Genomic DNA, 49,062 nt, shown 5'->3' on the forward strand with positions numbered 1-49,062 from the left:
GGATTTACCTGTTTGCTAAGGTGATGATCAACGCTCCAGGCTGGGGTTTCTTCCTGTACCGGCAAGGCCAGCTGGTCTGGCACAACAACTGCCTTCCGCTAAAAATGAACATACTGAATGGCGGAACGGTGACATCATCTGTACCGCTGGCATCAACAAATGCAGTGACATCCTGCCTTTTTCAGGTAAGCGATCCTGCTTTTCCTGGCAACGGTATTCAGTGGTTTGAATGCGCCAGCGGCGGCACCAACAGCGAAGGTGCCTATGCTGCAACAGCGAATGATCGTTATATGCAGAATCAGGTCACAGGAACATCACGTCCGGCGACCTGGGTGGCTGGGACTGTCGGTTATATTGAATGCAATGTCTACGATGCTTATTACAAACAAGCATTGGGCTTATAGTTTGTCGCATTCTGACGTATCAATAAACTGTGATTTATCCGTCCACGTATAGAAAGGATACCCGGCCATATAACGGGATTCTTCCTTTTTAAAGACGGCAATGTCATAAATATGATTGGTGAAATTTGCTTTGTTAAAGCAAATTGGAGGCGAACTGGAAACACATCCGGAAAGAGCATAAGCGCCGAAGATGATGATAATCTTTTTCATTTAAATATCCTTGTGTTTTGTGCATTTAATAGGATTTATTATCTGGCCTATCCAGACAATAAAAGCCTTTTTTTACTCTTAATTGATTAATTAAAAGTTAAAGACGACTAACTATATCGGAGATGGCTATGCCAGCAGGCACTATTGCTTTAACGAACGGATCGGCAACCGTAACCGGTACCGGAACTGCTTTTACAACTGAGTTCAAAGTGGGTGACTTTCTCGGTGTTGTAGTTGGCGGCGTACCCTACACGCTTATTGTTCAGGAGATCGCTTCCAGTACTTCATTGACGATTGCTGCGCCATTTACCGGGCCGACAACGAGCGGCCTGGCCTGGAATGCTGTTCCCGCTACGCTACAGGCGGCAATCACCCAGCAAGCTATGAATGATATGTCGAAGGTTTTGCGCGGCATGATTCAGGAAAAGGCCAACTGGCAGCAGGTTTACAGCGGTACCGGGACAATCACAGTTAAACTACCTGACGGCAGCACGTATAGCGGGCCAGCGTGGAACTCTATTACTAATGCCATTGCCGCTAAAGCAGACTTGACCGATGGCGCAGTATCTTTGTCCCAAGGCGGAACGGGTTCAAAAACTAAAGCTGGCGCTGCAACAAATTTAGGGCTCGGTACAACTGACACCCCTACATTTAGCGGCATAGGAATTAAAAGTTCTGCTCCATCTTTTAACTTTTACTTCAATAACTCATCTTCAATAACATCTCGTTTTGTGCAATATGATTCCAGTAATTTAGCTCTCCTTGGCGCGAATTTCAGAGCACCCAAATATTTAATTGGTGATGGTGCAAATGGCACAATGGAGTTTACTGCCGACTCAACACTGAGCACGATTACAATGACCGGTGCTCCGGTTCTGTTTAAAAATGGCATTGCAGGCGCAGGTGCCAATGGTGTGAAAGTAAACAACTACTGGAACATGCTTTATAACGGCACTTTAAACTGGTTCATTAATAATGCGAACGTCGGCTATGTGTCAGTAACTACATCAGATCGCACGCGTAAAAAGGACATCAGTTACGATATTGATTATGCAGAAGACCTGAAAAAAGTTATGGCCATCAAGCCCGCATCGTTTGTCTGGAATGACGGGCGTGAAGATAAGAGCATAAAGCGCGGTTTTATCGCACAGGATCTGTATGAAGTCGCTGATGATATGGCGCTCAAGCCGCTTGATATCTGGGGTGTTGAGATGCTGCCGCTACTGAGCCGCCTGGTAGGTGCTGTTAAGGCACAACAAAGCATTATAGACAGCCAGACTATAGAGATTAACGAGTTGAAAGCCCGCATGAAAGCTATAGATGGACTCGACGCCTGACCGTTCAGCCAGTTGTCTTAAAGCCTTGCTCTGGACTACTGTATATAAAAACAGTTACTTGGGAGGGCACATGGCACGCTATGACGATATTGGGACGGCCTACAGGCAAAGTATCAAAATCAGTCCTAAGGGCCGTCGCACGGTCAACACAGTGGATTTCGTGCAGAATTTGGCAAAGTTCAATCACATCTGGACACTGCGCCAGGCAAACGAGTGGATCGAAATCTACCAGTGCAGTTTCAAGGACGTTTCCACTGAAGAGGGCGCCCGGCGCACATTTCAGCTGTTCAATCCGAACAATGGGGGGTTTTGATTGAATCCCCGTTAAGATAGGCCTTATAGGTCCAGTTTGGCTTTTTACAGGCAAAAAAAAGCCCACTTTTGTGGGCGAAATTCGTTACAGGAGTATTCTCCCTGCTCTAAAAGACCGTGTTTACTCTGGAAAGTTCACTGAGTTATTATGAACTTAGTAAGTTTTTGGAGAGGGCCGAAAAATGAGCTTTAAGGGTGCGAGCAATACGATGGGAGTTGAATGGGCTATTGGTTCAGTCACGCGTAGCCTTCTTGCGCGGGATGCCGAAATAACCCCGGCAAACATGCTTGCAGAACTAATCACACGTTCTTCTTTTAAGAGCCCAGCTGAAACAGTAAGCAACAAAGCCACAATTGCATGGCTTAAAACCCGCATAAATTAAGCAGCCCACAGTGAACTGTGGGCTAAGCAGTAATAGGTAACGAAAATTATTACAAACGGGCTAAATCTCTTCCCATTTTGGAAGGTGATTGGCTTTCCCTCGCCATGCCTCCAGAGCTGACGCCATAAGGCCAGCTATTATTCCAACAATGACAATAGTCGCTGTTGCAGAGAAGAGATGCTCCCGCTCACCCTTCCAGAAAACAATCCACATCACTATGCCCCAGAACGTGGTGTTTACGCTGGTCATGCAAAGAAAATTTGTCCAGAAAGGGGCGAAGGGAGGCGGCGCAACATGGAAACCCATCTTCCATAAGAAAACATGACATGGCGGGGCATAAAGGCTGGGCCACATTCCTTTCTTGTTCATGATAGCGATCGCACGATTTTTTTTTCGTTCGAATGCCAGATTTTCTTTCATGATTATAATTCCCCATAATTTCCCAGGTTATTTAATGTTAGCCTTAAGGGACGAAATATTTCCTTTTTTAAGAATTATCGTGAACTAAGCTAGTCGATGAATAGATTAAGCGTCTATTTTTAATAAAAAAAGTACAAAAAAGCCTGCAATCAATTGCGCTCAAAGTAGGAATGCAGCGCATGAGGCCATTACTCAATGACATGCCGATACGTAGTGCCGTGGTGCTGCAGGTGATGAAAGTGCGGGATGAACGGCTGCCGTTTTGATGGGACAGTTTTGGGACACGCAAAGGTTTGTGACCTTTTCCAAGCCTTTGCATGTTTTGTCATCATGGGACGTGTGAGCGCGACAGGATGCGGTAATTTATTGATTTAAAATATGAATTGTCGCATCGGACATGCGGTGCTCCGGGTCAAGACGCTCAATGGTCATCAGATTCCCTCTTTAGATCGCTGTAAAGGGTCGACAGCCTGACACAAATCCCGGCTCTTTGTCATCCAAAACGGCTGTCACGACAGTGATATAATCCGCTTCAGCTTTATGGGAGGCACAAATCATGCCCAATCATGACGAACTTTTTCTGCGTCTCGCGCGTTCGCCGTTTCGGCAAAAATTTCATTTAGGCCATGCGGAGTACCGCTATTGCCTTGAAAAAGGCGAAGAGCAAATCAGCGCGCACGCTGCGGATTTTATCTGCGAAAGACTCTCCGCCGCTCTACCGGTCAATGATGGCAAACAAACGCCGATGCGCGGCCATCCGGTTTTTATCGCCCAGCACGCTACGGCGACCTGCTGTCGCGGCTGCCTGAGCAAATGGCACGCCATTGCTGAGCGCCAGCCGCTGACCACGGAACAGCAGGCGTGGATCGTGCAAACCATTATGCACTGGCTGCGGCTGGAGATGCAGCGTTCGCCGCCGCCAGCAAAAGCGGCTAAAACAAAGCCGGGCGACGATAAACAGCTGTCGCTGCTGTAGCGCCGGAAAGCTGGCGTAATAATCTAAGAAACAGACATTAACAAAATTTACCGAAAGAGCACCGCAGAGAGCTTGCGACTTTACCGGTAACATTCTAATTTCCCTGTAGTGGGCTAATCCACTGCTAAAACAGGGTTATGATGATGAAAAGTTCAAAATCTATTGTTTTAATAGAAAAAATAGCCATTGCGGCTTTTGTGGTTCTGCTGGTTTACTTTATCGCTACCGGCTTTTTTTCCGCAGCAGGCTGGGATCATAGCTGGCCTTACCCTCATCGCTGAATAGCGGTTTTTACACCAGGGAATATCAAAAAAATTAATATTGAGAGCCGTTTATCCCGACCATCGGCCCGGAAAATGTTGACCAGGATCGCGCAGCCTGTCACCTCTTTGATTTACAAAAATTTTATCTTTCGAAAGCGCATTACTCTTTGATAACTATTTGATTTTTAATGATTTGTATCCTTGCTGCAATACTGACATAATAGCCCGTTTTTTAACGGGCGGTGAGGATACGTGGTAAACGATTTTGCAGCAGACGGCGCGCTGGCGCAGGCCATTCCCGGATTTAAGCCGCGCGAGCCTCAACGGCTGATGGCGGAGGCGGTCGCAGAGGCGATCGACAACAAACGCGAATTAGTCGTAGAGGCAGGAACAGGCACCGGAAAAACCTATGCCTATCTTGCGCCGGCGCTACGATCGGGCAAAAAAGTCATTATTTCCACCGGCTCCAAAGCCCTGCAGGACCAGCTCTACAGCCGCGATCTGCCCACCGTCGCCCGCGCGCTGAAATATAAAGGGATGCTGGCGCTGCTGAAAGGCCGCTCCAACTATCTTTGCCTGGAGCGGCTTGAGCAGCAGTCGATGGCCGGCGGCGAGCTGGCGGCGCAGGCGATGAGCGACCTGGTGCATCTGCGCGGCTGGTCGAGCGAAACGGTGGATGGCGATATCAGCACCTGCGGCGGCGTCGCCGAAGACAGCCCGGTCTGGCCGCTGGTCACCAGCACCAACGACAACTGCCTGGGCAGCGATTGCCCGCTCTACCAGGACTGCTTTGTGGTAAAAGCGCGCCGGAAAGCGATGGACGCAGATATCGTGGTGGTCAATCATCATCTCTTTCTGGCAGATATGGTGGTGAAAGAGAGCGGCTTCGCGGAGCTGATCCCCGAGGCGGACGTAATGATCTTCGATGAGGCGCATCAGGTGCCGGATATCGCCAGCCAGTATTTCGGCCAGCAGCTCTCCAGCAAACAGCTGCTCGATCTCGCCAAAGACATTACCATTGCCTATCGCACGGAAGTGCGCGACGCCCAGCAGCTGCAAAAATCGGCCGATCGTCTGGCGCAGAGCGCGCAGGATTTCCGGCTGGCGCTGGGCGATCCCGGTTTTCGCGGCAATCTTCGCGAGGTGTTGAATAATCCCAATATCCAGCGTGCTCTGCTGCTGCTGGACGACGCCCTGGAGCTTTGCTACGACGTGGCAAAATTGTCGCTGGGCCGTTCCGCGCTGTTAGATGCGGCTTTTGAACGGGCGGCGCTCTACCGCGGCAGGCTGAAGCGGCTGAAGGATACTTCGCAACCTGGTTTCAGCTACTGGTACGAGTGCAACAGCCGTCATTTTGTGCTGGCGCTGACGCCGCTTTCGGTATCCGATCGCTTTCGTGAAGTGATGAACGAGCGGCCCGCCAGCTGGATCTTTACCTCCGCTACGCTGGCGGTAAATGAACAGATGACGCACTTTGTGGAAAGGATCGGTGTCGCCGATGCAAAAACTATGATCCTTAACAGCCCGTTTGATTTCGCCAGTCAGGCGCTGCTCTGCGTGCCGCGCAATCTGCCTTCGCCCAATCAGCCAGGCGGGGCCAGGCAGCTGGCGCGCATGCTGCTGCCGCTGATTGAAGCCAACAACGGCCGCTGCTTTTTTCTCTGTACTTCGCACCAGATGATGCGCGAGCTGGCCGAGCAGTTCCGCGCCATGCTGACTCTGCCCGTGCTGCTGCAGGGCGAAACCAGCAAGGGCGAGCTGCTGAAACAGTTTATCGCTGCGGGTAACGCAGTGCTGGTGGCGACCAGTAGCTTTTGGGAAGGTGTGGACGTGCGCGGCGACGCGCTTTCGCTGGTGATTATCGATAAGCTGCCGTTTACGTCGCCAGACGATCCCCTGCTTAAGGCGCGTATGGAAGATTGCAAATTGCGCGGCGGCGATCCCTTTGATGAGGTTCAGCTGCCGGACGCGGTTATCACGCTGAAGCAGGGCGTAGGCCGCCTGATCCGCGACGTCGACGATCGCGGCGTGCTGGTCATTTGCGATAACCGGCTGGTCATGCGCCCTTACGGCGCGGTTTTTCTGAACAGCCTGCCGCCGACGCCGCGAACCCGGGATATTCAGCAGGCGGTTGATTTCCTGCGGCCGCAGTAATTCCTCGCGCAGTATGCTATGCTGCGCGCCGAATTTTTTCTCCCGCCAGAGGTAAGTAGATCCATGCGAATTTTAGCTATTGATACGGCCACCGAGGCCTGTTCGGTCGCGTTGCTGAATAATGGCAAAGTCACGGCGCATTTCGAGCTGTGCGCCCGCGAGCACACGCAACGCATTCTGCCGCTGGTGCAGGCGCAGCTGCAGCAGGAAGCGATTGCCCTGAACGTGCTGGACGCGCTGGCGTTCGGCAAAGGGCCAGGCAGCTTTACCGGCGTGCGCATCGGCACCGGCATCGCTCAGGGGCTGGCGCTTGGCGCGATGCTGCCGCTGATCGGCGTCTCGACGCTGAAAGCGATGGCGCAGGGCGCGTGGCGGCTACAGGGCGCGACTCGCGTGCTGGCGGCAATCGACGCGCGCATGGGCGAGGTTTACTGGGCGGAATATCAGCGCGATGAGCAGGGCGTCTGGCAGGGAGAAGAGACGGAAGCGGTGCTGAAGCCGGAAGAGGCGCTGCAGCGCATGGCGCGGCTGGAAGGCGAATGGGCGATGGTCGGCACCGGCTGGCAGGCGCATCCGCAGCTGGCTGCCGACAGCGCGATTTCGTTACAACATACTGAAGTGCTGCTGCCCTGCGCGGAAGATATGCTGCCGCTGGCGGTGCTCGATCTGTCAGCAGGCAAAACCGCGCTGCCGGAAGAGGCCGAACCGACCTATCTGCGTAACGAAGTCACCTGGAAAAAATTGCCTGGCAGAGCCTGAACTCAGCAACTAATCGGCCCGAAAGCAGTCAAAGCTGATAGTGTCCCGGGAGAGTCTTATGCGTAATAAAAAGTTATTGCGGTCAGGTAGTTTACTGTTTATCGCGGTGCTGCTGGCAGGCTGCGCCAGCGTACCGGATTCCATTAAAGGCAGTTCGCCCACGCCGCAGCAGGATTTAGTGCGCGTGCTGAACGCGCCGAAGCTCTATGTCGGTCAGGAGTCGCGCTTCGGCGGTAAAGTGGTGAAGGTGACTAACCAGAACGGCTCAACCCGACTGGAAATCGCCGCGATGCGTCTGGACGACACCGGGCGTCCGCTACTGGGCAGCCCGTCCATCGGCCGTATCTACGCGGATATCAATGGCTTTGTCGATCCCATCGATCTCAATAACCAAATGGTGACGGTCGTTGGTACGATTAAGGGCACGGAAAAAGGCGAAATCGGGCAGGCGAGCTATCAGTTTGTCACCATAGCCGTAACGGGCTATCAACGCTGGCGTCTGACGCAGCAGGTGGTAGCGGCGCCGCCGCCAATGGATCCCTGGATCTGGTATGGGCCGCCGCGCGGTCGCCATCGTGGCGGCTACTGGGGGCCGCCGCCGGGGATGATGTTCTATAATCCAGGGCCGGCGGAAGTACAGACTATCCTTACTGAATAGCCTGAAAGTGAACTGTTGCAGACCCGACGGCGGTTTCCTGCCGCCGGGTTATTTTTTGTCTGGCCGGGACAATAAGAAATTAGTGATATGCTTCGCAACCTCAAAACGGAACGGCCCGTTAAACTGGTACGCTGAGTTAATATAATGTTAACAAATGGAGCGGCTGAGGGATTGCGATGACGACAAATATAAGTTTCAGAGGTGTTTCCTTGAATAAGGTCTGGCTCAACCGCTATCCCGCAGATGTTCCCGCAGAAATCGACCCCGATCGCTATCCTTCCCTGATCGACCTCTTTGAACATGCCGCTAAGCGGTATGCTGACAGGCCCGCCTTTATTAATATGGGTCAGACCATGACCTACCGTAAGCTGGAAGAGCGCAGCCGGGCTTTCGCCGCTTATCTGCAGGAAGGATTGGGGCTGAAGAAGGGCGATCGGGTTGCGCTGATGATGCCTAACCTGCTGCAGTATCCGATTGCGCTGTTCGGCATCCTGCGTGCGGGCATGATTGTCGTCAACGTCAATCCGCTCTACACGCCGCGCGAACTGGAGCACCAGCTTAATGATAGCGGCGCCAGCGCTATCGTGATCGTCTCCAACTTCGCGCATACGCTGGAAAAAGTAGTGGCGAAAACGCAGCTTAAGCATGTGATCCTGACGCGCATGGGCGATCAGCTCTCTCCGGCAAAGGCGACGCTGGTTAATTTCGTCGTGCGCTATATCAAACGGCTGGTACCGAAATACCATCTGCCGGGCGCTATCTCTTTTCGACGCGCGCTGCATGAGGGTTACCGAATGCAGTACGTCAGGCCGGCGATAGTCAATGAAGATCTCGCTTTTTTGCAGTACACCGGCGGCACGACCGGCGTGGCGAAGGGCGCGATGCTGACCCATCGCAATATGCAGGCCAACCTGGAGCAGACAAAAGCGACTTACGGCTCCCTGCTGAAAGCAGGCGAGGAGACTGTGGTCACCGCTTTGCCGCTTTACCATATATTCGCGCTGACGGTGAACTGCCTGCTGTTTATCGATCTGGGCGGCGCCAACCTGCTGATTACCAATCCTCGCGATATTCCCGGCCTGGTGAAAGAGCTGGCGAAAATCCGCTTTACCGCCATTACCGGCGTCAACACGCTGTTTAACGCCTTGCTGAACGACAAAGATTTCCAACGGCTCGATTTCTCCAGCCTTTCACTGTCGGCAGGCGGCGGCATGGCCGTGCAGAAAGCCGTCGCCGAACGCTGGGAGAAACTGACCGGACACTATCTGCTGGAAGGCTATGGCCTGACCGAGTGTTCGCCGCTGGTATCGGTAAATCCTTACGATATTCGCTATCACAGCGGCAGCATCGGTCTGCCGGTGCCTTCCACCGATATTCGCATTGTGGATGGTGAAGGCAATGAGGTGGCGCCGGGCGAGGCTGGCGAGCTATGCATCAAAGGGCCGCAGGTGATGCCGGGCTACTGGAATCATCCGCAGGCCACCGAGGAAGTCCTGAAAAACGGCTGGCTGCACAGCGGCGATATCGTCACCGTCGACGCGGAAGGATTTATTCGCATCGTCGATCGGAAAAAAGATATGATTCTGGTTTCCGGTTTTAACGTTTATCCTAACGAAATCGAGGACGTGGCGATGCTGCATCCAAAAGTGCGCGAGGCCGCCGCGGTAGGCGTGCCGGATGCGGTGGCGGGTGAAACGGTTAAGATCTGCGTGGTGAAAAAAGAGGCTTCGCTGACTCGCGAAGAGCTAATTGCCCACTGCAAAAAGCATCTGACCGGCTATAAAGTTCCAAAGATTGTCGAGTTTCGCGAAGAGCTGCCGAAAACCAACGTCGGTAAAATTTTGCGTCGCGAGCTGCGGGATAAGCTGCCTGAAAGCTAGCCAGTCGCGCCAGTCACTTCTACGCCGGTTAATCCGGCGTTTTTACTGAACCACACTGAGGCATAAGAAGCCGCAGCGAGAGGATCATTTTGAATTACACCATGATAACCACCAACGAGGCGCTGGCCGAAGTTTGCCAGGCCGCCCGTCAGGTTCCTGCCGTGGCGCTGGATACCGAATTTGTCCGCACCCGCACCTACTATCCCGGACTTGGCCTGATTCAGCTGTTTGATGGCGAGCAGGTTTCGCTGATCGACCCGCTGCCAATCACCGACTGGACATCGTTTCGCGAACTGCTCCTTGACCGAAACGTGATTAAATATCTTCATGCCGGTAGCGAAGACCTGGAAGTCTTCCTGCATGAGTTCGACGCGCTGCCTGAGCCAATGATCGATACGCAGATTCTGGCCGCTTTCACCGGCCGCCCGCTCTCCTGCGGTTTCGCGACCATTGTGGAATCTTTTACCGGCATCGCGCTGGATAAAAGCGAATCGCGCACCGACTGGCTGGCGCGCCCACTGACGGAGAAGCAGTGTCACTATGCTGCTGCCGATGTCTGGTATCTGCTGCCGATCGCGCAGAAGCTGATGGCAGAAGCGGAGACTGCCGGCAGGCTGGAAGCCGCGTTAAACGAATGTTCGCTGCTGTGCCAGCGTCGTCGTACCGTGGTTGCGCCGGAAGAAGCTTACCGTGAAATCGCCAACGCCTGGCAGCTGCGTCCTCGCCAGCTTGCCGCGCTGCGTCTGATGGCCGCCTGGCGGCTGGAGCTGGCGCGCGAAAAAGATATGGCGGTAAACTTTGTGGTGCGTGAGGAAAACCTGTGGAAAGTAGCGCGCTTTATGCCAGGTTCGCTGGGCGAGCTGGACCATCTGGGCCTGAACGGGCAAGAGATCCGTTTTCACGGCAAGGCGCTGGTGGCGATGGTGGCGCAAGCGAATGAGCTGCCGGAAAGCGAACTGCCGGAACCGCTGGCTAATCTCATCGACAATCCATCCTACAAGAAAGTCTTTAAGGCGCTGAAGACGCTGATAGCGGAAGCGGCGGAGAAAAATGGCGTCAGTCAGGAACTGCTGGCCTCACGGCGGCAGATTAACCAGCTGCTGAACTGGCACTGGAAGCTGAAACCGGTAAAAACGCCGGAGCTGCTTGACGGCTGGCGGGGCAATCTATTGCGCGACGCTATCCTGGCGCTGCTGGCGGATTACTAAAAGACGCGGGCTCTCCCGGCCCGTTTCCCCTGTAACCACACAGGGGAAAGAGAGGCGAGGCGGAGAGTCATTTCGTGGTTTCTTCTGCCTCGGGCAGCGTCACGTTAAGCTCAAGAATGGAAATATCGTCATCTTTCTGATCCAGCTTGACGCTGAGCATCTCCGGATCGATCTTCACATATTTACAGATAACTTCCAGCAGGTCTTTTTTCAGCTGCGGCAGATAGTGGGGCTCGGCGTCGCCCCTCCTGCGCTCCGCCACAATAATCTGCAGCCGTTCCTTGGCTATATTGGCTGTGCTTTTTTTACGGGATAAAAAGAAATCAAGTAAGGCCATGTTTTATCCCCCAAACAGGCGTTTCAGGAAACCCTTCTTCTCTTCTTCGATGAAGCGGAAGGGACGTTCTTCGCCCAGCAGGCGATCGACGGTATCGGCATAGGCTTTGCCTGCGTCGGACTCGGTATCCAGAATCACAGGTTCGCCCTGGTTGGAAGCGCGCAGGACGGACTGATCTTCCGGAATAACGCCAGCCAGAGGAATACGCAGGATCTCCAGCACATCCTCCATGCTCAGCATATCGCCACGGCTGACGCGACCCGGGTTATAGCGGGTCAGCAGCAGATGCTCTTTAATCGGATCCTGGCCATTTTCCGCACGACGGGATTTGGAAGAGAGGATGCCGAGGATACGGTCAGAGTCACGAACGGAAGAGACTTCAGGGTTAGTGGTGATGATCGCTTCGTCAGCGAAATAGAGCGCCATCAGCGCGCCGGTTTCAATGCCAGCCGGCGAATCGCAGACGATAAAATCGAACGCCATCTCGGTTAAATCATTGAGCACTTTTTCCACGCCTTCACGGGTCAGCGCGTCTTTGTCACGCGTTTGCGAGGCGGGCAGGATATAAAGGTTTTCGGTGCGCTTGTCTTTAATCAACGCCTGATTCAGCGTGGCGTCACCCTGGATGACGTTAACAAAATCGTAGACTACCCGACGCTCACAGCCCATGATCAAATCGAGGTTACGCAAACCGATATCGAAATCGATGACGACGGTTTTTTTACCTTTCTGGGCTAAACCGGTAGCGATGGCCGCGCTGGACGTGGTTTTGCCCACGCCTCCTTTACCCGATGTAACAACAATAATGCGTGCCATATAATAATTTCCTTAAGAAAAGAAAGGCTTGTGAGCCTGGCTCAGTTCAGTGTCTGTATAGTCAGAGCGCCATCTTTTAAGCAAAGACGTGACGCTTTTCCAAAAAATTCAGCAGGGATTTGGTCCATAATCCAGTACTCACCGGCAATGGAAACCAGCTCTGCTGATAAATTCGTGCAAAAAATCTGGCAGTCACGATCGCCACCGGCACCGGCCAGCGCGCGACCGCGCATCATGCCGTAGATATGAATATTGCCGTCGGCGATCAGCTCGGCACCTGCGCTAACGCTGCTGGTGACGATCAGGTCGCTGTTTTTAGCGTAAATTTGCTGGCCGGAACGAACGGGGGCATTAATCACGCGCGTTCTGGCCGCCGGAACCTCTACAGGTTTTACCGGTTCGGCTGCGGGTTTCTGCTCTTTGCCTTCAGAAAGCAGCGGCAGGCCAGCTTTGGCGATCTCGCGCTTAAGCGCGTCATCCCTGCAGCCGCTGACGCCGACGATAAGAAGACCGGTTGAGGCGATGGCCTGCTGCATCTGTCGCCAGTTGACCTCACTGGTGAGCGTGGAGACGTTCAGCACGACTGGCGCGTTTTTCAGGAAAGCGGGAGCCTGACTGACTTTATCCTGAAGCGCCTGACGTACCACATCCGCATCGTGGTGATGTAAGTGAACTACAGACAGAGTAAAACTGCTGCCCTTTAACTCGATTGGCGTTTGTGACATCTGTCCCGCTCAGTCCTGTTATTTCAAATCCCGGCGAAAATATCCCCATCAGGGTGACAGTTAATCGCGCCAGGACGATATTCCGAAGTTCAGCAAGCATGTTATAGTTACAGCTATATTCAGGCAAGCCACCGACCAGGTTAATTCGAGTAAAAAATATGTTTTGTGTGATCTACAGAAGTCCTAAACGTGACCAGACTTATCTCTATGTTGAAAAAAAAGACGATTTTTCACGCGTGCCTGCCGAACTGCTTCAGGGATTTGGCAAACCTCAGCTGGCCATGGTACTGCCGCTGGATGGCAGTAAACGTCTGGCTAATGCGGACCAGACTAAAGTGAAGGAAGCGCTGCTTGAGCAGGGCTATTATTTACAAATGCCGCCGCCGCTGGAAAGTCTGCTTAAGATGCATCTGGAAACGAGTAAAAAAGATTAATTAGGAATCATCTGTAAGCTATTTTCCCACCTTTGTTCTTTCCCGCCGAAAATAACGGTCGGCGGGCAGCACTATAAAAGGGCGCCTTCATGAAGCAATCCTTCCTTACCTCGATAATTTTCTCCCTGCTGCTGGCCGGATGCGCCAGCCAGAACAGCAAGGCACTTGAGAAGAAAACGGCGCCGACGTCGCCCCAGCAGAAAACGACTCTCGCCGCCACCGGGCGCGATCCTGCAGAGTTTCCCGGCTATGTCGAACAGCTTAAGCGCCAGGCGCAGGAGCAGGGCATCGATGCCGCGACCATTGACACCGCCTTCAGTAATATCCATTTCGTCGATCGCGCCATCTCCGCCGACCGTAATCAGTTAGAGAAGAAAATTACTCTGGACGACTACCTGACGCGCGTGCTGCCAGAGTGGAAAAAGCAGCGCGCACGCGAAAACTTTCAGCAATATCTGCCGCAGCTGCAAAAGGTCAGCCAGCGCTATGGCGTCCAGCCGGAATATATAGTTGCGCTCTGGGCAATGGAGAGCAGCTTCGGCAAAATTCAGGGTAAGGAAGAGGTAATCTCGGCGCTGGCGACGCTGGCTTTTGAAGGGCGTCGCGAAGCGTTCTTCACCAAAGAGCTGATGGCCGCCCTGCAAATTATCCAGCAGCAGCATATCAGCGCGGCGGAGATGAAAGGCTCCTGGGCCGGCGCGATGGGGCAAAACCAATTTATGCCTTCCTCTTTCCTGCGTTACGGCGCGGACGGCGACGGCGATGGACGTATCGATATCTGGAACAATCTGGACGATGTCTTCGCCTCGACGGCGAATTACCTGGCAACGGAAGGCTGGAAAGCGGGCGAAAGCTGGGGACGGGAAGTCATTCTGCCGGTGGATTTCGTTAAAACGCAGGCCGGACTGAAAACCGCGCAGGCGAAAACGGCAGGCGAATGGCAGAAGCTGGGCGTGCGTTTCAACAGCGATACAGCGCTGCCGGACAACGGCCAGCGCGCCTGGATTATTCTGCCTGACGATGCGCCGGGCCGGGCATTTATGGTTTACGACAACTTCCGCGTTATTATGCACTGGAACCGTTCATATTATTTCGCCATCAGCATCGGCATGATGGCCGATGCCATCTCTCAACAGGATGTGGTCCGCTGACCACTCACGTAAACAGGCAGGGGAAGAGTATGTATCAGCATCATAACTGGCAGGGCGCTTTGCTGGACTATCCGGCGAGCAAAGTGGTGTGCGTAGGCAGCAACTATGCCAAACATATTAAAGAGATGGGCAGCGCGACGCCTTCAGAGCCGGTACTGTTTATCAAGCCGGAAACCGCGCTATGCGATCTTCGCCAGCCGCTGTCGATCCCGAAAGATCTGGGCGCGGTTCATCACGAAGTGGAACTGGCGGTGCTGATCGGCGCTACGCTGAAGCAGGCTACGGAAGAGCATGTGGCGAAAGCGATTGCCGGCTACGGCGTGGCGCTGGATTTAACGCTGCGTGACGTGCAGGCGGGCTGTAAAAAAGCGGGCCAGCCGTGGGAAAAAGCCAAAGGCTTCGATAACTCCTGCCCGGTTTCCGGCTTTATTCCGGCCAGCGAGCTGGGCGCGGATCCGCAGAATATTGAGCTAAAGCTGGTGGTTAACGGCGAAGTACGGCAGCAGGGTTCTACCGAAGATATGATCCATAAAATCCTGCCGCTAATTGCCTATATGAGTAAATTTTTCACGCTGCGTGCGGGCGACATTATCCTGACCGGCACGCCGGAAGGCGTTGGCCCGATGTTCTCCGGCGATACGCTGGAAGTGTCGCTGGGCGGACGCGGTGTGGCGACGCGCGTGCTGTAAAGCTTGCAACCGAGGCCCGAACTGTTTATAAGGTGCGGGCTTTTAATCAAACAGGACGGCAAAATGAGCGATACCCCTTTCTGGCAGCAAAAAACGCTGGAGCAAATGAGCGACGAGGAATGGGAATCCCTGTGCGACGGCTGTGGTCAGTGCTGCCTGAACAAACTGCAGGATGCCGACACGGATGAAATTTACTTTACCAATGTCGCCTGCAATCAGCTGAATATCAAAACCTGCCAGTGCCGCAACTATGAGCGGCGTTTCGAGCTGGAAGAGGACTGCATCAAACTGACGCGCGATAATCTGCCGACCTTCTCCTGGCTGCCGCCGAGCTGCGCCTATCGCGTACTGGCCGAAGGCAAAAACCTGCCGATCTGGCATCCGCTGCGCAGCGGCAATAAAGCGGCGATGCATGCCGCGCGTATCTCTGTAAGGCATATTGCCGTGAGAGAAAGCGAAGTGCAGGACTGGGAGGATCACATCATTAATAAGCCGCGCTGGTACGGTAAGTAGCTTGATCTCTGTGTAGTTGAGTTCACAGCAGACGAAAAATCCATTCCGGCGAGCGCCACTTCTTGAAATCAGGCGGAACCTTTCCGCCAGCTTGCCGATTTTCAACGCCTTATCATCAAGATCCTTTCTGTTGTTTGGCTTAATAAAGAAAGCGATCTGGTTCCATATAAAAACGGTAGCCAGCCAGAAAAGCGTTTTGCTGGTCGAGCCGATTAAAAATAACGTTCTGTTATTACTCTATCCTGAAAGCTTCTAAAAAAGAAAGCGGGCTTCAGTGTTATCACTGTCTGGTAAAAGTTCGTTGGCGTGGAACAGAGTAAAATAAGAGACACGCGGCATTTCTGATGAACATGAAATAATTTAGCGATTATACTTGCCCAGGCTAATCTGTTAATCACTTTAATGCTGGCTCAAAGGACAAAAAAATGAAAATTTCCTCTCTTACCCTGGCCTTCGCGCTCTTTCTGCCATCGTTCGTTTATGCCGATGCGCAATGCGGCCCTTTTCATCTGGCTGGCCAGGCCGCAGATGGCGGCTGGCTGACGGTTGATGGCCAAAAAGTTAAACAGCGGAAAGTCACTTTTCTCAAAGAGAAAGGCGATACCGATAACGTAAAAATGCACTGGACGGTGGCCGCGACGAAATTCTCCGGTAACTATGCGATGGATTATCTCAGTAAAGCTGGAAAAGCGACGCTGGAGGTGGAGATAGTGCGCAGTAGCCGCAGTCAGATAAAACTTTCTGGCTCTTATGACTGTCAGCGTTCAGATTAAAACCCTGCTTCGCTCAATATCTTATCTGGCTGTTTGCTATGCTTAAAGTCTTTACCCTACAGTGGAGGTAAAGCAATTATGCACCGCAGAAAATTTATCGGCGCCGGTAGCGCGCTGGTGGCGCTTTCATTAATGACGCCAACCGCTTCGCGCGCTGCGCAAAATCCCGGTCGTGAGACGATAAAAACACGGGAAACGGCTAATCCCACATTGCAAATTAAAGATATTGTTATTGGTGCCGGCCAGCCCAAAGTTATCGTTTCCACAACCAGCGAGAACGCGCAACAAACGCTGCAGTATATTGACTCGATAGCGGACAGAAATGATTTCAACGTCCTTGAATTGCGGATTGACGCGCTGGAAAACGGCACCAACGCGACCGCGACGGCGAAGTTAACGCAACAAATCTCCTCGCGGCTGGGAAATAAGCTTTTACTGGTGACCTTTCGCACCAGCGCGGAAGGCGGTAAGAAAACGATTAGCGATCGGGAATATGCCGCGCTTTACCGCACCTTGCTGGAGCAGGGAGAGTTCGACCTGCTGGATATCGAAATGTTTCGTGACAAAGCGCTGACGACGCCGTTAATTACGCTGGCACATAAAAAAGGCCGTTATGTCATTCTCTCCAGTCACGAACTGCACTCGACGCCTTCAGCTCAAATCATAGTTTCTCGCCTGCGCGAGCAACAGGCTCGCGGTGCGGATATTTTAAAATTTGCGGCGATGCCGCAAGGCCCGGCGGATGTTTTAACGCTGCTTAATGCCACGCTGGAGATGCATCAACGCTATGCGCAGCGGCCACTGCTCACGATGTCGATGGGAGAAACCGGCGTGCTGTCGCGAATGAGCGGTGAACTGACCGGATCGGCGCTGACGTTTGGCATGATTGGCGACGCTTCCGCATCGGGTCAGGTCGCCGCAGAAGATCTGCATAATGTACTGGGCGTGGTGCATAAGGGCATGGCTTCCTGAAGGCGCAGCCACAGGCTTATCGCCACGATCTGCATTGCAGAGCGTATGACAAGGCCTGTGGCTGCAAAACCTGTAATGGCGGAATTATGAAGTGACTGTCACGGTCGAGACGGCGGTAATCACCTGATTGGAGGTGACCGAAGCATCAACGGCGGCGAGCTGGCCTTTAATGACGCAGCGATACTGTCCCGCATCGCCGGCAGTCACGGAAGCCTTGCTGTACTCTGCCTTGTTGGCGCTGGCAATAGTCGTCCACGTGGTGCCGTTGGTCGATTTTTGCCACTGGTAGCTTGCCGCATCCTTAGCCGCGACGCTCAGGGTTAAGGTGCCGCCTGCGGCAACGGAAACCGCAGTCGTTGGCTGCGTGGCGATTTGCGGCGTAAAGGCGTAGTAAGGCATCGCGTATTCAATGCCGTTGATGTTGATACGCATCCACTGCCGCGGTTTGGACTGCTCAACCGGGACGGCCGAAGAGGCCTGCGAGCGGGTGCTGATGCCGGCGACGTCATCCTGGGCGCCAAAACCGGCCAGACCGTTATTCATCGACATACGAGCTTCTGCCGCCACGCCGTCCGGCGCTGCGCTCTGCGTGACGCCAGACGGCGTGAACTTCGCCCAGCTACCGTTCTCGCTACGCATTTCACCGGTGCCGCGAACGTGCACGCCATATTCTCCGATGGTGGCAGGCAGCTTGATCCAGAGGCCCGGCAGCACGGCATTATATTGCTGGGCAATATACTGTACCTCGCTGATGCCCGGCGTGCCTTCCATCCAGTAGGTGACTGCCGGAACCGCTCCTGCGCCTCGCGCTACATGGATATGCAGCGTACCGGCAGAACGATCGTTCTCGATCGGCATAGCCGTATCGCCGCCGATGCTGCCGTATCCGCTACGGCAGTCCACCTCGATCTTCCAGTGGGTACCGGTTTTCGGCATCTGGAAAGAGCCGATATTCAGCCAGCGCTGGTTGCTGTCGATAGTGCCGCGCAGCACGCCGCTCAGCCACTGCGCGCGCAGCGGGTGATCCAGATAGGTGCCGGTGTTCTGAAACAGCGACATGCCCATTTCATACGCGGAGAGTTTGGCGACGATATCGCTGCCGTCCGGGTTCTTCGGATAGCTGAACCACGTTGCGCTGCCCGGTGTCGACGTCCGGTCGTACTGAACTCCGGTCGGGTTTGACCATTGCGACATAATGACGCGGGAATTATAGAACACGGCATCGTAGGTACTGGATTCAATGCTCAACGCCTCAATCAGCCACTGGCCGTTGTTGATATCCATCGGCACCGCGCTATGTTCAATCCAGCCGTTGCGGATCAGGCCCTGGCCATGACGCGGGATCCAGATAGCCGGCGCATAGCAGTACTGGAAATTAAACTCGGAAAGTTCAATCGCCGTAGAGTGATCCCAGGCGCCCGCAGGGCGATTGCTCCAGCCTACCTTCACGACCGGCCCCGCCACGCGACTGCAATAAATCTGGGTGAATTTGCTGTCGAGGCTGTCCAGATAGTAGATAGCCGCTTCGCCCGTATTGCTGGCTTTAAAGTAAGAGACGTTGGCAAAAGTGCCGCCCACGCATTCGTTAGTGATAAACGGCTGTTTGTTGGACGCGGTATCGTTAAACACGCCTGGCGTGGCGCCAATCAGCATATTGGTGTTTTCATCCTGCTTCACCGTTTGCTGGCCATCCCACTCGATGCCGTAGAGGGAAAAGTAGCGGTGGTTTAGCGCCAGTACGGCCGAAGCTGATTTGTCAGAGACAATACGCGTGCCGATCTGCTTGCCGAAGCTGGTGGTCACGCCGCGCATGACGAAATCGCCTGCGGCGAAATAGCCGCTTGGGTTATAGGGTAATTCCGTATTGCTGGCCGGGATTTTATCGCCATAGCGGCGCAGATCGAGCGGCTTAACCAGATAGGTGCCGGCGCCAAAACGGATACCGACTTTAGAAGAAAGGCCGCTGGTAAAGCCGCGGGCGAAGCTGCCGTTCATAAATTCATGCATCGCCTTAACGGCAGGCGCGCAGTCAACCGTGCCGCCCGGAACGGCGCCGAAATCATGTACGGTCAGCGCCTCGATCTCCTTCTCCCGACGCCAGTGCCAGGCGCCGCCATTGCTGGCAATGAACCCGCCGTCGTCAGCGGCCGCCGCCAAGTAGCCGGTAAACCAGCCGCTGCCGAATTTTACGGAACGGTCTGCGGTGGCCTGGGCGTTCCAGGAGGTTAAAAAAATGCGCTCGCCGTCGTTTGCCGGCTTACGGCTACGCAGTGCGGCGAAAGAAGCGACTTCGGTGGAAATAGTGGTGTCAGCCATAGTGTCATATCCTTTAAAAGTGAGTTATTAACTGTATGTTTATACAGTATCTGCACTCTATGCCTTTGTCAGGGGAATGACAATATAATTTTTCTTTTTATTTCATGAAGTTAAGTGAATATCTCGTTACGAGTTAATCAGGGGCGGTATAGTCACGATGCTCTTTTTCGGGAAAGTTAGTATGTTGAGGAGGAGAGACGGGCAGGGAAAAAGGGGAGCGCGCTTTGATTGAGGGGATCGATCTGAAGAATCCCCGATCGTTGGCTGCCAGATCGGGGAAGAGGGTTGCTCAGGGTCGCAGCTGCCCTACCGGACTGGTGCCGCCCGGCATGCCAGAAGGCTGCTCATGGTTGCCCGGCGGTGGCGGCGGTGGACTGTGGGTATCTTTAGCGCCCCAGTGCGCGCAGCCTGCAAGCAGACTAATCGAGAAAGCTAAAGAGAGAGCTAACAGAATGCTTTTCATAAGATCCCCTTTTACAGCAAAGTGTCATTGAAGCGTAGCCGTTGCGCCTCAGACTGACAAACCTGCGTTGGGAAAGGGTAAACTGCGGCCGCGCCAGCACGGCCGCAGGCTTAGCGTGAAAAAAGCTCGCGTTTTTTAGGCGGGAAAAACTGCGCGAGCAGCACCAGCAGCGCAACAAGCAGATAAGCGGCAAAAATAATCACCATCCACTGCGGCATGCTCAGGGAAAAGAGCGACCACTGATTCTCCGCGCAGTCGCCGGTGGCGACAAAGACAGAAGGCAGCCATTTATCCAGCGGCAGCCACTGTGGAAAGCGGGCGGCAAAGTCGCAGGTAACAAACGGGTTAGGATGCAGCTGGATCATGGTGTGCTCCCAGGCAAGGCGCACGCCTTCTACGGCGCTATAGAGCCAAATCAGGATAGCGACCCAGCGCAGCGGCGTTTTCGGCGCGATAGCGCCAACCAGCGCGGCACCTAAAATACCGAACAGCGCGCAGCGCTCATAGATACACATCACGCAGGGCTTAAGCAGCATCACGTGCTGAAAATAGAGCGCCACCATCTCCAGCATAAATGCTGTCAGGGCCATTAATAGCCAGGCGCCTCGCCCGCGAGAACAGCTATTCAAATATTGCAGCATAATCAATCCCTGTAATAAGCGTTGAACCGGCAGTGTAAACCAAAAGACCTGCCGTGCCAGCCACTATGGGGTAAATTTACCTTGTTGAAAACGCTCAGGACTAAACGCAGTGTAAATAAATGTATCGCCTTAGCGTACAGCAGAAAGCGCGCTTTCAGAAAAATTGCGATATCGACGGCGTTACGCTGCCGCCAGGCTAGGTGACGACGATGCCATCTGGTATGATGAGCCGAAATTTTGCAGTCATGAACGCAACGGAAACAATACGCTATGGTCATTAAGGCGCAGAGCCCTGCGGGTTTCGCTGAAGAATATATTATTGAAAGTATCTGGAACAGCCGCTTCCCGCCGGGATCGATTTTGCCCGCTGAACGCGAATTGTCAGAGCTGATCGGCGTTACCCGCACCACGCTGCGCGAGGTTCTGCAGCGGCTGGCGCGCGACGGCTGGCTGACTATTCAGCACGGTAAGCCGACAAAGGTTAATGACTTTTGGGAAACTTCGGGGCTGAGTATTCTGGAAACGCTTGCCCGCCTCGATCACGACAGCGTGCCGCAGCTGATCGACAGTCTGCTCTCCGTTCGTACCGATATCTCCTCCGTATTTATCCGCCGCGCGATCCGCCTTCATCCTGAAAAGGCGCAGATGGTGCTGGCTGCCGCGCAGCACGTCGAGGACAAGGCGGAAGCCTATACCGATCTGGATTACACCATTTTTCGCGGGCTGGCTTTCGCTTCCGGCAATCCTATCTATGGCCTGATCCTTAACGGCCTTAAAGGGCTCTATACCCGCGTGGGTCGTCACTACTTTTCCAATCCGGAAGCTCGTCGCCTGGCACGCGACTTCTATTTGCAGCTGCTCTCGCTGTGCAAACACCAGCAGCTGGATAAAATTGTGGAAACAGTGCGCGACTACGGCCACCGCAGCGGAGAAATCTGGCACGGGATGCAAAACAGTTTGCCAACGGAAACAGGCCTTCGCCGCTAGCTGATACAGGGCTCACAACAAAAAGCTGGCTTTTCTTAGCCGGCTTTCAGACTGCTGATAATCCTGGACAGCTCCTGAAGTTTGGCTTTTTTTGCAGCAATACGGCCGCTTCTCAGCGGCAGGGGCTGAGCGGATAAGCGGACCGTTTGGCGCAGGGATGCGCCAACCGAGCCTCCAGGGACGGATTCACGGCGTGTCCGTGTTCCGCTCTGCCTCTGCTGCTCTGTCACTGATTTAAACGCGACCAGGGATTTATCAACAACAAAAAGCCGGCTTTTTTAGCCGGCTTTTCACCTTAAAGCTTTATAGCGAGGAAGGGCGCGGCGGACAGCGATCGAGGATTTCCGTACTGCCGTCGTCGTTTTGCTGCTCAAGATGCACATCGAAACCCCAGAGGCGATGCACGTGCTTCAGCACTTCACGGCGGCTTTTGTCCAGTGGCGCGCGGCTGTGCGGCACGTAGCGTAGCGTCAGCGAACGGTCACCACGCAGGTCGACGTCGTAAACCTGAATGTTAGGTTCCAGGTTGCTCAGGTTATATTGCGCAGAAAGCTGCTGGCGAATCGCCCGATAGCCCGCTTCGTCATGGATGGCGGCGATTTCCAGGAAATTGTTGCGATCGTCGTCCATCACCGTAAAGAGCCTGAAGTCACGCATCACCTTTGGCGACAGGAACTGACTGATAAAGCTCTCGTCTTTAAACTCGCGCATGGCGAAATGCAGCGTCTCCAGCCAGTCGGAACCGGCGATGTCCGGGAACCAGTAGCGATCTTCTTCCGTTGGTTCCTGACAGATGCGTTTAATATCCTGGAACATAGCGAAGCCCAGCGCATAGGGATTGATACCGTTATACCACTGGCTGTTATAGGGCGGCTGATAGACCACGTTGGTATGGCTGTGCAGAAACTCCAGCATAAAGCGCTCGCTGACTTTGCCTTCGTCATAGAGGTGGTTGAGGATGGTGTAGTGCCAGAAAGTCGCCCAGCCTTCGTTCATTACCTGGGTCTGCTTCTGTGGATAAAAATACTGGCTGACCTTGCGTACGATACGCAGAATTTCACGCTGCCAGGACTCCAACAGCGGCGCGTTTTTCTCCATAAAGTAGAGCAGGTTCTCCTGCGGTTCGCTGGGGTAGCGCGCGGCTTCCGCATGGTGCGTTTCCGCCTCACGACGCGGCAGCGTGCGCCACAGCATATTCACCTGGCTCTGCAGATACTCCTCGCGGCTGCGCTGGCGGGCTTTCTCCTCCTGCAGCGAAATTTTTTGCGGGCGTTTATAGCGATCGACGCCGTAGTTCATCAGCGCGTGGCAGGAGTCCAGCAGCCGTTCGACTTCCTCTACGCCGTAGCGCTCTTCGCATTCGCTGATGTAGTTACGGGCGAAGATCAGATAATCGACGATAGAGCTGGCATCTGTCCAGCTGCGAAACAGATAGTTGTTTTTAAAAAAGGAGTTATGACCGTAGCAGGCATGCGCCATCACCAGCGCCTGCATCGTGATGGTGTTCTCCTCCATCAAATAGGCGATACAGGGATTGGAGTTGATCACGATCTCGTAAGCCAGCCCTTGCTGACCATGCTTATAGCGCTGTTCGGTTTCGATAAATTTTTTACCGAACGACCAGTGAGCGTAATTAATCGGCATCCCGACGCTGGAGTAGGCATCCATCATCTGTTCGGAAGTAATGACTTCGATTTGGTGAGGATAGGTATCCAGCCGGTAGAGTTTGGCGACGCGGTCGATCTCCTGCAGATAAACATCCAGCAGATCAAAGGTCCAGTCTGGTCCGTCACTGAGTCGTTGGCTGTTCTTAACAGACTCATCAAAGATAGTCGTCATAGCGCACCCCTTTTTTAAAACCGGTTTTCGACGTTACCCAGGTAGCGGCAAATATCCGTTTTTATTGCGACCCGCCGTGACTTAACCGTCGTCGAAGCAGGTCTGGAATTGAAGCCAGTCACTCAATGATAGTTCACTCTCTCCGATCGCTCTGGCGAATACAACGGAAATCTTCGACAGAAAATAGAGCCGAAACCAAAAAATAATTTTAACGTCAGGCAAAGCGCGCTAATTAAGAATTCAGACAGAATAATATCCTGTATATAAGCGGAAAGTATGGCGTAATAATATTCTGCTGCCGCCGCGCGTAATTGGCCCTGTGGCGATTATTTGCTGCTGCGGAGCGGATTAATGCAAGATTTAACTCCGATTTAACCTCGGCATCTTGTTTTTATTCCCCTTCAGGGTAAAAAAGAGGGGCATTATCTTTGCGTGTCGTGCGGCAGCTTTTTACACCGCATCGGTCGCAGATATCCAGCGTAATCATCTTTATAACCGGCTGTGGGGTAGCGATGCGAGTTGTCATTCTGGGAAGTGGCGTGGTGGGCGTGGCCAGCGCCTGGTATCTGGCCCAAAGCGGGCATGAAGTCACGGTTATCGATCGTCAGCCCGACGTGGCGCTGGAAACCAGCGCGGGCAACGCCGGGCAAATCTCTCCTGGCTATGCCGCGCCCTGGGCCGCGCCGGGCGTGCCGCTGAAGGCGGTGAAATGGATGTTTCAGCGCCACGCGCCGCTGGCGATCCGACCGGACGGCAGCCGTTTCCAGCTGGCATGGATGTGGCAGATGCTGCGCAATTGCGATATGCGCCACTATCAGGAAAACAAAAGCCGCATGGTGCGCATCGCCGAATACAGCCGCGACTGCCTGAAGGCGTTGCGCCAGCAAACGGGCATCGCCTATGAAGGCAGACAGGGCGGTACGCTGCAGCTTTTTCGTACCGCGCAGCAATATGAAAGCGCCACCAAAGATATCGCCGTATTAAAAGAGGCGGGCGTTCCTTATCAGCTGCTGGAAGCCAGCCAGCTGGCCGAAGCGGAACCGGCGCTGGCGGCAACGCAGCATTTGCTGACCGGCGGTCTGCGTCTACCCAACGACGAAACAGGCGACTGCCAGCTTTTTACCCGACAGCTGGCGGAAATGGCGAAAGCGGCGGGGGTGACTTTCCGCTTCAATACGCCGGTCGACGCGCTGCTGCAGGAAAATAACAAAATCGTCGGCGTGAAGTGCGGCGCGGAAATCGTGACGGCGGAAGCGTACGTGGTGGCGTTCGGCTCTTACTCGAAGGCGCTGCTGAACGATATCGTCGATATTCCCGTTTATCCGCTGAAAGGCTATTCGCTGACTATCCCGATTAAAGATCCCGAGGCGGCGCCGGTTTCCACCGTACTGGACGAAACCTATAAGGTCGCCATCACGCGTTTTGACGACCGCATCCGTGTCGGCGGCATGGCGGAAATCGTCGGCTACAACACGAAACTGCTGCCCGCGAGGCGCGAAACGCTGGAAATGGTGGTGCGCGATCTCTATCCGCAGGGCGGCCATATCGAACAGGCAACCTTCTGGACCGGCCTGCGCCCGATGACGCCTGACGGTACGCCGATCGTCGGCCGCACGCCGTTGAAAAATCTTTACCTGAATACCGGTCACGGAACGCTCGGTTGGACAATGGCGTGCGGCTCCGGCCAGCTGCTTTCTGATATCATCTCGGGACGCGCACCGGCGATCGCCGCTGATGATTTATCGGTTATGCGCTATCTGCCCGGCTTTGCCCCGACCGCAGGTCATGTTCTGCACGGCGCACGCTAGAGTTTCCGCTTATCACAGGAGAAGTTATGTCTCGTCCTATTGTCGCGACCATCGACACCAGCGCGTTGCGGCATAACCTGGCGATCGCCCGCCAGGCTGCTCCCCGCTCCCGGATCTGGTCGGTGGTGAAGGCCAACGCCTATGGGCACGGTCTTGCCCGCGTCTGGCAGAGTCTGTCCGCTACGGACGGCTTCGCCTTGCTGAACCTTGAAGAGGCCATCCTGCTGCGTGACAGCGGCTGGAGTAAACCCATTCTGCTGCTGGAAGGCTTTTTTCATGCGGATGAACTGCCGCTGCTGGATCGTTACCGGCTGACCACCAGCGTACACAGCAACTGGCAGATTCAGGCGCTGGCGAAGGCGAAACTCTCAGCGCCGCTGGATATCTATCTGAAAATGAACAGCGGCATGAACCGGCTGGGTTTTCAGCCGGGTCAGGTGCAGCAGGCCTGGCAAAAGCTGCGAGCGCTGCCCAACGTCGGCGAAATGACGCTGATGGCCCACTTCGCCGAAGCGGAGAGCCATGAGGGGATTGTTGAGCCGATGGCGCGTATCGAGCGGGCGGCGGAAGGCCTTAACTGCCCACGCTCGCTGGCGAATTCGGCCGCGACGCTGTGGCACGACGAAACGCATTACGACTGGGTGCGTCCGGGCATTATTCTGTATGGCGCTTCGCCGAGCGGCGACTGGCAGGATGTCGCCAGCAGCGGACTGCGATCGGCAATGACGTTGAACGGCGAGATTATCGGCATCCAGTCGCTGAAGGCGGGCGACGGCGTCGGCTATGGCGCCCGCTATCGCGCATCGGGCGAGCAGCGTATCGGCGTGGTTGCCTGTGGCTACGCGGACGGCTATCCGCGCCAGGCGCCGACCGGAACGCCGGTTTGGGTGGACGGTGTAAGAACGCAGATTGTCGGCGCGGTATCGATGGATATGATTACCGTCGATCTCACACCTTGTTCCCAGGCAGGTATCGGCAGTCAGGTTGAATTGTGGGGAAACAACATCAGGATCGACGAGGTAGCAAGAGCGGCCGGTACGGTTGGCTATGAGCTGCTGTGCGCGCTTGCGCCGCGCGTACCGGTAAAAGTTGTTTAAGATTTCAGCGCGGTCAGCGTGCCGCGCACTTTTTTACTGTAAAGCCACGCCGTACCGGTCAGGATCGCACCCAGCACCATCATCAGCGCCAGCGCGGATTTCTCCGCCAGCGGCAGCGCCATCACCAGCAGTCCGCCCGCCGCGCCGCCCGCCATCTGAATAAATCCGGCCAGCGCCGAGGCGACGCCCGCCTGCTGCTGATAAGGCTCCAGCGCGTAGCTGGTAGCCGGGCCAACGGTAAAGGCCAGGCCCGCCACGGAAACCGCCACGGGCAGCATATAGAGCGCCCAGTTATGCTGCCACGCCGCCGGAAACAGCATGACGCCGCCCAGCAGCATTATCGCGCCCAGCGCCATAGCGACAGAGCCAACGGCCAGACAGATCGGGCGGCCCAGTTTGCGGATCATCTTATTAACCAGCACGCTGACCAGCATAATCCAGAAGCCGTTTGCGCCGAAAGCGATGGAAAACTGCAGCGCCGAGAGCTGGCCTTCGGTCATCAACACCTGCGGCGCCAGCGAGACATAGGTCAGCACCATACCCAGCGCGCCCGCATTGGCAAAAGCGAAGGCGAGAAAGCGGGGCTGACGCAGGATCTGCCAGTACTGGCGCAGCGGAATGCCTTTTACGGCCAGCGTGCCGGCCGGACGGGTTTCCGGCAAAAAGAAAATCACCAGCAGACCAATGACAACCGCATAGGCGGTTAAAAACCAGAAAGGCGCGCGCCAGCCAAAAGCTTCGGCCAGAAAACCGCCGAGCATCGGCGCCAGCGCCGGCACGATATTCAGCGCGCCGTTAAGAAAGCCGTAGGCGCGAGCGGCATCGTCGCCGTCAAGACGATCGCGCACGCCGCTGAAGGCGACCACTGCCGTGCAGCAGACGGCGCAGCCCTGGACAACGCGCGCGCAGAGAAACTGCGGCCAGGCGGACGCCGTTGCCGCCAGTACGCTGCCGGTGACATAAAGCAGCAGGCCAGCCAGAGCAATGGGTTTTCTGCCCAGGTTATCAACCAGCGGCCCGGCAACGATCTGTCCCAGTCCCATAACCAACAGAAACAGCGGAATAGTGGTTTGCACGGTGCTTACCGGCGTATTCAGCCCCAGCGCGATATCGGGCAGCGTAGGCAAATAGAGATCGATCCCCAGCGGCGCCAGCAGAACCAGGCTGAGGAGAAGTAGGGTGAATTTTTGCATCAGGCAGGCGACGTCCAGTAAAAAAGCAAGCCGCACAGAGTAGAGATAATAAGAAGAAAAGAAAAGCAAAACTTAAGGGACGCATTGCGCGTCCCCTGAAAAGTACTCAGTAAGCGCCGTCGCGTCTTAATACGACGCCGGCGGTTTTAAACAGAATGGCGATATCTGTCCACAGCGCCCAGTTTTTCACATACCAGGAGTCGAAATAGACGCGGGTATCGTAATCGATATCGTTGCGGCCGCTGACCTGCCACAGGCCGGTCATGCCGGGTTTCGCCATCAGATAGTAATCGACGTCGCCCGCGTAGCGCTCCAGCTCCGCTTCGATAACCGGACGCGGGCCCACCAGGCTCATCTCGCCGCGGATAACGTTCCAGAGCTGCGGCAGCTCGTCCAGGCTGGTTTTACGCAGGAAAGCGCCGACTTTAGTAATACGAGGATCGTTTTTCAGTTTAAAGTCTTTGTCCCATTCCGCGCGCGCTTCCGGGCTATTAGCCAGCAGCTCCTCCAGTACCTCTTTGGAGTTGGTGACCATCGAGCGGAATTTCAGACACTTGAACTTTTTACCATCCTGGCCGACGCGCTCGTGACCATAAATCCTGTTGCCGCCGTCGCGTCCGACCAGCCAGCAGATCAGAGCGAAAACCGGCGCAAGAAACAGCAGCAGCATCGAGGCGACCACCACGTCAAACACACGTTTAAGCACGCGGGAAGAGCGTTTCGCCAGATTGTTGCTGACGCGCAGGATCATCACTTCATGGCTGAAAATAAAGGACATATCCGTACCGTAAAGCGGCACGCCGCGCAGCGTTGGCACTACTGAAACGCTGCGGCATTTCTTTTTCGACAGCAGCTTCAGCCATTTATCGCGCATCGCCTGCTGCTCATACTCCATGGCCACGATAAACTGAGTGTTTTCCAGATCAACCGTGTCCCAGATAATATCTTTGGCCGTGATCACCGGTACGCCGTTCAGGCTTTCCGCGCCGGTATGACCGTTGGAGGCGACAAAAGCCTTTACCTCATAGCCCAGGATCTCTTCGCTCTGCAGCGCGGCATAGGCCTCGCGGGCGTTTTTGCCGGAGCCGATGATAATCGTCTGCTTTTGCCACTGTCCCGCTTTCAAAATGGCATGTTTAACGCTGGAGCGCAGCAGCGGCACCAGAATCAGCGCGTAAGCCCAGGTGAAGCTCCACAGCAGCCGGGAAAAATCCCATTTTGAAAAAGCGATGAGCGCCAGGTCGAGCAGGGAGAAAATCACCAGCGTTTTGATGATCTCTTTCAGCTCGAACCAGAAAGGTTTGCGGTAGGTATAGTGGCGTAGCCGCATCCAGAACCAGGCCGTGCAAACCACCGACATCACAAACTGGGCGGTAAAGCGAATCTGAACTTCCTGAGGTGGAATAAATATATCCAGGTTTCCCCAAATACCTCGTACGGTTGCCGCGGATAAAAACAGGGCCAGGTTAATGGAGATTAAATCGCTGAGACTTAATGCCAGTTTGGCGATAATGTTTTTTCGGGTGCCGCTAAATGCGCGGCGTCGGTCATTCAGTACCAGAGTACTTGCCATAATGCCTGCTCTCTTTTCATAAGGAATTGCTGACCTGACGAGGATCAAGCACGCGTTCAGGAGTCGTCTCACAGAGATTAAGCCTTTTAATCTCAGTGGGTTAATAAATAAATTGCCGCATGTTTCGGAAGGGTAATAAATGAAACACGCCAGCTCTGTTTCATCTTGAAGCAGTGAAGCGAGTATGCAGGAGATAAAGAGGTTAGTTAATACGGGTAATTCCGAAAATGGCGTAAATGCTTTTCAGAAAAGAAATCAAAGTTAAACGAAGCGGGTAATTAAATTGCAAACGGGAAAATATGACAGGAGGATAACAAACATAAGACAAAAATATAATAGCACGCCGCGGCGAATTAACGCAGCGGCGGAATGAGGGATGCTGATGGGGGTTCAGGCAGGCTTTTTTAGTACCCATTTATCCTGCTGGGTATCGTAGTGCCCGATAGCCAGATCGACAGGTTCGCCGTCGATCCAGGCGGGCACGCTGGTTTCATTATCCCACCCGTCGAGCTGATAGCTCAGTCCGGGATTGGTCTTACAGGGAATAACGACCGTATCGATATTTTGCGCATCCAGCTCCGCATCGACTATTTCATAGCGACCAATTTTTACGACATGAGCCATAATTTACTCCCTTCAGGACAGACACGAACTTTAAGCGTAGTCGTTATTTCCCAGAGATCGAGATGAAGAGGGCCAGGATTATTCTCGCTCTTCCGCCATCCGTACGCCGACTTTCACTATTTCGTTGTCCTGTTTCTCCGCCACGGTCCAGATCATCTCTTTCCATTCCACCTGATCGCCTACTACTGGCGCGCCGCCAATCATGCCGCCGATCAGCTGGCCAAGCGTCTGCTGCGTATTGATCTCTTCATCCAGCTCGATGCCGTAAATTTCAGACACATCGTGCAGTCGCGCATCCGCCTGCAGAATAAAGTCGCCAAAGAAGCGCTGATCGAGCGAAACCGGCGGCGACTGGCTGAAAAGCTTGCCCAGCTCGGGCAGATCTTTTTCCCGGCCAATCACACACAATACGTCGCCTTCGCGCAGACGGGTGTTGCCGGTTGGATGCAGCAGCAGATTATCGCGAAAGAGGGCGGCGATACGCGTCTCGCGCGGCATCTTCAGCTCGCGTAGCGCGGCACCGATACACCATTTATCGCCGCCCAGCTGATAAACAAACTGCTCCCAGGGATTTTCAGGATGGATATCCAGGCCTATCCGGGAAATCGGGGAAGCGGTCGGCGGCACAATAACTTTGGCTTTGCGCGCGGCATAGCCAAGAGAGGTGCCCTGAACCATCAGGGAAACCAATACCACAAAGAACGCGATATTGAAAAACAGCGAGGCGTGCGGCAAACCGGCCATCATCGGGAACACGGCCAGAATAATCGGCACCGCGCCGCGCAGGCCGACCCAGCTGATAAAAAAGCGCTCGCGCGTGGTAAAGCCGCGAAACGGCAGCAGGCCGATAAAGACGGAGAGCGGACGCGCGAACAGGATCAGCCACAGCGACAGCAGCATGGCGGGCAGCGCGATGCTCCAGAGATCGGAGGGATTAACCAGCAGCCCCAGCACCAGAAACATGCCGATTTGGCTCAGCCAGGCCATGCCGTCGAAAGTTTGCAGAATGCCGTGGCGGTTGCGAATCGGGCGATTTCCCAGCCAGAAGCCGCACAGATAGACGGCAAGGATACCGCTGCCTTCCAGCACCGTGGTCAGCGCAAACACCAGGATGCCGCCGCTGACGGCCAGCAGCGGATAGAGGCCGCTGGCCAGGGAAACCCGGTTAATCAGCTGCAGCAGCGCCCAGCCGCCGCCCAGACCCAGCACGATGCCCAGGCCGAACTGCTGAATCAGATGCACGACAAACATCCAGCTCAGGCCGGTCTGACCTTGTTCAATCATTTCGATTAGCGTAATGGTCAGGAATACCGCCATGGGATCGTTGCTGCCCGACTCTATCTCCAGCGTGGCGCTGACGCGTTCGTTCAGTCCTTTGCCGCCAAGCAGCGAGAAAACGGCCGCCGCGTCGGTAGAGCCGATAATAGCGCCGACCAGGAAGCCTTCGCTCAGGTTAAGACCAAACAGCCAGGCGGCCGCCATGCCGGTCAGACCGGCGGTAATCAGCACGCCAACGGTGGAAAGCGAAAGCGCCGGCCCCAGCGCTACCCTGAACGAACTTGCCTGGGTACGCATACCGCCATCCAGCAAGATCACCGCCAGCGCCAGGTTACTGATCAGATAGGCGGCGGGATAGTTATCAAAAGCGATGCCGCCGATGCCGTCCACGCCGGCCAACATGCCCAGCGCAAGAAAGATCACCAGAATAGGAATGCCGAGCTTTGAAGAGAACGAACTGAGCAGAATGCTTGCCGCCACCAGCACCGAACCGATGATAAACAGACTATAGATAGCGCTGGCTTCCAATGGGGCAATCTCCTGTGGCAGATAGAAATGTCGCGTCAACGTCCTGTTGTAAGAATACCCTGAATGTCAAGTTTTGGGCAATTTTGTTTCGCCACTGCTGTTTCAATAACTTTTCAAAGCCTGGCGTAAACAACCCTATGATAACAGAGAACTTATGCAACGATAGCAAGAACAACGGTAACAAATAGCCTTTGCTTTTGACATCGGAATGCGATGAATATTGTTAACCGGCGGCAAGCTGGCATGAAAATACCAGGAAAGCGGTAGAAAGCGGAGGTTTACTGTTGGAATAGTAAAATAATGAACGTCGGCAGGCAAAAAAAATCAGCCAGATGATAACGCTGGCCGATCTCAGAATGCGACGGGCTTTTCATCAGCCCGCCTGGCGACAACTTCGCTACGGCCCTTAAGCGTTTTCCGCCTGTTTATGGAACAGCTCGCGGAAGACCGGATAAATATCTTCCGGCTCCCGAATATGCTGGATAGCGAAATTATCGAACACCGCCTGCAGATGTTCATACTCACGCCACAGCGTCTGGTGAGCGCGTCGGGTGATTTCGATATAGCTATAGTAGCGCACAACCGGCAGAATATTTTTCGCCAGGATTTCATGGCACAGCGGGGAGTCGTCCGCCCAGTTGTCGCCATCGGAAGCCTGCGCGGCGTAAATATTCCATTGTGCCGGATCGTAGCGCTCTTTCACTACCTCATCCATCAGCTTCAGCGCGCTGGAAACGATGGTACCGCCCGTTTCCTGCGAATAGAAAAACTCCTGCTCGTCTACCTCTTTCGCCTGCGTATGATGGCGGATATAGACCACATCGACGTTTTTGTAGGTTCGGCTCAAAAAGAGATAGAGCAGAATGTAAAAACGCTTGGCCATATCTTTGGTCGCCTGATCCATCGAACCGGAAACGTCCATCAGACAAAACATAACCGCCTGGCTGGACGGCTCGGGACGCTTCTCGAAATTCTTATAGCGCAGATCGAAAGTATCGATAAAGGGCACGCGTTTGATCCGCGCGCGCAGTTCGGCGATCTCTTTACGCAGGCGCTCTTCTTCCAACAGCTGCGCCGGTTCCGCTTTCTGCACCGCTTCCAGCGAGGCTTCCAGCTCCGTCAGCATCCTGCGTTTTCCCGCTGTCATGGCGGTACGACGCGCAAGTGAATTCTGTAGCGATTTCACCACGCTGATATTGGCCGGCACGCCGTTGGAGGTAAAACCGGCCCGATGCACCTTGTACTCATTGAGCTGCCGATGCTGATTTTTCTTCAGGTTCGGCAGAGCCAAATCTTCAAATAGCAGATCCAGATACTCATCTTTAGAGATATTAAACACGAACTCATCTTTGCCTTCGCCATCCTGGCTGGCGTTGCCCTGACCGCTGCCGCCGCCACCGCCGCCGCCCTGAGGACGTTCCACGCGGTCATTCTGCACAAAGTGGTCATTACCGGGATGCACGCGATGGCGCTGGCCGCCACGACCCTGATGAAACACCGGCTCGTTGATGTCATCAACGGGAATGGAAACGGATTCGCCGCTCTCTACGTCGGTTACCGAGCGCTTATTGATGGCCTCGGAAATCGACTGTTTGATTTGCGACTTATAGCGGCGCAAAAAGCGCTGGCGGTTGACCGCGCTCTTATTTTTGCCGTTAAGACGCCGATCGATAAAATAGGCCATAACTCCCCCAAACAACGCTGGTCGGGTCAGGTTTCCCTGACCCACAGGAATGCTCTTATGAAGTCGGGATCAGGATGATTTCCTCACGCGCAGATACCATTCGCACAGCAGACGTACCTGCTTGCGGGTATAGCCTTTCTCCATCATGCGGTCGACAAAATCATCATGCTTTTTCTGCTCGTCGGTAGACGTTTTGGCGTTAAACGAAATGACCGGCAGCAGCTCTTCGGTATTGGAGAACATTTTCTTCTCGATAACCGTGCGCAGCTTCTCGTAGCTGGTCCAGTTCGGGTTACGGCCATTATTGTGCGCTCGCGCGCGCAGCACAAAGTTGACGATCTCGTTACGGAAGTCTTTCGGGTTGCTGATCCCGGCCGGCTTCTCGATTTTCTCCAGTTCCGCGTTCAGCGATTCACGGTCGAACAGCTGGCCGGTATCGGGATCGCGGTACTCCTGATCCTGAATCCAGAAGTCGGCGTAGGTGACGTAGCGGTCGAAAATATTCTGGCCATATTCAGAATAGGATTCCAGGTAGGCGGTCTGGATCTCTTTGCCGATAAACTCGGCGTATTTCGGGATCAGATAGCCTTTCAGATGCTCCAGATATTTTTCGGCTAAATCCTGCGGGAACTGCTCGCGTTCAATCTGCTGCTCCAGCACATAGAAGAGGTGAACCGGGTTAGCGGCAACCTCGGTATGATCGAAGTTGAAGACGCGCGAAAGAATTTTAAAGGCGAAACGGGTCGACAGACCGTTCATGCCTTCATCCACGCCGGCGTAGTCGCGATACTCCTGATAGGATTTGGCTTTCGGGTCGGTATCCTTGAGACTCTCGCCATCGTAAACCCGCATTTTCGAGTAGGTACTGGAGTTTTCCGGTTCTTTCAGACGTGAAAGAATCGAGAAGCGGGCCAGCGTCTCAAGCGTGCCGGGCGCGCAAGGCGCGTGGGAAAGCTCACTGTGCGCCAGCAGCTTGTCGTAAATTTTAATCTCTTCCGACACGCGCAGGCAGTAAGGCACCTTGACGATATAGACACGGTCAAGAAACGCCTCGTTGTTTTTGTTGTTGCGGAAGGTGACCCATTCCGACTCGTTCGAGTGCGCCAGAATGATGCCGTTGAACGGCAGGGCGGAAATTCCCTCGGTGCCGTTGTAGTTACCTTCCTGAGTAGCGGTCAGCAGCGGATGCAGCACCTTGATTGGCGCTTTAAACATCTCTACGAACTCCATAATCCCCTGGTTGGCCCGGCAAAGTGCGCCGGAGTAGCCATAGGCATCAGGATCGTTCTGGGCATGGTTTTCCAGCTTGCGGATATCGACTTTACCCACCAGTGCGGAAATATCCTGATTGTTTTCATCACCCGGCTCGGTTTTAGCGATAGCGAGCTGCTCCAGAATCGATGGCCAGACTTTCACTACCTTAAAGCGGGAGATATCGCCGCCGAACTCATGCAGACGCTTGGCCGCCCACGGCGACATAATGGTGCCGAGGTAGCGCCGCGGTACGCCATACTCTTTTTCCAGAATATTGGCGTCTTCCTGCGGGTTAAACAGGCACAGCGGATGGTCGTTGACCGGGCTGCGTTCGCCGTCGGCGCTGAGCACGTAAATCGGCACGCGCTGCATCAGCGACTTCAGGCGTTCGGCCAGGGAAGACTTACCGCCGCCTACCGGGCCAAGCAAATAGAGGATCTGTTTCTTCTCTTCCAGCCCCTGAGCGGCATGTTTCAAATAAGAGACAATCTGTTCAATCGCCTCTTCCATGCCGTAAAACTCTTCAAAAGCGGGGTAGCGCGCGATAACGCGATTGGAAAACAGTCGGGAAAGGCGTGGCTCCTGGGCAGTATCGACCATTACCGGCTCACCAATAGCCATTAATAGTCTCTCTGCCGCGTTGGCGTATGCACTGCGATCTTGCCGGCAAACGGTAAGAAATTCCTGCAGTGTAAACTCTTCGTCCTTGGCTGCTTCATAACGCTGACGATAGTGATCGAATATATTCATAGCGATGCCCGTCCTTTCGTTTTTAGCACAGGTACCAGGAGCCTAATGAGGGAAAGCCCCTGAAGGAACTTATAATGAGTACAGCAACCCTTATGCCAACCTGACTTCTAATCGGGATAAACAAAAACCTATGGTTACTCTGCTCTGCAAACCTTGGGTCTGTCATTAAAGCTTAGTTGGCATTTAAGAAATTTCCTGAACCTCCTCGCATTTCCGATGCAATTTCAATAACAAAGTCAGAAATGATCTAAGCGCTGTCCCTTGCCTGGTGCGGGCTGGCAGGATTTTGTAAAAAAGCGCCTGTAAGAATTTTGCTGCTGGTAAGGTTAAAATTGATTCTGAGTGCGACAGGAGTTTTTAAAATTTTAAACAAATGCCGTAAGGCTGATAAACTGCATAAGCTGATTGTTATATTTATGGAATGAATTAATTGTGAACTATTTCAAAGTTAGCGCGCTTGCCGCGTTTTTACCTCTCTGTTTCGCCGCTGCTGCGCAGGACAACCCGTTAACGCTTGGCGCGTCGGTGATCTATAGCCAGAGTCCTTATAAAGGTGGCCAGGATCGTTATTATCCTGTTCCCGTCATCAACTATGAAGGCGACAGCTTCTACGTACGCAGCCTGACCGCAGGTTACTATCTCTGGAAAGATCAGCAGGACCAGCTGTCGCTAACCATTTTAGGCTCGCCGCAGAATTTTGATCCTGACGACACCGACAACAAGCAGCTGAAGGCGCTCGACAAGCGTCATATGACGCTGATGGGCGGCGTGGCTTATCGCCATACGGCGGAGTGGGGCACGGTCAGAACGGTGCTGGCGGGCGATTTACTGGATAACAGCGATGGCTTTATCTGGGATCTGACTTATCTCTATCGCTTCAGCTTTGGCGACTTCAGCCTGACGCCGGGCATTGGCGCCACCTATAACAGCTCCAATCAGAATGACTACTACTATGGCGTATCCAAAAACGAGTCGCGCCGCAGCGGGTTACGCAGCTACGAGGCTGACGACAGCTGGAATCCTTATCTGGAGCTGACAGGCGTCTGGGCGATCAATCAGAACTGGAACGCTACGGTTGCCGGACGCTACACCCGTTTGAGCGACGAAGTTAAAGACAGTCCAATGGTAGACAAAGATTCGCAGGTCGCGGTCTGGACCGGTATCAGCTACACCTTTTAACCCGCCATAGCTGCACTAATCAGGGGCGCGCTGCGCCCTTTTGCATCTTTATGGCGATCCAAAACCGTGCAGGAGGGCAGCATGACTAAATTTATCGATTTTTCCGGTCAAAGCTTGCCGGCTATAGGCCAGGGAACCTGGTATATGGGCGAAGAGAGCAGTCGGCGAACGCAGGAAATCGCCGCGTTGCAGGCCGGGCTTGAACATGGGCTGACGCTTATTGACACCGCAGAAATGTACGCCGACGGCGGTGCGGAAGAAGTGGTTGGCGAAGCGCTGCGCGGTCGTCGCGACCGTGCCTGGCTGGTGTCCAAAGTTTATCCGTGGAACGCGGGCGTGGTGGATGCCGTTGAGGCGTGCGAACGCAGCCTGCGACGGCTGCAGACGGACTATCTTGATCTCTATTTACTGCACTGGCGCGGCAATATACCGCTGGAAGAAACTATCCTGGCGATGGAAAAACTGCAGCAGGCGGGAAAAATTCGCCGCTGGGGCGTTTCCAATTTCGACAGCAGCGATTTAAGCGAACTGCTTGCGGAAAAGGGCGGTGAAGCCTGCGCGGCCAATCAGGTGCTTTACCATCTTGCCTCGCGCGGCATTGAATTCGATCTGCTGCCTTACTGCCAGCAGAAAGCGATTCCCGTTATGGCTTATTGTCCACTCGCCCAGGCAGGCCGTCTGCGGCACGATCTTATGACGCACGCCACGCTCAACGAGATTGCACAGCAAAAGGGCATTACGGTGGCGCAGCTGCTGCTGGCCTGGGTGATCCGCAAAGAAGGCGTGATGGCGATACCAAAAGCCGGTTCGCTGGCGCACGTTGCAGAAAATGCCGCCGCGCTGAATATTGAGTTAAGCAGTGAAGAGCTGTCGCGACTCAACGAGGCTTTTCCACCGCCCAGCCGTAAGATGGCGCTGGACGTGGTGTAGCTAGCCGAAGCGGGCGTGCTGCCCGCTCAGACTATCAGGCGCCTTTGCGCACTTTAATTGTCACGGCCAGCCGGGCAGGAGATTCACCGGCGCTTACCATTGGCTTAGTCACATGCGCCGTTTCGACGCAGACCATGCTCTTATAGCCCTCATTCGCCATATCGCTCATGCTGCACGACAGCGCCGGGCCGGGATTCCAGGTGACAACGTCACTGTGATAGTGATGATGGACTTCAAGGGTTCGGTTTCCGGTTTTATCGCTGATGATGCTGCAATCTTCCGGTTGGGTATAGATGCGGTCAACGCGATCGGGATAGCGCTGGCTGCCGCTTTCTGACAGGCCTTCCGCGTTATCACGCACCTTATCGATATAGGGCTGACCCAGGCCGCTGACCTCTACGCCGTCGATATCTTTGACTTCGAAGTTGCTGTGCAGCGCAGCGGTGGCTTCGAAATCGCCGTGCGCTTCCAGCTCTATCTCGCAGCGTTCGCTGAAGCGAAAACGGATAAACAGGGAAAAATCGTGCGGCCAGAGCTTTTTGGTCTGCTCGCTGCTTTCCAGCACCAGCGTCAACATAACGCTCTCTTCGTTTTCGTCATGCGCTGACAGCGTCCAGGGCAGAGTTCTGGCGAAGCCATGCGCCGGCTCGCCCGCCGGGCCAAACCAGGGCCAGCAGACAGGTACGCCACCGCGAATCGCTTTACCGGCGCTCCATGCGGTTTTATCGCTTAGCCAGATAACCGGCTTTTCGCCGCTGGGCTGCCACGCAACCAGCTGTGCGCCCTGCAGCGTCACCGCTGCGCGTACGCGCGGATGCGCAATAACCAATAGCGGCAGATCGCCCATCTTGCGCAGCGAGATATAGGGCGTGAGCTGTTCGGCTACGGGCAGCGAAAAGAGTTTTTCGTTCATCGGAGCTCCTGTTAATCAGCGAAAAAAAAGGGCGACCGCAGTCGCCCTCAGAATCAGCCTGTCGCAATTATTTTGCGATGTGCGCGATCAGATCCAGAACCTTGTTAGAGTAACCGGTTTCGTTATCGTACCAGGAAACCAGCTTAACAAAGGTGTCGCTCAGTGCGATACCGGCTTTGGCGTCGAACACAGAGGTCAGGGTTTCGCCGTTGAAATCGGTAGAAACCACTTCATCTTCGGTGTAGCCCAGAATGCCTTTCAGCTCGCCTTCTGCAGCGGCCTTGATCGCTTCACAAATTTCTTTGTAGGAAGCAGGCTTAGCCAGACGTGCAGTCAGGTCAACCACGGAAACGTTAGGCGTAGGCACGCGGAACGCCATACCGGTCAGTTTGCCGTTCAGCTCAGGGATGACTTTACCTACAGCTTTAGCTGCGCCGGTAGAGGATGGAATGATGTTCTGGGACGCGCCGCGGCCGCCGCGCCAGTCTTTGTGAGACGGGCCGTCAACGGTTTTCTGAGTAGCGGTGGTCGCGTGAACGGTGGTCATCAGCGCTTCAACGATGCCGAACTTGTCGTTGATCACTTTAGCCAGCGGCGCCAGGCAGTTGGTGGTGCAGGAGGCGTTAGAAACGATTTCCTGGCCAGCATATGCCTTGTGGTTAACACCCATAACGAACATTGGGGTGTCGTCTTTGGATGGGCCAGTCAGCACAACTTTCTTCGCGCCAGCCTGGATATGTTTACGAGCGGTTTCGTCGGTCAGGAAGATACCGGTAGCTTCAGCCACCACGTCAACACCGACTTCGTTCCACTTCAGGTTAGCCGGATCTCTTTCAGCGGTAACACGGATGGTTTTGCCGTTAACAACCAGATGGCCATCTTTAACTTCAACGGTGCCGTCGAAACGACCATGCGTGGAGTCATATTTCAGCATGTAAGCCATGTACTCGGCGTCCAGCAGATCGTTGATCGCAACGATTTCTACGTCGGAACGCTGCTGAGCAGCACGGAAAACGATGCGACCGATGCGGCCAAAACCGTTGATACCTACTTTGATAGTCATATATTCCACCAGCTGTTGTTAGTGAATAAAAGGTTGGCTGTAAAATTACAAAAACCTTATCAGGCGTCAAGCGGAATCGCTTCAATAGTTGCGACAAGTCAAACCCTGGAGCAGGAATAATCGCCTGAAAACGCCTTCCGCGACATGCGTCTCACCCATTAGTTTGGGGCATTCGGCGCGAATATAAAGGGCTCGACATTTTAAAGGGTGATCTAAGTCACATTTTCATCGCACGCTAACTTTCAGACTCCGCCTGAGCATAAAAAATCCCATGGCGTTGTTAAGTATTTGTTAGAATGTTAGCTGAACTTCAGACACTATTGCCAGAGATGCTTAATATGGCCGAACGCCCACTGAAACCCGAAACCGATCTAAACGAGATGCAGCACTATGTTACCCAGCAGCGCGGCACTGAGCCGCCATACTCGGGCAAACTGCTGCATAACAAAAGCGAAGGCATCTATCAATGCCTCGTCTGTAACTCGCCGCTGTTTCTTTCCGGCACCAAGTACGATTCCGGCTGCGGCTGGCCCAGCTTCTATCAGCCTTACAGCGATGAAGCTATCCGCTACCTGGAAGATGACTCGCACGGTATGCAGCGCATCGAGATCCGTTGCGGCACCTGCGACGCGCACCTGGGACACGTTTTTCCCGACGGCCCGCAGCCGACAGGCGAACGCTATTGCGTCAACTCCGCTTCACTAAGCTTTACCGATGAAGCCGGCACCCAGATTAAAGGATAGTCGCTATGGAGCTTGATGAAGTGCTCAAAGCCATGACGCCGGATATCTACCAGCGCCTGGCAACGGCGGTGGAGACCGGCAAGTGGGCCGACGGCGTGCCGCTAACGCCGGAGCAAAAAGAGAACAGTCTGCAGCTGGTGATGCTGTGGCAGGCGCGCCACAACGATAATCCGCAGCATATGAGCGTGGGCAAGGGCGGCGAGATGGTGACCAAAAGCAAGAAGCAGCTGAAAGAAGAGTTTGGCATCGACGACGACCTCACCAAAATCAGACTGCAGTAGCGACTAACGACGCCGATTATTCCTGCAGGAATAATCGGCGCTGAAAGCAGGAGCAAGTTTACTTCAGAGAATAACGGCGCCCTGAGCGGCCATTTCGGCCAGCGCGATCTTGCTATCGCGCGGCGACAGATTTACGCCACGGCAGCCTTCTGTCACTACTTCGACCTGATAGCCCAGCGCCAGCGCATCCAGCACGCTGTACTTTACGCAGTAGTCCGTCGCCAGCCCCATAATCGTCAGGCTGGTCACGCCACGGCTACGCAGCCACTCATCCAGCGCCGTTTTCTGTCGATGGCCGTTATCGAAGAAAGCGCTATAGCTGTCCACCAGCGGCTGCTGCCCTTTATAGATCTGCGTGGTCAGATAGCGCTGCTCCAGCTGCGGATGCAGCTCCGCGCCCGGCGTGTGCTGCACGCAGTGATCGGGCCACCAGACCTGCGGCAAGCCGTCCAGCTCGCCCAGCGTGCCCACGGGCTGGCCTGCATTGGTGGCGAAGCTGCCATGATTAGCCGGATGCCAGTCAAACGTTGCCACTACGGGCTGCTGAAGCCGATAAAATTCTGCGGCGTAGCGGTTGGCGACGGCAATAACTCGCTCTCCTTGATCCACGGCCAGCGCGCCGCCGGGACAAAAATCATTTTGCAAATCGATCAGAATCAGGGCCTTCATGACTTATCTCACTTTTCGTCCGGCGTCAGTTCGCCGCGCAAATTCACCTGCATCTGTCGACGCACTTCATCGCTGGAAAGGTTCTGACTGAGCAGGAAGTGCAGCTTGGTCAGCGTGGCTTCCACCGTCATATCGAAACCGCTGACCACGCCAGCCAGCGCCAGCGCGTTGCCCGTAGCGTAGCCACCCATATTTACCTTGCCGGACATACACTGCGTCAGGTTCACCACCACGATGCCGCGATCGGAGGCTTCTTTCAGCTCTTTTAAAAACGCCGGATTCTGCGGCGCGTTGCCGACGCCATAAGAGCGCAGGATCAGCGCTTTGACCGGCTGGCGCAGAAAGTTGCTGACCACATCGGCGGAGATGCCGGGATAAATAGTGACCACGCCTACAGGCTGCGGCGTAATGCTGCGCACGGTCAGCTTGCCCTGGCCGCCGGGCGCGGGCGGCGTATTCAGACGGCGGATATGGATGCCTGCTTCCAGCAGCGGCGGCAGGTTAGGCGAGGCGAAGGCATTGAAGCCATCCGCGTGCGCTTTGGTGGTACGATTGCCGCGATAGAGCTGATTGTTAAAAAACAGCGCGACTTCGTTAATGGGGTAGTTGGCGGCGACGAACAGAGAGTTAAGCAGGTTCTGCTGGCCGTCGGAGCGCAGTTCCGCCAACGGGATTTGTGACCCTGTCACAATTACCGGCTTGCTTAGGTTCTCCAGCATAAAAGAGAGCGCGGAGGCGGTGAACGCCATGGTGTCGGTGCCGTGCAGGATCACGAAGCCGTCATAGTTATCGTAGTTAGCCTTTATATCGTCGGCAATCGTTTGCCAGTCCTGCGGTGTCATATCAGACGAGTCAATCAGCGGCTGATACTCATGGATGGTAAAATCCGGCATTTCTTCACGATGGAATTCCGGCATTGCCGCCAGCTGCGCTTGCAGATGGCCGGAAACGGGCACATAGCCGTGTTCAGAACGCTGCATACCGATGGTGCCGCCGGTATAGGCTACATAGATGGATTTTTTTTGCATGGGAATATCTGGGCCTTAAAAGGGGCAGTATAAGGTGAAATCGGTGGAAAAGCGGCCCGACCAGCGAGCCGCTTTTAGCTTATTTGACCTGGCTGCAGGTCAGGCAAAACGCATAGCGGTTCTGCGGATCGTTGAGATTGTCAAACAGGCCAGGCTGGTTTTTCATCGCCGCCATTACGTCATACATCGGTGCGGGCAGCCAGGCCTTCAGCGTTTCAGGCAGCGCCGCGCGGGCGGAAGCGTCTACCTGGCTAAACAGCAGATCGAGAAAACCTGGCTCGTCCTGATACCAGTTCAGCTGGTATTGCTTAAGCTTCGCCAGCTCTGCGGCTTTGGCTACCGCATCGTCAAAGTCGCCAAGCGCATCGACCAGCCCGTTGTTCTTCGCGTCGCTGCCGGTCCAGACGTGACCCTGAGCTATCTGATCGATCTGCTCCGGCGTTTTTCCGCGCGAGGTGGCTACCAGTCCCAGGAAATTTTTATAGCCGTTTTCGATGCTCAGCTGCATCAGCCGCTGTACTTCCGGCGGCAGCGCTTTAGTCATCGCGACGTCCGCCAGCGGCGAAGTCGAAACGCCGTCCGTATGTACGCCAATCGCGTCCAGAGAGTTTTCCACCGTGTTGATCACGCCGAAAATCCCAATAGAGCCGGTCAGCGTGCTCGGGCTGGCGATAATGTAGTTAGCTGGCGTGGAGATCCAGTAACCGCCCGAAGCCGCCATACCGCCCATTGACACTACCACAGGCTTGCCTGCTGCTTTCGCCGCCGCCAGCTCTTCGCGAATGGTTTCAGACGCGGTCACGCTGCCGCCAGGGCTGTTGACGCGCAGAATAATCGCTTTAACTTTGTCGTCCAGACGCGCCTTGCGAATGGCCAGCGCAGTGGTGTCGCCGCCAACGTTGCCCGGCGTCTCATCGCCATCCATGATCGCACCGCTGGCCATAATCACGGCGATATTGCCGTTCGCGGCGGGTTTATCCTTCACCGGGTAATCATAGATGCTGGTGCCTTTATAGTCAGCGGCCTGTTTGTCCCAGCCGAAAAGCTTGCCAAACTCGTGATCCACTATGGCGCGCGAAGCCAGTTCATCCACCAGCTTGTTCTCTTTTGCATAGCGCGCGGTATCGCCGCCCACTTTCTGCAGACCGTCAAGTACGCCCTGAGCGCCAGGGAAAAGCTGCTGCGGCGTAATCTGCCGGTTAGCGGCAATGGTATTCAGATAGTTTTGCCACAGCTCGCCGATCCAACGGCTGTCGGCATCGCGCGCCGCCGGCGACATATCATCGCGCAGGAAAGGCTCTACGGCGGATTTATAGGTGCCGACGCGGAAAACGTGCGAGCTGACCTTCAGCTTATCCAGCAGCGTCTTGTAATAGAGGCCATTAGTGGCGAAACCATGCAGATCCACCGCGCCCTGCGGCGACAGATAAATCTTGTTGGCGAAGCTGGCGAGATAGTACTGCGCCTGGCTGTAGCTGTCGCCGGTCGCGTAAATTTGCTTGCCGCTGTCGCGGAACTCGCGCAGCGCCTTGCCCATATATTGCAGGGAAGGCTGGTCGGCGCCGGCGAAATCGCGCAGATCCAGCACCATGCCGGTGATATTGCCATCGTCCTTCGCCTGGCGGATAGCGTCCACCACGTCGAACAGCGAGTTTTCTTTCAGGCGATCGCTGCTGGCGCCCAGCAGCTGGCGGCCAATCTTGCTGAGCTTGTTGCTGACGGAAGGTTTATCGACCACCACGCCGGTCAAATCCACCACCAGCGCGCCTTTCTGCGTCTCTACGGGCGCCGACGATTTGGTGAACTGGAAGTAAGCCCCCACGCAGAGCACAATCAGCAGCACCAGAAAAAGATTAAGGATAAATTCCCGAATAAAATTCAGCAGGCGCCAGCCCCATTTAAAAACGCCAGCGATCGCTCGCCACAAAGTGCGCATAGTCTCTCCATAATCGCAATAAAAAACCCGTCAGGCCGCTCAACCGGCCCGCGTCGGGTCAGAATGGTGACATCCTAAAGAGCGGGGACAAACTTGTCAGCAGGAAAAAGCGCAATGCTGTAACAAATCATCATCCTGTGCTAGCTTCAGCTGCTCTGCATTCCAATCAGGAGTAAGTTATGGACGCACTGGATCTGGTAGTCAACCGACGTTCCGCCTCACGTTTAAGCGAGCCTGCGCCCGCCGGTGAAGCGCTGGAAAATATTATCCGCGCCGGTATGCGCGCGCCCGATCACGGCACGCTGCAGCCGTGGCGCTTTATTGTGATTGAGAATGAAGGACGTGAACGCTTCAGCCAGCTGCTGGAAAAAGCCGCGCGCGACGACAATATGGAGCCTAAAAAGATCGAGAAGGCGAAGCAGTCGCCGTTTCGCGCGCCGATGATTATCACCGTGGTGGCCCATTGCGAAGAGCATCACAAAGTGCCGCGCTGGGAGCAGGTGGTTTCCGCAGGCTGTGCGGTGATGGCGATGCAAATGGCCGCCGTGGCGCAGGGATTCAACGGCATCTGGCGCAGCGGCGCCTGGACAGAGCATCAGGCCGTACGCGAGGCTTTCAACTGCCGCGAGCAGGATGCCATCGTCGGCTTTCTTTATTTAGGCACGCCACAGCTCAAATCCGCCACAACGCTGGTTCCACCGGATACCACGCCTTTTGTCAGCTATTTCTGACAGACGGCTCGCCGCGAAAAAGGCAGGATAGTCGCCAGACAATCAATTTGCCGGGATAATAAGCGAACGGACGGTGAAACGCTTATCACCGACTGCTGAAAACGCTACCATCTACCTCCATTATCCTCTGAAGGAAGCCATCGCCGGATGCGTTTGTTTATTGCCGAAAAACCCAGCCTTGCCCGCGCGATCGCGGATGTCCTGCCCAAGCCGCATCGGCGCGGCGACGGTTATATCGCCTGCGGCAGCAATGACGTAGTGACGTGGTGCGTCGGCCACCTGCTAGAGCAGGCACAGCCCGACAGCTACGACAGTCGCTATGCGCGCTGGTCGCTGGCCGACTTGCCGATTGTCCCGGAAAAATGGCGGCTACAGCCGCGCCCTTCCGTGGCAAAGCAGTTAAACGCCATTAAAACCTTGCTGGCACAGGCCGATGAAGTGGTGCACGCGGGCGACCCGGATCGCGAAGGCCAGCTGCTGGTGGATGAGGTGCTGGATTACCTGGCGCTGTCGCCACAGAAGCGCGAGCGGGTACAGCGCTGCCTGATCAACGACCTCAACCCGCAGGCCGTGACCAGAGCGATCGAGCGCCTGCGTGAAAACCGCGAATTTATTCCGCTGTGCGTATCGGCGCTGGCGCGTGCGCGTGCGGACTGGCTTTACGGCATCAATATGACGCGCGCCTATACGCTGCTGGGGCGCAATGCCGGCTACGACGGCGTTTTATCCGTAGGGCGCGTGCAAACGCCTGTACTTGGACTGGTAGTGCGGCGAGATGAAGAGATCGAAAATTTCGTCCCCAAAGATTTTTTCGAGGTGAAAGCCCATATTGTGACGCCGAAGGACGAACGCTTTGTGGCCACCTGGCAGCCTAGCGAAGCCTGCGAGCCGCATCAGGATGAAGAAGGGCGGCTGCTTAACCGTCAGCTGGCCGAACACGTGGTGGCGCGTATCGGCGGCCAGCCTGCGCACGTCACCAGCTATAATGACAAACGGGAGAACGACACGGCGCCGCTGCCGTTCTCTCTTTCTTCGCTGCAAATTGAAGCGGCCAGACGCTTCGGGCTGAGCGCGCAAACGGTGCTGGATACCTGTCAGAAGCTCTATGAAACCCACAAGCTGATTACCTATCCGCGTTCGGACAGTCGCTACCTGCCGGATGAGCATTTTGCCGGCAGACATGCGGTGCTGAACGCCATCAACGCCCATCAGCCGGATCTGACGCCGCCGGCCGATTTCGACAGCGATCGCCGAAACCGCTGCTGGGACGATAAAAAGGTGGATGCGCACCACGCCATTATTCCCACGGCGCGCAGCAGCAAAGTGGGGCTGACGGAAAACGAAAAGAATATCTATCGTTTAATTGCCACGCAGTATCTGATGCAGTTTTGTCCTGACGCCATTTACCGTAAATGCGTTATTGAGCTGGATATCGCTGGCGGTAAATTTATCGCCAAAGCGCGTTTTCTTGCCGAAGCGGGCTGGCGCGCGCTGCTGGGCAGCAAAGAGCGCGACGAGGAAAATGACGGCACGCCGCTGCCGGTGGTGGCGAAAGGGGACGAGCTACTGTGCGAAAGCGGCGAAGTGGTCAGCAAGCAGACTCAGCCGCCGCGACCTTTCACCGACGCGACCCTGCTGTCGGCGATGACCGGCATCGCACGATTTGTTCAGGATAAAGATCTAAAGAAAGTGCTGCGTGCGACCGATGGTTTAGGCACAGAGGCGACGCGCGCCGGGATTATCGAGCTGTTGTTTAAACGCGCTTTTCTGATCAAGAAAGGGCGTTATATCAACGCGACTCCCGCCGGGCGCGCCCTGATCCACTCGCTGCCGGAAATGGCGGCGCGTCCGGATATGACCGCTCAGTGGGAATCCACGCTGACCAAAATCAGTGAAAAGCAGTGTCGCTACCAGGATTTTATGCAGCCGCTGGTGGGCACGCTCTATACACTGATCGATCAGGCGCGCCAGCAGCCCGCTGCGCACGCGTTCCGTGGCCTTCCTTCACCGGCGGGTAACCGTAAAAAGCCGCAGCGTAAGGCGGCAAAAGCGAAGGGCACTTAAATGAAAAGAGTATTACTGACCGTCACGCTGCTGTTCTGTTCTCCGCTCTTTGCGGCAAACATGCATATTGGCACCGGACATAGCGATTACGAGCAGGAGAATACGCAGAGCGGCGGCAACGCCGACGTGGTGGTGGATATGCCGCCGGAAGTCTGGACGCAGGGACAGAATAACAATCAGCCTCCCTGTCTGCGCTGCTGCACTTATGAAAACCGCAGCTATACGGAAGGCTCGGTGGTGAAGATGGAAGGCGTGCTGCTGCAGTGCCGCCGCGATGAGCAATCTTACGGCACCAATAACCTGATCTGGCAAACCGTTAAGTAGTCTGCGCGAGCCAGGCGTCCAGCAGCGGGATATCGGCTGGCGCCAGCTGGTAACGCAGCGCTTCCTGCGGCGAGCACCACGTCAGCGCCTGATGGCATTGCAGGCCAGGCTCGCCGCTAAAATTCTCAACCAGCCAGGCGTGCAGATGGATCTGCCGTCCGCTGACCTCGCGGCTTTCGCTGGCGATATAGCGGCTGATTTCCCCATCGATACCCAACTCTTCTTTTAGCTCTCTTTGCAGCGCCTGCGGCTGGCTTTCGCCCGCTTGAACCTTGCCGCCCGGTAGTTCCCACAGGCCTGGCTGATCGCCCTGCGGGCCGCGCTGCGCCAGCAGGATGTTCCCCTGACGGACAATCAGCGCGGCCACAACGTCAATGCGTTTCGCCGACATCAGAAACTGAATTCAGCCCAGACGGGCGCGTGGTCGGACGGTTTTTCCATGCTGCGGATCTCATAATCGATGCCGGTCGCCACGCAGCGTTCGGCTAGCGGCCGGCTGGCCAGCAGCAGATCGATACGCAGGCCGCGATTATCGTCAAAGCCTTTGGAGCGGTAGTCGAACCACGAAAAACGATCGTTGACGTCGGCGTTTTGCGCGCGCCATGTGTCCACCAGTCCCCAGTTCATCAGGCGATCCATCCATTCACGCTCTTCAGGCAGAAAAGAGCATTTTCCCGTGCGCAGCCAGCGTTTGCGGCTATCTTCGCCGATACCGATATCCAGATCGGTCGCGCTGATATTCATATCGCCCATGATAAGAACGGGATTGGTTGGCTGCTGTTCCTGCTCAAGATAGCTCTGCAGATCGCGATAAAATTTCTCTTTAGCGGGAAATTTCGTCGCGTGGTCGCGGCTTTCGCCCTGCGGAAAATAGCCGTTGATAACGGTAAGGGTACCGATCGGGCTGGCGATATCGGCCATAATCAGACGGCGCTGGGCTTCTTCGTCGTCGCCTGGAAAACCGCGACGTACCAGGATCGGCTGCTCTTTGGTCAGCAGCGCTACGCCGTAGTGGCCTTTCTGCCCGTGATAGAAGACGTTGTAGCCCAGGCTGGCGACCTCTTCCAGCGGGAACATCTCATCGTGAACTTTGGTTTCCTGCAGACCGATCACGTCCGGCTGATGCTGTTCAACAATGGCGGCAAGCTGATGGGGACGGGCGCGGAGCCCATTGATATTAAAAGAGACGAATTTCATAACAAAGCCCGGTTGGCGGGTAAAAAGATGGGCGGATGGTAGCAGAAGCGGGCGCGCACTGTCATCAGTCGATGGCGGCCGCTTTAAACACTGGAACGGAAGCGGGCCGGAATAGTGTGCCGATAGCGCTTTTATGAGGGCAAGATATGCGCGGCTGCGCGCGGCGTTTAAATTTTTCGGGTCGAAGCTTCTCGTCCTTCCCCATGGGGAATCTGACAAATTGTGCTTTTACGTTGGGATTGAAGAGATTTGAAATGGTGTGCTGAGGTTGACTCCGTGCGGGAAGGATTCACGTCGCTGCGCTCCGCGCCCTGCGGGTCAAACCTTCGAGGTCGAAGCTTCTCGTCCTTCCCCGTGGGGAATCTGACAAATTGTGCTTTAACGTTGGGATTGAAGAAGTCTGAAATGGTGGTGGGGGAAGGATTCGAACCTTCGAAGTCGATGACGGCAGATTTACAGTCTGCTCCCTTTGGCCGCTCGGGAACCCCACCAGGGGAAGCGTACTACTTGTAGAAACAGCGTTAGCTGTTTTGTCACTCAGTGCAGGAAGGATACGCGCTATTGCGCGCTTCGGGTCAAACCTTCGAGGTCGAAG

At 55.0% G+C, this 49,062-nt stretch carries 48 protein-coding genes and 1 tRNA gene (1 of these 49 running past the window's edge); 26 read left to right on the forward strand and 23 right to left on the reverse strand.

Annotation, left to right across the window (positions count from 1 at the left end):
- Positions 1–404 carry the 3' end of a hypothetical protein gene (locus MKZ79_RS03295; protein ID WP_336140161.1) on the forward strand. 568 nt of this gene lie to the left of the window's left edge, so 404 of the gene's 972 nt are visible here — the last part of the coding sequence; its start codon lies beyond the left edge, outside the window; the stop codon is at positions 402–404.
- Here MKZ79_RS03295 and cor read toward each other — a convergent pair.
- On the reverse strand, positions 399–614 hold the full coding sequence (gene cor, locus MKZ79_RS03300; RefSeq protein WP_336140162.1) for a phage exclusion lipoprotein Cor: 216 nt from the start codon (positions 612–614) through the stop codon (positions 399–401). The two genes, MKZ79_RS03295 and cor, sit on opposite strands and share 6 nt — an antisense overlap.
- 128 nt (positions 615–742) lie before the next feature.
- Here cor and MKZ79_RS03305 point away from each other — a divergent pair, with 128 nt between their 5' ends.
- Both MKZ79_RS03305 and MKZ79_RS03310 read left to right on the forward strand, forming a co-directional pair.
- Positions 743–1,951: a tail fiber domain-containing protein gene (locus tag MKZ79_RS03305; RefSeq protein ID WP_336140163.1), complete on the forward strand. Its 1,209-nt coding sequence runs from the start codon at positions 743–745 to the stop codon at positions 1,949–1,951.
- A gap of 70 nt (positions 1,952–2,021) precedes the next feature.
- Positions 2,022–2,264: a DNA polymerase V gene (locus MKZ79_RS03310; RefSeq protein ID WP_336140164.1), complete on the forward strand. Its 243-nt coding sequence runs from the start codon at positions 2,022–2,024 to the stop codon at positions 2,262–2,264.
- Between the two features lie 442 nt (positions 2,265–2,706).
- Here MKZ79_RS03310 and MKZ79_RS03315 read toward each other — a convergent pair whose 3' ends face one another.
- Positions 2,707–3,066, reverse strand: a complete 360-nt coding sequence (locus MKZ79_RS03315; RefSeq protein WP_336140165.1) for a DUF6404 family protein — start codon at positions 3,064–3,066, stop codon at positions 2,707–2,709.
- 556 nt (positions 3,067–3,622) lie between these two features.
- Between MKZ79_RS03315 and MKZ79_RS03320 the strand changes: the two genes are divergently transcribed.
- The 7 genes from MKZ79_RS03320 to rnd all read left to right on the forward strand — a co-directional run bounded on the left by MKZ79_RS03320 (position 3,623) and on the right by rnd (position 10,964).
- The gene (locus MKZ79_RS03320) at positions 3,623–4,042 is read left to right on the forward strand and encodes a DUF4186 domain-containing protein (RefSeq protein ID WP_336140166.1); all 420 of its coding nucleotides are present in this window, start codon (positions 3,623–3,625) and stop codon (positions 4,040–4,042) included.
- A gap of 143 nt (positions 4,043–4,185) precedes the next feature.
- The gene (locus tag MKZ79_RS03325) at positions 4,186–4,323 is read left to right on the forward strand and encodes a hypothetical protein (protein WP_336140167.1); all 138 of its coding nucleotides are present in this window, start codon (positions 4,186–4,188) and stop codon (positions 4,321–4,323) included.
- A 234-nt stretch (positions 4,324–4,557) separates the two neighbouring features.
- A complete protein-coding gene (locus tag MKZ79_RS03330) occupies positions 4,558–6,459 on the forward strand; it encodes an ATP-dependent DNA helicase (RefSeq protein WP_336140168.1) in 1,902 nt (633 codons plus the stop codon).
- Positions 6,460–6,522: 63 nt separating this feature from the next.
- Complete coding sequence (gene tsaB / locus MKZ79_RS03335) at positions 6,523–7,218, forward strand: tRNA (adenosine(37)-N6)-threonylcarbamoyltransferase complex dimerization subunit type 1 TsaB (protein ID WP_336140169.1); 696 nt, start codon at positions 6,523–6,525, stop codon at positions 7,216–7,218.
- 58 nt (positions 7,219–7,276) lie between these two features.
- Entirely contained in the window at positions 7,277–7,876 is a 600-nt protein-coding gene (locus tag MKZ79_RS03340) for a Slp family lipoprotein (RefSeq protein ID WP_336140170.1), read from the forward strand.
- Between the two features lie 209 nt (positions 7,877–8,085).
- On the forward strand, positions 8,086–9,756 hold the full coding sequence (gene fadD, locus MKZ79_RS03345; RefSeq protein WP_336140171.1) for a long-chain-fatty-acid--CoA ligase FadD: 1,671 nt from the start codon (positions 8,086–8,088) through the stop codon (positions 9,754–9,756).
- Between the two features lie 101 nt (positions 9,757–9,857).
- Positions 9,858–10,964: a ribonuclease D gene (rnd, locus tag MKZ79_RS03350; RefSeq protein ID WP_336141337.1), complete on the forward strand. Its 1,107-nt coding sequence runs from the start codon at positions 9,858–9,860 to the stop codon at positions 10,962–10,964.
- 67 nt (positions 10,965–11,031) lie between these two features.
- Here rnd and minE read toward each other — a convergent pair whose 3' ends face one another.
- From minE to minC, 3 genes are read right to left on the reverse strand one after another with little or no spacing between them, the layout of a single operon-like run.
- Positions 11,032–11,301: a cell division topological specificity factor MinE gene (gene minE, locus MKZ79_RS03355; RefSeq protein ID WP_336140172.1), complete on the reverse strand. Its 270-nt coding sequence runs from the start codon at positions 11,299–11,301 to the stop codon at positions 11,032–11,034.
- A gap of 3 nt (positions 11,302–11,304) precedes the next feature.
- Positions 11,305–12,117: a septum site-determining protein MinD gene (gene minD / locus MKZ79_RS03360; protein WP_336140173.1), complete on the reverse strand. Its 813-nt coding sequence runs from the start codon at positions 12,115–12,117 to the stop codon at positions 11,305–11,307.
- Between the two features lie 41 nt (positions 12,118–12,158).
- The gene (gene minC / locus MKZ79_RS03365; RefSeq protein WP_336140174.1) at positions 12,159–12,842 is read right to left on the reverse strand and encodes a septum site-determining protein MinC; all 684 of its coding nucleotides are present in this window, start codon (positions 12,840–12,842) and stop codon (positions 12,159–12,161) included.
- A gap of 158 nt (positions 12,843–13,000) precedes the next feature.
- Between minC and MKZ79_RS03370 the strand changes: the two genes are divergently transcribed.
- The 6 genes from MKZ79_RS03370 to aroD all read left to right on the forward strand — a co-directional run bounded on the left by MKZ79_RS03370 (position 13,001) and on the right by aroD (position 17,374).
- Entirely contained in the window at positions 13,001–13,276 is a 276-nt protein-coding gene (locus MKZ79_RS03370; RefSeq protein WP_336140175.1) for a YcgL domain-containing protein, read from the forward strand.
- Between the two features lie 89 nt (positions 13,277–13,365).
- A complete protein-coding gene (locus tag MKZ79_RS03375; protein ID WP_336140176.1) occupies positions 13,366–14,427 on the forward strand; it encodes a lytic murein transglycosylase in 1,062 nt (353 codons plus the stop codon).
- A 29-nt stretch (positions 14,428–14,456) separates the two neighbouring features.
- Positions 14,457–15,116 carry a fumarylacetoacetate hydrolase family protein gene (locus MKZ79_RS03380; protein WP_336140177.1) on the forward strand — a complete coding sequence of 220 codons (660 nt, stop codon included), beginning with the start codon at positions 14,457–14,459 and terminating at the stop codon, positions 15,114–15,116.
- A gap of 63 nt (positions 15,117–15,179) precedes the next feature.
- Positions 15,180–15,629, forward strand: coding sequence for a YcgN family cysteine cluster protein (locus tag MKZ79_RS03385; protein ID WP_336140178.1), 450 nt, complete (start codon positions 15,180–15,182; stop codon positions 15,627–15,629).
- Positions 15,630–16,054: 425 nt separating this feature from the next.
- The gene (locus tag MKZ79_RS03390; protein ID WP_336140179.1) at positions 16,055–16,402 is read left to right on the forward strand and encodes a hypothetical protein; all 348 of its coding nucleotides are present in this window, start codon (positions 16,055–16,057) and stop codon (positions 16,400–16,402) included.
- A gap of 78 nt (positions 16,403–16,480) precedes the next feature.
- Positions 16,481–17,374: a type I 3-dehydroquinate dehydratase gene (aroD, locus tag MKZ79_RS03395; RefSeq protein WP_336140180.1), complete on the forward strand. Its 894-nt coding sequence runs from the start codon at positions 16,481–16,483 to the stop codon at positions 17,372–17,374.
- An 84-nt stretch (positions 17,375–17,458) separates the two neighbouring features.
- Here the strand turns inward: aroD and MKZ79_RS03400 are convergent, their stop codons facing one another.
- The 3 genes from MKZ79_RS03400 to dsbB form a co-directional block, all read right to left on the reverse strand.
- Positions 17,459–19,690 (reverse strand): hypothetical protein, encoded by a 2,232-nt coding sequence (locus MKZ79_RS03400; protein WP_336140181.1) that lies wholly within the window; start codon positions 19,688–19,690, stop codon positions 17,459–17,461.
- A 289-nt stretch (positions 19,691–19,979) separates the two neighbouring features.
- On the reverse strand, positions 19,980–20,153 hold the full coding sequence (locus MKZ79_RS03405) for a hypothetical protein (protein WP_336140182.1): 174 nt from the start codon (positions 20,151–20,153) through the stop codon (positions 19,980–19,982).
- Between the two features lie 110 nt (positions 20,154–20,263).
- Positions 20,264–20,794: a disulfide bond formation protein DsbB gene (gene dsbB, locus MKZ79_RS03410; protein ID WP_336140184.1), complete on the reverse strand. Its 531-nt coding sequence runs from the start codon at positions 20,792–20,794 to the stop codon at positions 20,264–20,266.
- Positions 20,795–21,064: 270 nt separating this feature from the next.
- On the opposite strand from dsbB, the gene fadR reads away from it, so the two are divergent.
- The gene (gene fadR, locus MKZ79_RS03415) at positions 21,065–21,781 is read left to right on the forward strand and encodes a fatty acid metabolism transcriptional regulator FadR (RefSeq protein ID WP_336140185.1); all 717 of its coding nucleotides are present in this window, start codon (positions 21,065–21,067) and stop codon (positions 21,779–21,781) included.
- 303 nt (positions 21,782–22,084) lie between these two features.
- Here fadR and MKZ79_RS03420 read toward each other — a convergent pair whose 3' ends face one another.
- Complete coding sequence (locus tag MKZ79_RS03420) at positions 22,085–23,620, reverse strand: SpoVR family protein (protein ID WP_336140186.1); 1,536 nt, start codon at positions 23,618–23,620, stop codon at positions 22,085–22,087.
- A 512-nt stretch (positions 23,621–24,132) separates the two neighbouring features.
- Here MKZ79_RS03420 and MKZ79_RS03425 point away from each other — a divergent pair.
- The gene (locus tag MKZ79_RS03425; protein WP_336140187.1) at positions 24,133–25,428 is read left to right on the forward strand and encodes a D-amino acid dehydrogenase; all 1,296 of its coding nucleotides are present in this window, start codon (positions 24,133–24,135) and stop codon (positions 25,426–25,428) included.
- Positions 25,429–25,454: 26 nt separating this feature from the next.
- On the forward strand, positions 25,455–26,525 hold the full coding sequence (gene dadX / locus MKZ79_RS03430; RefSeq protein WP_336140188.1) for a catabolic alanine racemase DadX: 1,071 nt from the start codon (positions 25,455–25,457) through the stop codon (positions 26,523–26,525).
- On the opposite strand, the gene MKZ79_RS03435 is transcribed toward dadX, so the two are convergent.
- The 6 genes from MKZ79_RS03435 to yeaG form a co-directional block, all read right to left on the reverse strand.
- Complete coding sequence (locus MKZ79_RS03435) at positions 26,522–27,718, reverse strand: multidrug effflux MFS transporter (protein WP_336140189.1); 1,197 nt, start codon at positions 27,716–27,718, stop codon at positions 26,522–26,524. The two genes, dadX and MKZ79_RS03435, sit on opposite strands and share 4 nt — an antisense overlap.
- 106 nt (positions 27,719–27,824) lie before the next feature.
- Positions 27,825–29,291, reverse strand: coding sequence for an undecaprenyl-phosphate galactose phosphotransferase WbaP (gene wbaP, locus MKZ79_RS03440; RefSeq protein WP_336140191.1), 1,467 nt, complete (start codon positions 29,289–29,291; stop codon positions 27,825–27,827).
- A 390-nt stretch (positions 29,292–29,681) separates the two neighbouring features.
- Positions 29,682–29,915 (reverse strand): DUF1480 family protein, encoded by a 234-nt coding sequence (locus tag MKZ79_RS03445; RefSeq protein ID WP_336140192.1) that lies wholly within the window; start codon positions 29,913–29,915, stop codon positions 29,682–29,684.
- 78 nt (positions 29,916–29,993) lie between these two features.
- On the reverse strand, positions 29,994–31,721 hold the full coding sequence (locus MKZ79_RS03450; RefSeq protein WP_336140193.1) for a potassium/proton antiporter: 1,728 nt from the start codon (positions 31,719–31,721) through the stop codon (positions 29,994–29,996).
- Positions 31,722–32,127: 406 nt separating this feature from the next.
- Entirely contained in the window at positions 32,128–33,405 is a 1,278-nt protein-coding gene (locus tag MKZ79_RS03455) for a YeaH/YhbH family protein (protein ID WP_336140194.1), read from the reverse strand.
- A 69-nt stretch (positions 33,406–33,474) separates the two neighbouring features.
- Positions 33,475–35,409, reverse strand: coding sequence for a protein kinase YeaG (gene yeaG, locus MKZ79_RS03460; protein ID WP_336140195.1), 1,935 nt, complete (start codon positions 35,407–35,409; stop codon positions 33,475–33,477).
- Positions 35,410–35,841: 432 nt separating this feature from the next.
- On the opposite strand from yeaG, the gene MKZ79_RS03465 reads away from it, so the two are divergent.
- A complete protein-coding gene (locus MKZ79_RS03465; RefSeq protein ID WP_336140196.1) occupies positions 35,842–36,588 on the forward strand; it encodes a MipA/OmpV family protein in 747 nt (248 codons plus the stop codon).
- A gap of 81 nt (positions 36,589–36,669) precedes the next feature.
- Positions 36,670–37,518, forward strand: a complete 849-nt coding sequence (locus tag MKZ79_RS03470; RefSeq protein ID WP_336140198.1) for an aldo/keto reductase — start codon at positions 36,670–36,672, stop codon at positions 37,516–37,518.
- A gap of 34 nt (positions 37,519–37,552) precedes the next feature.
- Here the strand turns inward: MKZ79_RS03470 and MKZ79_RS03475 are convergent, their stop codons facing one another.
- Complete coding sequence (locus MKZ79_RS03475) at positions 37,553–38,431, reverse strand: D-hexose-6-phosphate mutarotase (protein ID WP_336140199.1); 879 nt, start codon at positions 38,429–38,431, stop codon at positions 37,553–37,555.
- Between the two features lie 67 nt (positions 38,432–38,498).
- A complete protein-coding gene (gene gapA, locus MKZ79_RS03480; RefSeq protein WP_336140200.1) occupies positions 38,499–39,494 on the reverse strand; it encodes a glyceraldehyde-3-phosphate dehydrogenase in 996 nt (331 codons plus the stop codon).
- A 338-nt stretch (positions 39,495–39,832) separates the two neighbouring features.
- Between gapA and msrB the strand changes: the two genes are divergently transcribed.
- Both msrB and MKZ79_RS03490 read left to right on the forward strand, forming a co-directional pair.
- Positions 39,833–40,237 (forward strand): peptide-methionine (R)-S-oxide reductase MsrB, encoded by a 405-nt coding sequence (msrB, locus tag MKZ79_RS03485; RefSeq protein ID WP_336140201.1) that lies wholly within the window; start codon positions 39,833–39,835, stop codon positions 40,235–40,237.
- Positions 40,238–40,242: 5 nt separating this feature from the next.
- Complete coding sequence (locus MKZ79_RS03490; protein ID WP_336140203.1) at positions 40,243–40,518, forward strand: YeaC family protein; 276 nt, start codon at positions 40,243–40,245, stop codon at positions 40,516–40,518.
- A 63-nt stretch (positions 40,519–40,581) separates the two neighbouring features.
- Here MKZ79_RS03490 and pncA read toward each other — a convergent pair whose 3' ends face one another.
- From pncA to sppA, 3 genes are all read right to left on the reverse strand, one after another.
- Positions 40,582–41,187 carry a bifunctional nicotinamidase/pyrazinamidase gene (pncA, locus tag MKZ79_RS03495; protein WP_336140204.1) on the reverse strand — a complete coding sequence of 202 codons (606 nt, stop codon included), beginning with the start codon at positions 41,185–41,187 and terminating at the stop codon, positions 40,582–40,584.
- A gap of 8 nt (positions 41,188–41,195) precedes the next feature.
- Entirely contained in the window at positions 41,196–42,215 is a 1,020-nt protein-coding gene (gene ansA / locus MKZ79_RS03500; RefSeq protein WP_336140205.1) for an asparaginase, read from the reverse strand.
- A 79-nt stretch (positions 42,216–42,294) separates the two neighbouring features.
- Positions 42,295–44,151 carry a signal peptide peptidase SppA gene (sppA, locus tag MKZ79_RS03505; protein ID WP_336140206.1) on the reverse strand — a complete coding sequence of 619 codons (1,857 nt, stop codon included), beginning with the start codon at positions 44,149–44,151 and terminating at the stop codon, positions 42,295–42,297.
- A 179-nt stretch (positions 44,152–44,330) separates the two neighbouring features.
- On the opposite strand from sppA, the gene MKZ79_RS03510 reads away from it, so the two are divergent.
- The 3 genes from MKZ79_RS03510 to MKZ79_RS03520 all read left to right on the forward strand — a co-directional run bounded on the left by MKZ79_RS03510 (position 44,331) and on the right by MKZ79_RS03520 (position 47,270).
- Entirely contained in the window at positions 44,331–44,882 is a 552-nt protein-coding gene (locus MKZ79_RS03510) for an NAD(P)H nitroreductase (RefSeq protein ID WP_336140207.1), read from the forward strand.
- Between the two features lie 147 nt (positions 44,883–45,029).
- Positions 45,030–46,946, forward strand: coding sequence for a DNA topoisomerase III (locus MKZ79_RS03515; RefSeq protein ID WP_336140208.1), 1,917 nt, complete (start codon positions 45,030–45,032; stop codon positions 46,944–46,946).
- A gap of 60 nt (positions 46,947–47,006) precedes the next feature.
- Entirely contained in the window at positions 47,007–47,270 is a 264-nt protein-coding gene (locus MKZ79_RS03520; protein ID WP_336141338.1) for a DUF1496 domain-containing protein, read from the forward strand.
- Here MKZ79_RS03520 and MKZ79_RS03525 read toward each other — a convergent pair.
- The 3 genes from MKZ79_RS03525 to MKZ79_RS03535 form a co-directional block, all read right to left on the reverse strand.
- Positions 47,263–47,661 (reverse strand): pyrimidine (deoxy)nucleoside triphosphate diphosphatase, encoded by a 399-nt coding sequence (locus MKZ79_RS03525; RefSeq protein ID WP_336140209.1) that lies wholly within the window; start codon positions 47,659–47,661, stop codon positions 47,263–47,265. The genes MKZ79_RS03520 and MKZ79_RS03525 overlap by 8 nt on opposite strands.
- Positions 47,661–48,467 (reverse strand): exodeoxyribonuclease III, encoded by an 807-nt coding sequence (gene xthA / locus MKZ79_RS03530; protein WP_336140210.1) that lies wholly within the window; start codon positions 48,465–48,467, stop codon positions 47,661–47,663. Before xthA ends, MKZ79_RS03525 begins: the two co-directional genes overlap by 1 nt.
- 406 nt (positions 48,468–48,873) lie before the next feature.
- Positions 48,874–48,958 (reverse strand) — tRNA-Tyr (locus MKZ79_RS03535).
- Between the last annotated feature and the right edge of the window lie 104 nt (positions 48,959–49,062).

It is taken from the genome of Erwinia sp. CGal63 (assembly GCF_037026505.1).
Taxonomy (GTDB): Bacteria; Pseudomonadota; Gammaproteobacteria; order Enterobacterales; family Enterobacteriaceae; genus Erwinia.

Coding starts and splice junctions, on each gene's coding strand:
- cor (WP_336140162.1), bottom strand. CDS start 614: ATGAAAAAGATTATCATCATCTTCGGCGCTTATGCTCTTTCCGGATGT.
- MKZ79_RS03305 (WP_336140163.1), top strand. CDS start 743: ATGCCAGCAGGCACTATTGCTTTAACGAACGGATCGGCAACCGTAACC.
- MKZ79_RS03310 (WP_336140164.1), top strand. CDS start 2,022: ATGGCACGCTATGACGATATTGGGACGGCCTACAGGCAAAGTATCAAA.
- MKZ79_RS03315 (WP_336140165.1), bottom strand. CDS start 3,066: ATGAAAGAAAATCTGGCATTCGAACGAAAAAAAAATCGTGCGATCGCT.
- MKZ79_RS03320 (WP_336140166.1), top strand. CDS start 3,623: ATGCCCAATCATGACGAACTTTTTCTGCGTCTCGCGCGTTCGCCGTTT.
- MKZ79_RS03325 (WP_336140167.1), top strand. CDS start 4,186: ATGAAAAGTTCAAAATCTATTGTTTTAATAGAAAAAATAGCCATTGCG.
- tsaB (WP_336140169.1), top strand. CDS start 6,523: ATGCGAATTTTAGCTATTGATACGGCCACCGAGGCCTGTTCGGTCGCG.
- MKZ79_RS03340 (WP_336140170.1), top strand. CDS start 7,277: ATGCGTAATAAAAAGTTATTGCGGTCAGGTAGTTTACTGTTTATCGCG.
- rnd (WP_336141337.1), top strand. CDS start 9,858: ATGATAACCACCAACGAGGCGCTGGCCGAAGTTTGCCAGGCCGCCCGT.
- minE (WP_336140172.1), bottom strand. CDS start 11,301: ATGGCCTTACTTGATTTCTTTTTATCCCGTAAAAAAAGCACAGCCAAT.
- minD (WP_336140173.1), bottom strand. CDS start 12,117: ATGGCACGCATTATTGTTGTTACATCGGGTAAAGGAGGCGTGGGCAAA.
- minC (WP_336140174.1), bottom strand. CDS start 12,842: ATGTCACAAACGCCAATCGAGTTAAAGGGCAGCAGTTTTACTCTGTCT.
- MKZ79_RS03370 (WP_336140175.1), top strand. CDS start 13,001: ATGTTTTGTGTGATCTACAGAAGTCCTAAACGTGACCAGACTTATCTC.
- MKZ79_RS03375 (WP_336140176.1), top strand. CDS start 13,366: ATGAAGCAATCCTTCCTTACCTCGATAATTTTCTCCCTGCTGCTGGCC.
- MKZ79_RS03380 (WP_336140177.1), top strand. CDS start 14,457: ATGTATCAGCATCATAACTGGCAGGGCGCTTTGCTGGACTATCCGGCG.
- MKZ79_RS03385 (WP_336140178.1), top strand. CDS start 15,180: ATGAGCGATACCCCTTTCTGGCAGCAAAAAACGCTGGAGCAAATGAGC.
- MKZ79_RS03390 (WP_336140179.1), top strand. CDS start 16,055: ATGAAAATTTCCTCTCTTACCCTGGCCTTCGCGCTCTTTCTGCCATCG.
- aroD (WP_336140180.1), top strand. CDS start 16,481: ATGCACCGCAGAAAATTTATCGGCGCCGGTAGCGCGCTGGTGGCGCTT.
- MKZ79_RS03400 (WP_336140181.1), bottom strand. CDS start 19,690: ATGGCTGACACCACTATTTCCACCGAAGTCGCTTCTTTCGCCGCACTG.
- MKZ79_RS03405 (WP_336140182.1), bottom strand. CDS start 20,153: ATGAAAAGCATTCTGTTAGCTCTCTCTTTAGCTTTCTCGATTAGTCTG.
- dsbB (WP_336140184.1), bottom strand. CDS start 20,794: ATGCTGCAATATTTGAATAGCTGTTCTCGCGGGCGAGGCGCCTGGCTA.
- fadR (WP_336140185.1), top strand. CDS start 21,065: ATGGTCATTAAGGCGCAGAGCCCTGCGGGTTTCGCTGAAGAATATATT.
- MKZ79_RS03420 (WP_336140186.1), bottom strand. CDS start 23,620: ATGACGACTATCTTTGATGAGTCTGTTAAGAACAGCCAACGACTCAGT.
- MKZ79_RS03425 (WP_336140187.1), top strand. CDS start 24,133: ATGCGAGTTGTCATTCTGGGAAGTGGCGTGGTGGGCGTGGCCAGCGCC.
- dadX (WP_336140188.1), top strand. CDS start 25,455: ATGTCTCGTCCTATTGTCGCGACCATCGACACCAGCGCGTTGCGGCAT.
- MKZ79_RS03435 (WP_336140189.1), bottom strand. CDS start 27,718: ATGCAAAAATTCACCCTACTTCTCCTCAGCCTGGTTCTGCTGGCGCCG.
- wbaP (WP_336140191.1), bottom strand. CDS start 29,291: ATGGCAAGTACTCTGGTACTGAATGACCGACGCCGCGCATTTAGCGGC.
- MKZ79_RS03445 (WP_336140192.1), bottom strand. CDS start 29,915: ATGGCTCATGTCGTAAAAATTGGTCGCTATGAAATAGTCGATGCGGAG.
- MKZ79_RS03455 (WP_336140194.1), bottom strand. CDS start 33,405: ATGGCCTATTTTATCGATCGGCGTCTTAACGGCAAAAATAAGAGCGCG.
- yeaG (WP_336140195.1), bottom strand. CDS start 35,409: ATGAATATATTCGATCACTATCGTCAGCGTTATGAAGCAGCCAAGGAC.
- MKZ79_RS03470 (WP_336140198.1), top strand. CDS start 36,670: ATGACTAAATTTATCGATTTTTCCGGTCAAAGCTTGCCGGCTATAGGC.
- MKZ79_RS03475 (WP_336140199.1), bottom strand. CDS start 38,431: ATGAACGAAAAACTCTTTTCGCTGCCCGTAGCCGAACAGCTCACGCCC.
- gapA (WP_336140200.1), bottom strand. CDS start 39,494: ATGACTATCAAAGTAGGTATCAACGGTTTTGGCCGCATCGGTCGCATC.
- msrB (WP_336140201.1), top strand. CDS start 39,833: ATGGCCGAACGCCCACTGAAACCCGAAACCGATCTAAACGAGATGCAG.
- MKZ79_RS03490 (WP_336140203.1), top strand. CDS start 40,243: ATGGAGCTTGATGAAGTGCTCAAAGCCATGACGCCGGATATCTACCAG.
- pncA (WP_336140204.1), bottom strand. CDS start 41,187: ATGAAGGCCCTGATTCTGATCGATTTGCAAAATGATTTTTGTCCCGGC.
- ansA (WP_336140205.1), bottom strand. CDS start 42,215: ATGCAAAAAAAATCCATCTATGTAGCCTATACCGGCGGCACCATCGGT.
- sppA (WP_336140206.1), bottom strand. CDS start 44,151: ATGCGCACTTTGTGGCGAGCGATCGCTGGCGTTTTTAAATGGGGCTGG.
- MKZ79_RS03510 (WP_336140207.1), top strand. CDS start 44,331: ATGGACGCACTGGATCTGGTAGTCAACCGACGTTCCGCCTCACGTTTA.
- MKZ79_RS03515 (WP_336140208.1), top strand. CDS start 45,030: ATGCGTTTGTTTATTGCCGAAAAACCCAGCCTTGCCCGCGCGATCGCG.
- MKZ79_RS03520 (WP_336141338.1), top strand. CDS start 47,007: ATGCATATTGGCACCGGACATAGCGATTACGAGCAGGAGAATACGCAG.
- MKZ79_RS03525 (WP_336140209.1), bottom strand. CDS start 47,661: ATGTCGGCGAAACGCATTGACGTTGTGGCCGCGCTGATTGTCCGTCAG.
- xthA (WP_336140210.1), bottom strand. CDS start 48,467: ATGAAATTCGTCTCTTTTAATATCAATGGGCTCCGCGCCCGTCCCCAT.